This is a genomic window from Pseudomonas sp. B424, assembly GCF_055408345.1.
Map to the genome: position 1 here is coordinate 55,842 of NZ_JBUZTL010000014.1, position 57,671 is coordinate 113,512.

At 59.9% G+C, this 57,671-nt stretch carries 47 protein-coding genes, 1 tRNA gene and 3 pseudogenes (1 of these 51 only partly in view); 22 read left to right on the forward strand and 29 right to left on the reverse strand.

Features of this window, described 5'->3' with window-relative positions; genetic code table 11:
* A protein-coding gene (locus ACZRMS_RS16685; protein ID WP_463996152.1) for an FAD/FMN-containing dehydrogenase crosses the window boundary here: on the forward strand, positions 1 to 385 show its 3' portion. Its footprint begins 86 nt before the window's first position; the window shows 385 of its 471 coding nt (coding positions 87-471); its start codon lies off the left edge, out of view; the stop codon is at positions 383 to 385.
* Here ACZRMS_RS16685 and ACZRMS_RS16690 read toward each other — a convergent pair.
* Positions 379 to 2,394, reverse strand: a complete 2,016-nt coding sequence (locus ACZRMS_RS16690) for a sigma-54-dependent Fis family transcriptional regulator (RefSeq protein ID WP_463996153.1) — start codon at positions 2,392 to 2,394, stop codon at positions 379 to 381. The two genes, ACZRMS_RS16685 and ACZRMS_RS16690, sit on opposite strands and share 7 nt — an antisense overlap.
* A gap of 203 nt (positions 2,395 to 2,597) precedes the next feature.
* On the opposite strand from ACZRMS_RS16690, the gene ACZRMS_RS16695 reads away from it, so the two are divergent.
* The 3 genes from ACZRMS_RS16695 (at position 2,598) to ACZRMS_RS16705 (ending at position 5,394) form a co-directional block, all read left to right on the forward strand.
* Positions 2,598 to 3,605 (forward strand): Gfo/Idh/MocA family oxidoreductase, encoded by a 1,008-nt coding sequence (locus ACZRMS_RS16695; protein ID WP_463996154.1) that lies wholly within the window; start codon positions 2,598 to 2,600, stop codon positions 3,603 to 3,605.
* Between the two features lie 11 nt (positions 3,606 to 3,616).
* Positions 3,617 to 4,405 carry a TIM barrel protein gene (locus ACZRMS_RS16700; protein WP_463996155.1) on the forward strand — a complete coding sequence of 263 codons (789 nt, stop codon included), beginning with the start codon at positions 3,617 to 3,619 and terminating at the stop codon, positions 4,403 to 4,405.
* A 62-nt stretch (positions 4,406 to 4,467) separates the two neighbouring features.
* On the forward strand, positions 4,468 to 5,394 hold the full coding sequence (locus tag ACZRMS_RS16705) for a sugar ABC transporter substrate-binding protein (RefSeq protein WP_463996156.1): 927 nt from the start codon (positions 4,468 to 4,470) through the stop codon (positions 5,392 to 5,394).
* Between the two features lie 15 nt (positions 5,395 to 5,409).
* On the opposite strand, the gene ACZRMS_RS16710 is transcribed toward ACZRMS_RS16705, so the two are convergent.
* The gene (locus tag ACZRMS_RS16710) at positions 5,410 to 5,952 is read right to left on the reverse strand and encodes a helix-turn-helix domain-containing protein (protein ID WP_463996157.1); all 543 of its coding nucleotides are present in this window, start codon (positions 5,950 to 5,952) and stop codon (positions 5,410 to 5,412) included.
* Between the two features lie 160 nt (positions 5,953 to 6,112).
* Between ACZRMS_RS16710 and ACZRMS_RS16715 the strand changes: the two genes are divergently transcribed.
* Both ACZRMS_RS16715 and ACZRMS_RS16720 read left to right on the forward strand, forming a co-directional pair.
* Positions 6,113 to 6,895: an aldolase gene (locus ACZRMS_RS16715; RefSeq protein WP_463996158.1), complete on the forward strand. Its 783-nt coding sequence runs from the start codon at positions 6,113 to 6,115 to the stop codon at positions 6,893 to 6,895.
* A 25-nt stretch (positions 6,896 to 6,920) separates the two neighbouring features.
* Positions 6,921 to 7,808 carry a dihydrodipicolinate synthase family protein gene (locus ACZRMS_RS16720; RefSeq protein ID WP_463996159.1) on the forward strand — a complete coding sequence of 296 codons (888 nt, stop codon included), beginning with the start codon at positions 6,921 to 6,923 and terminating at the stop codon, positions 7,806 to 7,808.
* A gap of 860 nt (positions 7,809 to 8,668) precedes the next feature.
* Here ACZRMS_RS16720 and ACZRMS_RS16725 read toward each other — a convergent pair.
* Both ACZRMS_RS16725 and ACZRMS_RS16730 read right to left on the reverse strand, forming a co-directional pair.
* Complete coding sequence (locus ACZRMS_RS16725) at positions 8,669 to 9,358, reverse strand: HAD-IA family hydrolase (protein WP_463996160.1); 690 nt, start codon at positions 9,356 to 9,358, stop codon at positions 8,669 to 8,671.
* A 27-nt stretch (positions 9,359 to 9,385) separates the two neighbouring features.
* Positions 9,386 to 9,598 carry a hypothetical protein gene (locus tag ACZRMS_RS16730; protein ID WP_463996161.1) on the reverse strand — a complete coding sequence of 71 codons (213 nt, stop codon included), beginning with the start codon at positions 9,596 to 9,598 and terminating at the stop codon, positions 9,386 to 9,388.
* Between ACZRMS_RS16730 and aroE the strand changes: the two genes are divergently transcribed.
* Together aroE and ACZRMS_RS16740 are read left to right on the forward strand one after the other, a co-directional pair.
* Entirely contained in the window at positions 9,597 to 10,412 is an 816-nt protein-coding gene (gene aroE / locus ACZRMS_RS16735; RefSeq protein ID WP_463996162.1) for a shikimate dehydrogenase, read from the forward strand. The genes ACZRMS_RS16730 and aroE overlap by 2 nt on opposite strands.
* Before the next feature lie 60 nt (positions 10,413 to 10,472).
* On the forward strand, positions 10,473 to 11,915 hold the full coding sequence (locus ACZRMS_RS16740; RefSeq protein ID WP_463996163.1) for an MFS transporter: 1,443 nt from the start codon (positions 10,473 to 10,475) through the stop codon (positions 11,913 to 11,915).
* A 66-nt stretch (positions 11,916 to 11,981) separates the two neighbouring features.
* Here ACZRMS_RS16740 and ACZRMS_RS16745 read toward each other — a convergent pair whose 3' ends face one another.
* A complete protein-coding gene (locus ACZRMS_RS16745) occupies positions 11,982 to 12,296 on the reverse strand; it encodes a putative quinol monooxygenase (protein ID WP_463996164.1) in 315 nt (104 codons plus the stop codon).
* A gap of 72 nt (positions 12,297 to 12,368) precedes the next feature.
* Positions 12,369 to 13,094, reverse strand: a pseudogene (locus tag ACZRMS_RS16750) (LysR substrate-binding domain-containing protein); the annotation flags it as partial.
* Between ACZRMS_RS16750 and ACZRMS_RS16755 the strand changes: the two are divergent.
* A pseudogene (locus tag ACZRMS_RS16755) lies at positions 13,073 to 13,360 on the forward strand (MFS transporter); the annotation flags it as partial. The pseudogenes ACZRMS_RS16750 and ACZRMS_RS16755 overlap by 22 nt on opposite strands.
* A gap of 19 nt (positions 13,361 to 13,379) precedes the next feature.
* On the opposite strand, the gene ACZRMS_RS16760 reads toward ACZRMS_RS16755, so the two are convergent.
* The 13 genes from ACZRMS_RS16760 to ACZRMS_RS16820 all read right to left on the reverse strand — a co-directional run bounded on the left by ACZRMS_RS16760 (position 13,380) and on the right by ACZRMS_RS16820 (position 30,627).
* Entirely contained in the window at positions 13,380 to 14,426 is a 1,047-nt protein-coding gene (locus tag ACZRMS_RS16760; RefSeq protein WP_463996165.1) for a fimbrial protein, read from the reverse strand.
* Positions 14,427 to 14,455: 29 nt separating this feature from the next.
* Positions 14,456 to 16,960, reverse strand: coding sequence for a fimbria/pilus outer membrane usher protein (locus tag ACZRMS_RS16765; protein ID WP_463996166.1), 2,505 nt, complete (start codon positions 16,958 to 16,960; stop codon positions 14,456 to 14,458).
* 10 nt (positions 16,961 to 16,970) lie between these two features.
* Complete coding sequence (locus tag ACZRMS_RS16770; protein WP_463996167.1) at positions 16,971 to 17,702, reverse strand: fimbrial biogenesis chaperone; 732 nt, start codon at positions 17,700 to 17,702, stop codon at positions 16,971 to 16,973.
* A gap of 56 nt (positions 17,703 to 17,758) precedes the next feature.
* Positions 17,759 to 18,307 (reverse strand): fimbrial protein, encoded by a 549-nt coding sequence (locus tag ACZRMS_RS16775; protein WP_463996168.1) that lies wholly within the window; start codon positions 18,305 to 18,307, stop codon positions 17,759 to 17,761.
* 628 nt (positions 18,308 to 18,935) lie between these two features.
* Positions 18,936 to 20,120, reverse strand: a complete 1,185-nt coding sequence (locus tag ACZRMS_RS16780; RefSeq protein ID WP_463996169.1) for a type III PLP-dependent enzyme — start codon at positions 20,118 to 20,120, stop codon at positions 18,936 to 18,938.
* The gene (locus ACZRMS_RS16785; protein WP_463996170.1) at positions 20,117 to 21,892 is read right to left on the reverse strand and encodes an IucA/IucC family protein; all 1,776 of its coding nucleotides are present in this window, start codon (positions 21,890 to 21,892) and stop codon (positions 20,117 to 20,119) included. The genes ACZRMS_RS16780 and ACZRMS_RS16785 overlap by 4 nt, the downstream gene beginning before the upstream one ends.
* Positions 21,889 to 23,031, reverse strand: coding sequence for an MFS transporter (locus ACZRMS_RS16790; RefSeq protein WP_463996171.1), 1,143 nt, complete (start codon positions 23,029 to 23,031; stop codon positions 21,889 to 21,891). The genes ACZRMS_RS16785 and ACZRMS_RS16790 overlap by 4 nt, the downstream gene beginning before the upstream one ends.
* On the reverse strand, positions 23,016 to 24,797 hold the full coding sequence (locus ACZRMS_RS16795; RefSeq protein WP_463996172.1) for an IucA/IucC family protein: 1,782 nt from the start codon (positions 24,795 to 24,797) through the stop codon (positions 23,016 to 23,018). The genes ACZRMS_RS16790 and ACZRMS_RS16795 overlap by 16 nt, the downstream gene beginning before the upstream one ends.
* A complete protein-coding gene (locus ACZRMS_RS16800) occupies positions 24,794 to 25,993 on the reverse strand; it encodes an ATP-grasp domain-containing protein (RefSeq protein ID WP_463996173.1) in 1,200 nt (399 codons plus the stop codon). The genes ACZRMS_RS16795 and ACZRMS_RS16800 overlap by 4 nt, the downstream gene beginning before the upstream one ends.
* Before the next feature lie 75 nt (positions 25,994 to 26,068).
* A complete protein-coding gene (locus ACZRMS_RS16805) occupies positions 26,069 to 28,165 on the reverse strand; it encodes a TonB-dependent receptor family protein (RefSeq protein ID WP_463996174.1) in 2,097 nt (698 codons plus the stop codon).
* A 20-nt stretch (positions 28,166 to 28,185) separates the two neighbouring features.
* Positions 28,186 to 28,893, reverse strand: a complete 708-nt coding sequence (locus tag ACZRMS_RS16810; RefSeq protein WP_463996175.1) for an HpcH/HpaI aldolase family protein — start codon at positions 28,891 to 28,893, stop codon at positions 28,186 to 28,188.
* 396 nt (positions 28,894 to 29,289) lie between these two features.
* Positions 29,290 to 29,365 (reverse strand) — tRNA-Asn (locus tag ACZRMS_RS16815).
* A 65-nt stretch (positions 29,366 to 29,430) separates the two neighbouring features.
* Positions 29,431 to 30,627, reverse strand: coding sequence for an amino acid aminotransferase (locus ACZRMS_RS16820; RefSeq protein ID WP_463996176.1), 1,197 nt, complete (start codon positions 30,625 to 30,627; stop codon positions 29,431 to 29,433).
* A gap of 324 nt (positions 30,628 to 30,951) precedes the next feature.
* On the opposite strand from ACZRMS_RS16820, the gene uvrB reads away from it, so the two are divergent.
* On the forward strand, positions 30,952 to 32,967 hold the full coding sequence (gene uvrB, locus ACZRMS_RS16825) for an excinuclease ABC subunit UvrB (protein WP_463996177.1): 2,016 nt from the start codon (positions 30,952 to 30,954) through the stop codon (positions 32,965 to 32,967).
* 92 nt (positions 32,968 to 33,059) lie between these two features.
* Here uvrB and ACZRMS_RS16830 read toward each other — a convergent pair whose 3' ends face one another.
* On the reverse strand, positions 33,060 to 33,482 hold the full coding sequence (locus ACZRMS_RS16830; protein WP_463996178.1) for a RidA family protein: 423 nt from the start codon (positions 33,480 to 33,482) through the stop codon (positions 33,060 to 33,062).
* A gap of 147 nt (positions 33,483 to 33,629) precedes the next feature.
* Here ACZRMS_RS16830 and ACZRMS_RS16835 point away from each other — a divergent pair, with 147 nt between their 5' ends.
* Entirely contained in the window at positions 33,630 to 34,781 is a 1,152-nt protein-coding gene (locus ACZRMS_RS16835) for an MFS transporter (RefSeq protein WP_463996179.1), read from the forward strand.
* Positions 34,782 to 34,838: 57 nt separating this feature from the next.
* Here ACZRMS_RS16835 and ACZRMS_RS16840 read toward each other — a convergent pair whose 3' ends face one another.
* The 8 genes from ACZRMS_RS16840 to ACZRMS_RS16875 all read right to left on the reverse strand — a co-directional run bounded on the left by ACZRMS_RS16840 (position 34,839) and on the right by ACZRMS_RS16875 (position 45,629).
* Positions 34,839 to 37,253 (reverse strand): TonB-dependent siderophore receptor, encoded by a 2,415-nt coding sequence (locus tag ACZRMS_RS16840; protein ID WP_463996180.1) that lies wholly within the window; start codon positions 37,251 to 37,253, stop codon positions 34,839 to 34,841.
* A gap of 156 nt (positions 37,254 to 37,409) precedes the next feature.
* The gene (locus ACZRMS_RS16845) at positions 37,410 to 38,387 is read right to left on the reverse strand and encodes a FecR family protein (RefSeq protein WP_463996181.1); all 978 of its coding nucleotides are present in this window, start codon (positions 38,385 to 38,387) and stop codon (positions 37,410 to 37,412) included.
* 23 nt (positions 38,388 to 38,410) lie between these two features.
* A complete protein-coding gene (locus ACZRMS_RS16850) occupies positions 38,411 to 38,905 on the reverse strand; it encodes a sigma-70 family RNA polymerase sigma factor (RefSeq protein ID WP_463996182.1) in 495 nt (164 codons plus the stop codon).
* A gap of 85 nt (positions 38,906 to 38,990) precedes the next feature.
* Complete coding sequence (locus ACZRMS_RS16855; protein WP_463996183.1) at positions 38,991 to 40,310, reverse strand: MFS transporter; 1,320 nt, start codon at positions 40,308 to 40,310, stop codon at positions 38,991 to 38,993.
* 137 nt (positions 40,311 to 40,447) lie between these two features.
* Positions 40,448 to 41,878, reverse strand: coding sequence for an efflux transporter outer membrane subunit (locus ACZRMS_RS16860; RefSeq protein WP_463996184.1), 1,431 nt, complete (start codon positions 41,876 to 41,878; stop codon positions 40,448 to 40,450).
* The gene (locus ACZRMS_RS16865) at positions 41,875 to 42,936 is read right to left on the reverse strand and encodes an HlyD family secretion protein (RefSeq protein WP_463996185.1); all 1,062 of its coding nucleotides are present in this window, start codon (positions 42,934 to 42,936) and stop codon (positions 41,875 to 41,877) included. Before ACZRMS_RS16865 ends, ACZRMS_RS16860 begins: the two co-directional genes overlap by 4 nt.
* Positions 42,933 to 44,453, reverse strand: coding sequence for an MFS transporter (locus ACZRMS_RS16870; RefSeq protein WP_463996186.1), 1,521 nt, complete (start codon positions 44,451 to 44,453; stop codon positions 42,933 to 42,935). The genes ACZRMS_RS16865 and ACZRMS_RS16870 overlap by 4 nt, the downstream gene beginning before the upstream one ends.
* 267 nt (positions 44,454 to 44,720) lie before the next feature.
* Positions 44,721 to 45,629, reverse strand: coding sequence for a LysR family transcriptional regulator (locus tag ACZRMS_RS16875; protein ID WP_463996187.1), 909 nt, complete (start codon positions 45,627 to 45,629; stop codon positions 44,721 to 44,723).
* A gap of 314 nt (positions 45,630 to 45,943) precedes the next feature.
* Here ACZRMS_RS16875 and ACZRMS_RS16880 point away from each other — a divergent pair, with 314 nt between their 5' ends.
* The 11 genes and pseudogenes from ACZRMS_RS16880 (at position 45,944) to kch (ending at position 56,856) form a co-directional block, all read left to right on the forward strand.
* The gene (locus tag ACZRMS_RS16880) at positions 45,944 to 47,047 is read left to right on the forward strand and encodes an FUSC family protein (RefSeq protein WP_463996188.1); all 1,104 of its coding nucleotides are present in this window, start codon (positions 45,944 to 45,946) and stop codon (positions 47,045 to 47,047) included.
* A gap of 503 nt (positions 47,048 to 47,550) precedes the next feature.
* Positions 47,551 to 47,853, forward strand: coding sequence for an urease subunit gamma (locus tag ACZRMS_RS16885; RefSeq protein WP_463996189.1), 303 nt, complete (start codon positions 47,551 to 47,553; stop codon positions 47,851 to 47,853).
* 53 nt (positions 47,854 to 47,906) lie between these two features.
* Positions 47,907 to 48,308: pseudogene (locus ACZRMS_RS16890) on the forward strand (urease subunit beta); the annotation flags it as partial.
* A gap of 194 nt (positions 48,309 to 48,502) precedes the next feature.
* Positions 48,503 to 50,221, forward strand: a complete 1,719-nt coding sequence (locus ACZRMS_RS16895; RefSeq protein ID WP_463996190.1) for an urease subunit alpha — start codon at positions 48,503 to 48,505, stop codon at positions 50,219 to 50,221.
* 82 nt (positions 50,222 to 50,303) lie between these two features.
* Positions 50,304 to 50,969: an urease accessory protein UreE gene (locus ACZRMS_RS16900; protein WP_463996191.1), complete on the forward strand. Its 666-nt coding sequence runs from the start codon at positions 50,304 to 50,306 to the stop codon at positions 50,967 to 50,969.
* Positions 50,970 to 50,990: 21 nt separating this feature from the next.
* The gene (locus ACZRMS_RS16905; RefSeq protein ID WP_048360972.1) at positions 50,991 to 51,677 is read left to right on the forward strand and encodes an urease accessory protein UreF; all 687 of its coding nucleotides are present in this window, start codon (positions 50,991 to 50,993) and stop codon (positions 51,675 to 51,677) included.
* Positions 51,678 to 51,747: 70 nt separating this feature from the next.
* Entirely contained in the window at positions 51,748 to 52,404 is a 657-nt protein-coding gene (gene ureG / locus ACZRMS_RS16910) for an urease accessory protein UreG (RefSeq protein WP_463996192.1), read from the forward strand.
* The gene (locus ACZRMS_RS16915) at positions 52,401 to 53,366 is read left to right on the forward strand and encodes an urease accessory protein UreD (protein ID WP_463996193.1); all 966 of its coding nucleotides are present in this window, start codon (positions 52,401 to 52,403) and stop codon (positions 53,364 to 53,366) included. Before ureG ends, ACZRMS_RS16915 begins: the two co-directional genes overlap by 4 nt.
* Before the next feature lie 156 nt (positions 53,367 to 53,522).
* Positions 53,523 to 54,503 carry an urea transporter gene (yut, locus tag ACZRMS_RS16920; protein WP_463996194.1) on the forward strand — a complete coding sequence of 327 codons (981 nt, stop codon included), beginning with the start codon at positions 53,523 to 53,525 and terminating at the stop codon, positions 54,501 to 54,503.
* Between the two features lie 27 nt (positions 54,504 to 54,530).
* Positions 54,531 to 55,589, forward strand: coding sequence for a HoxN/HupN/NixA family nickel/cobalt transporter (locus ACZRMS_RS16925; protein WP_463996195.1), 1,059 nt, complete (start codon positions 54,531 to 54,533; stop codon positions 55,587 to 55,589).
* Positions 55,590 to 55,680: 91 nt separating this feature from the next.
* Positions 55,681 to 56,856, forward strand: a complete 1,176-nt coding sequence (kch, locus tag ACZRMS_RS16930; protein WP_463996196.1) for a voltage-gated potassium channel protein — start codon at positions 55,681 to 55,683, stop codon at positions 56,854 to 56,856.
* Positions 56,857 to 56,911: 55 nt separating this feature from the next.
* Here the strand turns inward: kch and ACZRMS_RS16935 are convergent, their stop codons facing one another.
* Complete coding sequence (locus ACZRMS_RS16935; RefSeq protein WP_463996197.1) at positions 56,912 to 57,670, reverse strand: HMG-box domain-containing protein; 759 nt, start codon at positions 57,668 to 57,670, stop codon at positions 56,912 to 56,914.
* Position 57,671 lies beyond the last annotated feature (1 nt).

The window sequence follows — 57,671 nt, forward strand, 5'->3', positions numbered from 1 at the left end:
CCTGATGGACCAGCACGACCAGCCCTACACCCTGGACACCAAAACCCGGGTATTGCTGGTGGCTCGCAACATGGACGGCTCCAAACTGGTCAAGGCCGCACTGGAAGACCAGCCAAAGGGTTATCTGGAAGCGCGCAATGTCGCCTTCCTCGCCGATGTGCAGCGCATGCCTTCGCTGATCGGCAAATTCATCGCGATCCCGGCCATGCGTGATTACAGCTACCGCGTCGTGCTCGACCGCGACGGCAGCATTGCCGCCCAATACCCGGGTGCTGAAGAGAAGGTACTGTGGTTGCAACTGGACGACGGCACCCTGGTTGCCCAACAGGAATTTGCCAATGCCGATGAGTTGCGTGCGGCGCTGGAAAAACTGCCGGCTCAATGACCGGGTTGATCCGTACCAGGGCGGTAAGTATCAACACTGAGGCCAAAGCGCTTCATCTTGTTGTACAAGCCCCCGCGAGAGACCTGTAACTGCTGCGCGGCCAATCGAATATTGCCTTTTGTATCCCGCAGGGCCGCGCTGATTGCATTCGCTTCATGGGTTCCCAAATCCAGGGCCACAGTGCCTGCCCGCAAATGTTCCGGTACCGGCTGTTGTTGCCCCTGGGCGATTTCAAGTGGCAAATCCCGGGGCTCAAGCAACGCGCCTGTCGCCAGATTGGTGGCACGCTCTATCACGTTCTCCAGTTCTCGAACGTTTCCGGGCCAGGCATGGGCTGACAGCATGCCCAGTGCCTGCGGGGAAATGCCCTGCACCGACTTGCGCAGTGAATGGGCGCAACGCACAAGGAAATGCTGCGCCAGCAGCGCAATATCATCGCGGCGCATGCGTAACGGCGGGACCGTGAGGTTCAGCACATTCAGCCGGTAATACAGATCTTCACGAAAAGCACCATCGACCACGGCCTGGCTCAAGTTGCGGTGGGTCGCGGCGATGATTCGCACATCCACCCGCTGCGATTTCTTCGCCCCGACGCGGGTCACTTCGCCCTCCTGCAATACGCGCAACAGGCTGACCTGGGCGTCGAATGACATGTCGCCAATTTCATCCAGAAAGATCGTTCCGCCATCGGCCAGTTCGAACTTGCCGGCAGAGCCGCCCCGCGCCGAACCGGTAAAGGCGCCTTCGACATGCCCGAACAATTCGCTCTGTACCAGTTCGCGCGGGATGGCCCCGCAGTTGACCGCCACAAAAGCACCACTGGCGCGCTCGCTGGCGTTGTGGATGGCCTGGGCGAACAGCTCCTTGCCAGTGCCGCTCTCACCGAGGATCAATGTGGTTGAGTCACTGCGACTGGCAATGCGCCCCAGATGCAACGCGTCCTGAATGGCCCGCGAATGACCCTGGATAGTGTCAAAGGTATAAGTGGCCTGGGTGCCAATGATGCGGCGGGTGATGTCACGAATTCGCCGGTTCTCACGCAACGATACGATCCGCCCCCCCTGCTCCAGAGAGCACACTGATACCAGGCACGCCAACTGGCTACGGTCATGCAGCACAAAGTTGCAGTCCAGATCGCGCAGCCCCTCCCCCGCATGACGCAATATTTCAGCCGTCAGCTCGCTCTGGCCCAAACGCTGAAACGGACACCCAAGCAGCTCCAGCCCCACCCGGAACAGCTGCCGGGCGTACTGGTTCAGTGCCTTGATCCGGCCCTGACCGTCGAGCACCACCAGGCCTTCGTTGAGTACCTCCAGCACGCTTTTTTGCTCTTCGAGCAATGCCTGAAGCGCCAACTGGCGCGAGACAGCTTCGGCCGCGGCCTGAACCGTGCCCAACGTATGAAAGTGAAACCAGCCCGGTTCAGCAGTCAGCGTCAGCATGCCCAGGGTTTTGCCTTCGGCATCGCGGATCGGCGCGGCGGCGCAGTGCATGCGGCGCTGACGCAAGCCAACGGCGAAATTTTCCTCGGCCAGCACGTACATCAAACGGTCTTCAGCCAGCGCCAGCCCCGTGCAGTTGGTGCCCTGGACCGACTCCAGCAAACGGCTGCCGATCGGCGTCAGGTCCAGGCCGCAAAAGTGCAGCGTGACCCCGTCAGCATCGGTGAGGTTGATGTGCCCCCGGGGGTTGTAAGCCAGCAACCCGGTCATGACCTGCGCTGCGGCGCCGATCAGCACGCGGTTGCGGGCCAGCCTGGCCGCCACCTCCTGAGCGGTGACAACACTGTATTCGTAGTCCTGCGGGTCGATGCCGGCAATCACGCTGCGCCGCCACGAATCCCAAATAACCTGCCGGACGCCCACGGGCCGTGAAGCCCCTCCACTGAGGCACGTCAACCACGCAAGCTCCAGCTCGGCGATAGGGCCATCACTCAATGAGGATGGGCCCAGCGCGGTGATGTAATTGAGGTCTTCGCAACTGAACGTCATGGGCTGATCAACCGTCATTGGGCACCGTTTTAATGTTCATATTTTAGACATGTCAGCATAGACATGTCTAAAACATGAACATGATTTTCTTGGGAATATAATTTTTATACTTAAAAATCAATAAGTTATTGATTGGCGCAGCCTTTGCTCCTGTGTTGTTGCGCACAACTCATTCCCCACTGTTCAGTCACGTGCGAACAACAATAAAAAGGAGTCACTGTATGAGCACAGTTAAAACCATCCGCCTGGGTCTTATCGGCGCTGGCCGCATGGGCAGCTTTCACGGCCAGACCGCCGCGTTGAACATCCCCGGCGCCAGCCTGGTCGCCATAGCCGACCCGACGCCGGGCCAGGCCGCACGGCTGGCCGCAACCCTCGGCGTGCAACGGGTGTATACCGACCCGCAGCAACTGCTCGATGACCCTGAAGTGGATGGCATCCTGATCGCCGCCCCGGCCCGCAGCCATGCCGAGCTGGTGATCAGCGCCGCAGAGGCTGGCAAAGGCATATTTTGCGAAAAACCCATGGCCATCACCCTCGACGAGGCTGACCGCGCCATCGCGGCTGCAGCCAAGGCCAACGTGACACTGCAGGTAGGTTTCAACCGCCGTTTTGTCCGGGGTTTTCGCGAGGCTCACCTGGACGTGGTCGCTGGCCGCATCGGCACCCCGCAACTGCTGCGTTCCCTGACCCGCGACCCGGGCCTGAGCAACCCCGCGGGTGTGCCGCAGTGGACGATTTTTCTGGAAACCCTGATTCATGACTTCGACACCCTGCGCTATCTGAACCCGGGCGCAAAAGCGGTCGAGGTCTTTGTCATGGCGGATGCCCTGGTGGCTCCTGCCTACAAGACCAAGGGGCTGCTCGACACGGCAGTGGTGACCATTCGCTTTGATAACGGCGCAATTGCCATCGCCGAAGCCAACTTCCAGGCGGTGTACGGCTACGATGTTCGCGGCGAAGTGTTCGCCAGTGCCGGCATGCTGACCATGGGCAGCATCACCCGGTCGGACAAGGTCAGCTACCTGGCCGAAGGCATCCAGGCAAACACCCAGCGCATGGACACTGACCTGCTGCGCGACGCCTACATCGCCGAACTCACGCACTTTGTCGACTGCCTGCGCACCGGCAACCAGCCGCTGGCCAGCGGTGAAGATGCCCGCGCCGCCCTGGCAATTGCCCGGGCCTGTATCGAGTCCGTCCAGTCGGGCCAACCTGTGCGTCTTTGAGGAGTAACCCCATGAGTTTTATCCCGTTCAAACTGGCGATCAGCGCAGAGATGGTGTTCCTCGACCTGCCGTTCAGCGAGCGCGTCAAACGTATTCATGCGCTGGGTTTCAGCGCTGAAATCTGGGACTGGACCAACAAGGACATCGACGCCCTGGTGGCCACGGGCGCGGACTTCACCTCCATGACCGGCTATATCTCGGGCAACCTGACCGACCCCGACGGCATAGCGCAGTTGCTCGATAGCGCCCGGGAATCACTGGGCGTCGCCGCCCGGCTCAAGTGCCCCAGCCTCAACCTGCACGGCACGGGACTGGGCGACAGGGGGTTGCCGGTCAAACCGGTGACCCATACCACCCCGCGCATGTGGCTGAGCGCCTGCAAGACCCTGGAACAGATCGCCCGATTGGGCGAAGACGCCGGCAAAGTATTTTTGCTGGAAAACCTCAACACCCGGGTGGACCACCCCGGCACCCCTTTCGCCCGGGCCAAAGACACCCTGACCCTGATCGAGGCCGTAGACAGCCCGCATCTGAAAATGAACCTGGACCTTTATCACGCCCAGATTGGCGAGGGAAACCTGATCGAGCTGATCCAGCGCGCAGGCCCGGCCATCGGTGAAATCCAGGTAGCCGATGTGCCCGGACGTATGGAACCCGGCACCGGTGAGATACATTACCCCGCCATTGCCAGGGCCCTGCACGGCATTGGCTACAGCGGTGTCGTCGGCCTTGAAGGCTGGGCTTCGGGTGACAGCCAGGCCGCCCTTGAGCGCTTTCGCCAGGCTTTCACTCTGGAGTAACCGCCCGCCAACGCCTGCGGGTAGTTCGCCAGTACCTGATAACAATAAAAAGGAAAACCATCATGCGCTGCCACACTCTTGTTTTGGCCCCCCTGTTATTGCTCGCCAGTACCTGGGCCTGTGCTGACTACCGCATCGGCGTCAGCATTGCCAAAGTCGACGATAACTTCATGACCTACATACGCAGCGGGCTGCAAGACGCCGCCAAAAGCGAAAACATCCAGATCCAGTTCGTCGACGCTCAAGGCGATGTGGTTCGTCAGCTCAATCAGGTTCAGGACTTCCTCAGCCAGAAAGTCGATGCGGTGATCGTGTTGCCCGCCGACACCGGTGGCACAGCGCGCATGACCCAGGCCGCTGTCGAGGCAAAAATTCCGCTGGTGTACGTCAATCGTCACCCGGACACCAAGGTGCTGCCCAAAGGCGTAGCCACTGTCGCCTCAAATGACATTGAGGCAGGCGAACTGCAAATGCGTTTTCTGGCCGAAAAAATGGGGGGTAAAGGTACCGTGGCGATCATCAAGGGCGACCTGGCCCAGAACGCCACCCACGACCGTACCGAAGGTGTCAAACAGGTGCTCAAGGGCTACCCCGACATCAAGATAGTCGAAGAACAAAGCGCCGAATGGCAGCGTAACAAAGGCATGGACCTGACCAGCAACTGGCTGTTGGCCGGGACTGATTTTGATGCCGTGATCGCCAACAACGACGAAATGGCGATTGGTGCCGCCATGGCCTTGCAACAGGCCGGAAAGGGCAAGGGCGAGATCCCGGTTGTGGGTATCGACGGCCTGCCTGATGGCCTGGCAGCCATCAAGCGCGGGCTGCTCGCCGCGTCTGTGTTTCAAGACCCCAAAGCCCAGTCGACCCAGGCCATCGTTGTCGCGCTGAAGATGATCAAGGGCGAGCCGGTCGAGGCCGAAACATGGGTGCCGTTCAAGCTGATCACACCCGATCAGGTGGCCGTGTACGAGCAGCGTTTCAAATAGGCGCGAGCCTGCAATTCAAGCCTGCTCGCTGTGAACCACCACCAGCAACTGCGCTTGCTGCTCACCCACCGAACGGATTCGGTGGGGTTTCTGCGCGTTGAAATGCAGCGCATCCCCCCGGTTTAGCAGCACACGCTCGGTCATGAAATCCACCTCTACCTGCCCCTCGTGAACGAATAAAAACTCTTCACCCGTGTGCTCCTTGAAGGCCTTGTCGATGAAATCGGCGGGCGGGTAAATCATGAAAGGCAGCATGCTGCGCTCCCCCACCTGACGGGCCAGCACCGCGTAGCCCAGGCTCTGGTCATTGGCGGCCAGCGACTGACGCTCATCGCTGCGCACCAGGCTGTAGCTGTCGAGCCTGGTGCTTTCTTCGCTGAACAATTCTTCGACTTTCACATTCAGCGCTTTGGCCAGTTTCAGGGCCGCCGCAATCGACGGCGTGTTCAGCCCGCGCTCGATTTTCGACAGATAACTCTTGGTCATGCCGGATTTTTCGGCCAGGACCTCAAGGCTTATCCCGAGTTTTTTTCTTAGTAATTTCAATCGGATAGACATAAAAAACAGTTAACTCAAGAAAAAGGAAACGACCCACGCTTGCTAATGACACATTGTGTCATATAGGATCTTTCGTGTCATTTGCAGTCACCCATGCCCTCCCCCGCAGATGAGTGAATGGCGCACTCGACGCTTAATGAACGCATCAGAGGACACCTTTATGCCCAAGACACTCGCACTCCCCAAAGACCAGCTGGTCCAGCAAGCCCTGAGTCAAATGCAACAAACCCTGGCGGATAATACGTGGACTGACCGGCAAAAGCTGGCACTCACCTGCCGTATTTTGTTCGAAAACGGCCACGACTCCGGCCTGGCCGGGCAAATAACTGCCCGTGGCCCGCAGCCCGGCACCTACTACACCCAGCAATTGGGCCTGGGTTTCGATGAAATCAGTGCGGGCAATCTGCTGCTGGTCAACGAGGATCTGCAAGTCCTCGAAGGTCACGGCATGCCAAACCCGGCCAACCGCTTCCACAGCTGGGTGTACCGCGCCCGACCGGACGTGAACTGCATCATTCATACCCACCCGACCCACGTCAGCGCGTTGTCGATGCTGGAAGTTCCCCTACAGATTTCGCACATGGACCTGTGCCCGCTGTATGACGACTGTGCATTCCTCGAAGGCTGGCCGGGTGTACCGGTGGGCAACGAAGAAGGCGAGCTGATTGCCGGTGCACTGGGCAACAAACGGGCGGTGCTGCTTTCCCATCACGGTCAATTGTCGACCGGGGCCAGCATTGAAGAAGCCTGCGTGATTGCGCAACTGATCGAACGGGCCGCCAGGCTGCAATTGCTGGCCATGGCTGCCGGCGAAATCAAGCCGATCAAGCCGGAACTGGGCCGCGAAGCCCATGACTGGATTGCCCGGCCAAAACGCCACACCGCGGCATTCAACTACTACGTCCGGCAAAACCTGCGTCGGCATGCCGACTGCCTGAACTGACTCCCACTTCCCCAAGGACTTCGACATGTCGACCCCTGATATCCACGGCATCATCGGCTACACCATCACCCCGTTTTCCGCTGACGGCGAACAGCTGGACCTTGAAGCGCTCGGGCACTCCATCGACCGCCTGATCGACAGCGGCGTCCATGCCATTGCCCCACTGGGCAGCACGGGCGAAGGCGCCTACCTGAGTGACAGCGAATGGGACCGGGTATGCGAATTCAGCATCCAGCATGTGGCCAAACGCGTGCCAACTATCGTCAGCGTCTCTGACTTGACCACGGCCAAAGCGGTTCGCCGCGCGCGTTACGCCCAGGCCCGGGGCGCCGATGTGGTCATGGTGCTGCCGGCGTCCTACTGGAAGCTCAGCGAAAGTGAAATCCTCGCCCACTACCAGGCTATCGGCAGCAGCATCGACCTGCCGATCATGCTTTATAACAACCCGGCCACCAGCGGCACGGACATGTCGCCAGAGCTGATCCTGCGGATTTTCAATGCCGTGGCAAACGTCACCATGGTCAAGGAGAGCACGGGGGATATCCAGCGCATGCACCGCCTGCATCTGTTGGGCGAGGGGCAAGTGCCGTTTTACAACGGCTGCAATCCACTGGCACTGGAAGCCTTTGCCGCAGGCGCAAAAGGCTGGTGCACCGCAGCCCCCAACCTGATTGCGGAGCTTAATCTGGCGCTGTACGCAGCGGTTCAGGCCAATGATCTGCAACAGGCCCGGGCACTGTTCTACCGTCAGCTGCCGTTACTGGATTTCATCCTCAAGGGCGGTCTGCCGGCAACCATCAAGGCCGGGGTGCGCAGCACCGGGCTGGAGGTCGGCAACCCGCGCCTGCCTGTATCGGCACTGAACCCGGGCGCCAGCCTCCAGTTGCAAAACCTGATCGGCAACCTGCGCTGAGCGGGTTTCTGGACAAACCGATGCTGTAGCTCCATTTACACCCTGAACTCGATGCAACGCCTGTAGATACTCTGTTCCCGGTCAAGCACTGGCGAAGTGTTGCTCGCTAAACGGCTTGGCCGGATCAAAGGCGTCCGAGGCGGCAGGCCGGTCTGTTTGGTGTCGGGGTCTGCGAGACTCGCACATCTCCTCTGTGGGAGCGGGCTTGCTCGCGATGCAAGCGGCGCGGTATTTGAGTTGAATCGCGCCGATGCCATCGCGAGCAAGCCCGCTCCCACATGGGGTTGTGCAGTTTCAAGCCTTTGCCTTTGCCTTTGCTGTAGCCAGGGGAATGTACGAACAACGCGAATGCCCCTATTCCAGTTGGGCGTGTGTGGCGGATATGTACTTGGTGGTTCTGTTGTTTTTGCAGCTATTGAACAGCTGAACAGCGTACATATCCGTTCGATGCGCCACGGCGTTCTACGGGTTCCGCCCTTACGGCGGCTCACTTTTGTCAAACAGCCGAGTGTCGGACCACCACAAAAATAAGCAAAAAGGCCTTGCCCCGGCGTACGGCCCTCGCTGCGCTCAGGTGTCCCTCGCGCAGGTACGCTCCGTGGGCACGCCGTGACGGGCCATCCTTGGCCCAACACGGCTCTCCCGGCATCCATGCCGGGAGACCCACTGCGCAGAACCTCCACTCGGCCTCCCGAAGGGGCAGGTAGATCAAGAGCAGATCAAAAACCAAAGCAAAGCAAAGCAAAGCAAAGCAAAGCAAAGCAAAGCAAAGCAAAGCAATAGATTGCGCGATACACAAACCCTTTAGCCGCTGAGGAGCTACAGGGACTGAACGCGAGAGTTCAAGGTTTCCCCCCGGCTCAACCCATCGAGGGCAAGCCGTAAGCCGCCAGATCAAAGTCAGCCAGCTGACGGATGATCTGGTCGGCGTGCGGGTATTTGCTGTCGGCCATGGCTTCGTCAGGCACGGCAATGACGGTCATGTTGGCGGCTTTGGCAGCGGTGACGCCAAAGGGCGAGTCCTCGAAGACCAGGCACTCTTGAGGGGCAACACCCAGGCGCCGCGCCGCAGTCAGGAAGATATCGGGCGCAGGTTTGGCGGCCCCGACTTCAGGGTCGTCAGCGGTGACGATGGTGTCAAACAGGTCAAACCACTCACCGTGCAAGGTGACTTTATGGTCGAAGGAGTGCTGCGACGAACTGGTGCCCACGGCAATCGGAATGTTGTGGGCCTTCAAATGCCGCACCAGAGCCTCGGCACCCGGCATGCCGGCGGCTTTGGGGAATCGCTCCTTGAGCAACGGCTCGCGAATGACCAGAAACTCTTGCGCCGTGATCGGCAGGTCCAGGGCCTTGACCAGAAAACCGGCCAGGTCCAGGGCGCCACGACCAATGATGTGCTGCTTGATGCTCCAGTCATATTCACGACCGTAGCGTTGGGCGATGATCTGTGTGACTTCGGTGTAGATACCCTCTGTATCCAGCAACAATCCGTCCATATCAAAAATCACGGCCTTGATCGGGCCGACAGCAGTACGCGGAGCATTCATCACAACAAATCCGTGGGCAGGAAGGATTCAGCACAATAACGGCCCGGCCACCAGGAATGCCAGCCGGATCAGAAATTCATTCGCCCCTGCATGGATTTTTCGCGGTGCGCGCCCACGGCGCCGCTGGTGATCACGGTTCATGATCACGGCATCACCATAAACGATTGGCACACAAGGACCGCCGCGGTTGAAAGTGACGGCATTGCCCCACTCATAAATCCAAGACAAGGAGGCACCCATGCCACAATCCCTGCCAACCCTGTGCGGTTCGATCATGGGCACGCCGTTTTCGCTCTCGGCCAAAATCCACAACGCAGCCTACGCCGCCCTCGGTCTGGACTACACCTTCGTCTGTTTTGGCGTCGAAGACCCGGGGGCCGCAGTCGCGGCCATCCGGGCGCTGGGCGTGCGCGGCATGAACGTGTCCATGCCCTACAAAACGGCAGTGATGGAGCATCTGGACGCCATCGACGAATCCGCCCGCGTGATTGGCGCGGTCAACACCATCAATAACATCGACGGGGTACTGACCGGCTACAACACCGACTACCTGGGGGCTGTACGCGCCCTACAGGAAGTCTGCGAACTGGGCAACAAACGTGTCGCCGTGATCGGTGCCGGCGGCGCAGCGCGCGCCGTGGTTTACGGCTGCCTGCACGCGGCGGCCCGGGTCACGGTGTTCAACCGCAACGCCGAGCGCGGAACGGCCCTGACCCGGGACCTGGGTGCGCAATGGGGCGGCAGCCTCGACGCATTCGACGCCCAGGCCTTCGATATCGTCATCAACGCGACATCCGCGGGTTTCAAGCAACCGGACAGCAACCCGCTGGACGGCCGCCTGGCCAGCCATCTGATTGTGATGGATGTGGCGTTCATGCCCGTGCACACCGCCCTGCTGTTGCAAGCCGCCGCACTGGGCTGCCGCACGGTGCCCGGCACACGCATGCTGGTGCTCCAGGCGTGTCGGCAAATCGAGTTGTACACCGGCCAGGCTGCCCCCATCGACATCATGGAGCAGGCCATGCTTGAGGAAATACAGAGGCTGAAGTTGTAAGTAACCCTGCTGCCTATCAATAACAAGATGCCGTAAAGGCACCTGCCAGAAGGTACCGCCATGACTCACGATCACGCCCCATCTGATATTTCCCTGCCCGTCGACGAGCCCGAGCGCAAGAAGGATTTGCACCGTGCCGCCTGGGCCTGCTCCCTGGGCAGCGCCCTGGAGTACTACGACTTTGCCCTGTATACCCTGGCCGCTGCACTGATCTTCGGCCCGCTGTTCTTTCCTGAGCAGACACGCACCATGAGCCTGATCGCCAGCTTCGGCACCTATTTCCTGGGCTTCGCGATACGGCCCCTGGGCGGCGTACTGTTCGGCATGATCGGCGACCGTGTGGGGCGCAAGTTCGTACTGACATCGACGGTACTGCTGATGGGTGTTTCCAGCACCCTGATCGGCGCCCTGCCCACTTTCAGCCAGGTCGGCTACCTGGCCCCGGTACTGCTGGTGGTCCTGCGCCTGCTTCAGGGGCTGGGCGCCGGTGCCGAACAGGCCGGCGCGGCAGTCATGATGACCGAGTACGCTCCCGAAGGCCGCCGCGGTTTCTACGCCGCCCTGCCATTCCTGGGCATTCAACTGGGCACCATCCTCGCGGCGGTGGTGTATTTCACGGTAGTCAGCAGCAGTGATAACGTCCTGGAAAGCGGGCTATGGCGCATACCGTTTTTCAGCAGCGTAGTGATCGTTGCCCTGGGCCTGTACATGCGGTTGTCGCTCAAGGAGTCGCCGACTTTTATCCGCCTCAAGGCGCTCAAACGCGTCTGCGAAAACCCGCTCAAAAGCGCAATGAAACACTCCAGACCAACGCTGTTGATCGGCATTGGCCTGCGCCTGGGTGAAAACGGCGGTTCCTCGATTTATCAGGCCCTGGCCGTGAGCTACATCGTTGGCGTAGTCGGCCTGCAAGGGCCGGTGGGCGTACTGACCCTGATCTGCGCTGCCAGCCTCGGCGCGCTGACCGTGCCGATTGCCGGCAAGCTCAGCGACCGTTTCGGCCGGGTGGTGGTCTATCGGGCCTTTGCGCTGCTGCAACTGGTACTGGCCTTCCCGGTATGGTGGGTACTGAGCCAGGGCAACGTGGTGGCGAGCATTATCGCCATCTCCATCGCACTGGGTATCGGTACCTGGGGCATGTTCGGCACTCAGGCGGCGCTGATGCCTGAACTGTTCGGTTCCCGTCATCGCTACATGGGTGTCTCCATCGCCCGGGAAGCCTCGGCCGTAATCGCCGGCGGCATTGCCCCGCTGATCGGAGCCGGGCTGATCGCCCTGGTCGTGGCCAGCAACGACGGCGACCCTAACGCCGGCATCGGCGCATGGGTACCCATTGCCTGCTACCTGTCGCTGCTGACGCTGATCACCCTGTACACCACGTTCAAGACGCCAGAAACCCTCAACCGCGACCTGGATGAACCCCGTGATGCCTGGGAAATGATGCCCGCCCACATGACCAACAGCGTGACGCCACAACCGGTGGTGCAACCCGTGCCAAGGTGATGTTCGGAGCAGGTAACTGACACACATAAAAAAGCCTGCAGCGATGCAGGCTTTTCACTAACTGGCTCAACCCTGAGCCGAAACCTGCTCAAGGAATATCAACTGCAAAGGCTCGGCGAGCAGTTCATCCGCCGTTTCGGCAAAGCGCTGGAAGTAAGGCGTGGCAAAGTGAAGGTCCAGCGCCGCCTGGTCCTTGAAGGCTTCACGCATGTAGAACGTTCCGCGCTCGTCACGCAGCTCGAACAACACGTAGTCCAGATTTCCAGGTTCTGCCCGGGTCGGTTCTACCAGTGCCAACAACGCTTCTTTCAATACCTGCTGCTGACCTGCCCTGGCCTTGAGCACGGCAATCGATACCAATACCTTACTGGACGCATTCATCATCTTCTCTCCAACGTTCGAATGGCGCCCAGCTTCCACTTCCCGGACACAAAGAAAAACCTTCGAAACGCGCTAACACTTTCGCGATAAAAATGAAGATGAACCGTTGCTGTTGGTCACACACTGGGGCAGGACGACATCAAAGAACGAGCTGATCAGGCGGCTGAAACGGCGCTCGGCCAGGCAATAGAGATAGGTTTCGGTGTACAGCGGATCGCCTTCGATGCGGATCGTGCAGATACGGGGATCAGCGATAAATTCAGCCTCGGACACAACCCCCAGCCCCATGCCACGCAGCACTGCTTCACGCAGCGCCTCGCGACTGCCCACTTCCATGGCGATTCGCGGGGTCACCTCGGCCTCCAACAAGGCCTGCTCCAGCACTAGACGCGTGGTTGACCCGGGCTCCCGTTGCAGCAGCCGCTGCCCTTCCAGCTCTTGCAGCCGCACTGAACCACGCCCGGCGAAAGGGTGTTCATGGTGAGCAAACAGAATGATGGGGTGACGCGCGTAATGCACGGTACAGAGCCCGGGATGCTCATGCCGCCCCGCCAGCACCGCGATGTCCGTCACGTAACTTTCGAGGTCGGCCAGCACCTGCGCCGAGTTGCCCACCCGGATCGAAACGTCGATGCGCGGGTGGCACTTGAGGTAGTTGTCCACCATCTCGATCACATGAAACGGGCCTACAGCCCCCAGTTTCAGCTGGCCACTGTCCAGCTGGCCGGAGTCGCGCAGCAGGTTGTGTGCGTCCAGATCCAGTGCCGCCATCGCCTGAGCAATCGGCCGTAATCGCCGGCGGCATTGCCCCGCTGATCGGAGCCGGGCTGATCGCCCTGGTCGTGGCCGGCAACGACGGCGACCCTAACGCCGGCATCGGCGCATGGGTACCCATTGCCTGCTACCTGTCGCTGCTGACGCTGATCACCCTGTACACCACGTTCAAGACGCCAGAAACCCTCAACCGCGACCTGGATGAACCCCGTGATGCCTGGGAAATGATGCCCGCCCATAGCGTGGAGGGCGTGACGTCACAGCCTGTGGTGCAACCCGTGCCAAGGTAAAGGCGCAACATGCACGGCACTACTTGTAGGTAATCGTAAAATTGGCGGTGGCATTGGCGACACCAGGCTGCGGGCCGATGCTACTGCCCGCAGTCTGGATGTAGCGGGCGCCTAACTGCAGCGAAGTTACCCCATCCTGCACAAGCATCAATGGGGTATCCACTCCCAGGGGCAACGGGGAGCCATCCATTTTGAGCACCTGCACGGCAACGCCTGCGGCATCCGAGTCTTCATTGAGACTCAAAATCCCTTTAGAGGCATCGATTATGGTGGAACCCCGAACACCCTCTAGCCGAATATTCGCGTAATTGCTAGCGAAGAAGTTCCAGGCCTGCCCCGTAGGGTAGGTGCCCGCCACACAATTGCTCAAGGTGATGACAAAGTTCTGGGTCGCGGTAAAGGTGCCCGGGCCGTCAAATGTGCGGCGCTCCCAGGTGCCCATCGGCACATCGATATTGTTGCCGACTTCCTGGGGCAGACTGCAACCTGCAACGGTGACGGAGCCGTTCAATACACCCGTCACCCAGCGCTCAGGACCACTGCCAAAGTCAAACTCAATGCCGTAAATCTGCAGGCCATTAAAATCATGGGTACCTGCTGGAATGACGCCAGTTTTAATCAGGTAGAGGGTTACAGCTACTTCAGCGAGAGTGGCGCCGGAACCACAGCTCTCGAATGTTACGGGGAAAACGGCCCCTGTGCCGGTATTACAGAAATAGCTGGGACCGCTTGAGTAGTCGACAACAACACTGACTCCCGGAATGCTGGTCGCGTAAAGGTTATCGACGGTTCCGGCTCCCACTGCCGTAGGCGTTGATGGGACCTTTGCCCCGTAGATATGACCTGCAAAGGTAAAGGGTACCAAGACCGAGCAGTTTATCCACCTGGACCTTGTGTACTTCCTGATGCCAATCGTCGATCCGACGCGCGCATCCTGAGGCATGTACAAATTTCCCACTTCGTAGGTCAAGTCGGCTTCAACAAAGTCTAAGCAATTTGCCTTGACGGACTGGCCCACACACAGCAGTAAAACCCCAAGCATCACAAGCACAACAGACTTTTTCATAACAACCTCGTCAGTACGGCAAAACCCACTCAGGGTTTCACCTGGCACAACACATCCATCACTCGATAACCGTCAACAACCGGTGCCTTACTGATATCTAATTGCAGCTCACAGCGCTGCGAGGCTTTCTCACCCCATTTCATCCTGAATGTGTTGCTGTCACTCACAGAGACCAGGGCTTGTCCGCCCTGCCCGACCACACCCACGTTGTTGCCCTGACCGTCATAAACGGTGGTGCCGAAGGGCAATGGCGAACCATCTTGCAGGCGCACGTTCAGCAGTATTTTTTCCGAGCGAGTCGCGGTGAATTTGGCTTTCACCACTGCGCCGCGACGAGGCACCACATGGGTTACGCCCTGCGCAATATCCACGTTGGCATCCAGCCCGCCAGTGTCCAGCGTCACACGGTTTCTGCGGTACGGCGTGACATACGGCACCACCGCGTAGCCACTTTTGTTGGTGACTGTCCCGGGAGCACTTTGCACACCGACATTGGCCGTGTCCTTGACCTCCACCAGCGCCACGGTTTCCCCCAATGACTGACCGAATACCACCCCGTCACCATGAACCAACACCGAGCCTGCGGCACTGACCGAGGCCTGCCGGTACCCCTTACCGACACTCAACCCAGCCCCCAATTGAGCAAAGGGAGCGCGATAGCCGATCAAGCCCGAGCCGTTGGTACCGGTTTTTTCAATACGGTTAGCGTTGAGGTTGTATGTCATGTCGTTAGTGCGACCGCTGATGCCAGTGCGCTGATCGAGGCTGCCGTCTTCGTTGCGGCTGACGCTGAAGGTGCCACTGCTGCGGCTCTTACCCAAGGGCATCGATACGGTAAACATCACCCGGCTACCCCCACTCAGGTCGTCATTCAGGCTCTTGCTCGCGTAAGCACCGAATGACACACCTTTGAACTGGGTACTGAAACCCAGTTGTGCTTGCTTGTCTTCCCGGCTGCTGCCCCAGTAATTCTGTTTGCTCACGCTCAGGTAAAGCGATCCGTAGCTGTCTAGCGCTTGGCTAATGCTGGCTTCGAGCTTGCTGCGTTTGGAGACCTGTACATCATTGACTGGCTGCTGCAAACCCACTGCTTCGGAGAAATCGCGATAACCCTCGGTGGAATAACGGTAACCGGCAAAACGGAACGAGGTGCCGCTATCGAAAGCCTTGGCGTAGCGCACGCTGAAACTCTGACCCTGTACTTGGGCATCCGAAACGGCACTCGCGCCGGGCACATCGGTCTGGGAATGGGTAGCATCTAGCGACACGGCGCCAAGACTGCCCAGGTTTTTACCGGCGCCTGCAACGCCAGCCCGGTAGAAACTCGCCCCCAGCACGCCGCCATACAGCGTCAAGCCGAATGGCAAGCCGTAGGCCAGGGAGGCCTGGGCAAATACCGGCTGGTCATCACCATCGGCAGCGTTATATTTGCCAGCGCTGAGGCTATAGCGCCAGGCCTTTTCCCGCAGCATATTGGGCAGGCTCGCGTAAGGCTGGGTAAAGCGACGCTCGCGGCCATCGGCTTCGGTGATGATCACTTCCAGGTCACCGTTACCGGCGGCCGAGGTCAAGTCATCAATCTCAAACGCACCCGGCGCCACGTAGGTGGTGTACAGCGAGTAGTTGTTCTGCCGGACTTCAACCTTGGCCTGGGTTTCGGCGATGCCGCGAATGATTGGTGCGTAACCCTGCATGGAGTTCGGCAACATGCCCACATCCGTAGCCACTTTAACCCCGAGAAAAGGCACGCCTTCGAACACGTCGCCGGAAGTGAAGGTTTCACCCAGAACCATGGTGCTCTTGAGTGCGGTCAGGTCACGCTCGGCGTAGGTGCTGCTGCGTTGCCACTGGCTCTCTGACTGATCGCTGTGGCGAAATGAAGAGCTGGTGCGAAAGCGCCAGTCACCAAAATTGAAACCGCCATTGGTGTAAAGGCTGTATTGATAGCCGCTGCCCCGGGCATCGCTCTGGGTTTGTGCCCCGGTAAACTGATAATTGAGTGTTGCTGCATTAATCCCGCGGTCCCAATCTTCAGGGGCCACGTAGCCAGCGGCATCCCGACTCAGCGCAATTTGCGGCACGCTGATGTCAAGGACCAGGCGGTTGCCGTCAAAACTGACAAAAGCGTCTTCAATCAGAGCCTCCAGATCAACGCAGGCAGGCAGGGCTTGGCCCGTTGGGACGAAGCTTTGCAGTTTGACTCCCAGCGCCTGGAGGAAGTCCTCGGACAAACAGGCCTTCAGCTCTCCTGTATTGGAAGCCTTCTCAAAGGTCACATCGCGATGGCCAAAAAAACTCTGGTTCAGGCGCACCACCACCAAGTAGGTACCAGGCACGACGTTGCCGCTGTTGGCAATGGCGTCCAGATCCAGATCGGGGCTGGAGTCTGTGCCGCCAAACGCCTGCAAGAAACTTGAGTCGAACTGTGCAGGCTCACCTGCTTGCAACCGGCCAGCAGCGAGTGCGGCCAGAGCAGCAACGCACAGAACCAGACGTGTAAAGGCCACGGTTGATTTGATAATGCCAGGAATCATGTATTGCATATCAGCGGGTAAGGCTCAACGAGACTTTCTGTGGTTTGCTGTATCCCCCGTAATCGTTGATTGCAGAAAACTCGACCTCACCACTGGAGCCAGTGAACCCAGGCAACGCATAACGCTGGCTGCTCATGGGCGAAACCATCATCGGGTCGTTGACCTCAACCGAACGTGCGCCGGCGCTAACCCTCACCCCAAGAAACGATATGTGGAACGCTGACGGGTTGTTGACCACCAGTACTGCCTTGCCCTGTTCTTGCGCCAGGCTCCATTGCAACTTCGCCAAAGCATCAAGGGAACTGCCTTTGAGAGTGGCCGGACGGTAGAACAGCTTGATCCGAGTGCGCATGGCGATTTTCAGGTTGCTCTCATCGCCAGGGCTGGCCAACGGAATTTCCTGGGCATTTAAATAGAATACCGACTCACGATCCGCCGGCAGGCTGCCCGGCACCTTCTGGATCCGTACCAGTTGCTCCTTGCGCGGGTCCAGGCGAAACAAGGGTGGCGTCGCTACAAACGGGGTTGGCGTGGTGTTGTCGTTGGCTTGGGTATTAACCCAGATCTGAACGGCATAGGACTTGCCCGTGGTGTTGCTAATGGTAATGCTTGCATCACGCTTGCCCTCGTCATACACCACTCGCGTGCCACCCAACATGATGCCGCCCTGGCTGACACTGGAGAGGAACATCAATGCAATCATTGCTGGCATCTTGAAGGGGAAGGCTTTCATCTTGATCATTCTCTTGCTACCAGGATGGCAGCTGGCGCACGGGCGCCAGCTGTGCACTTAGGGGCTTACCTGAAGTCGACGTTGAACGCGACCTTGGCGTTAGCCGGCCCGGCCGTGGGAACACCGGTAGCGATGTAGTTAGCGGTGAAGCGCATCGGCTGGGTAGGATCGGCGTAAGGCGCGGAGTTCTCGCCCAGTTTCACAACGTTGCCTTGCGCGTCCTTGATCTGGACTGCGACGTTCTCGGCTTTACCAGCCTCGTTAGTGATACCAATCCACTCGCCGCTGGGACCGGCAGTGCCGCTAAGGGAGATGAGCGTAAGCACTGCAGCCTTGCCATCGACGCTGCAACCTGCGTCCAGAGTGTCAATGGTCAGGCTGAAAGCACCAGAGCCGCCGACGTCGCCCGCTTGTGTCAAACCACCGGTAGAGGCGTTACCCAGGCCAATAGCGCCTGAAGTGTCAGAGGTGTTCAGGTCAGTCACCTGGATCGGGCAGGTGTTGGCGGTAATAGTGCCTACAAAATCGATTTCGCCATCGGCGGCCATTACGGTTTGTGCGGCGCCAGAGAGGGCCATTACAGCAGCAAGTTTTTTCAGTACTAACTTGTTCATTGCAGTTTCCAGAGAGTGAAGAAAAGGCATTAGCCTGCAGAGGGCTAACCCCATCGTTTTTCGCGCCACCTGCTGCATGTTGTGGCGCTTTAACGGGGGCAATTATGTGAGTGGATGTTTCGTCGCACCCATAGGCATCCACCGCCCGGCCTGTAGGAAAAAACCCAACATTCTGCGTAGTTGATTAGTTCACTGACTGTCAGCGAAGGTCTTTCCATGCTTGGCATGGCGGATTTACAGGCAAACGATGTCGCTGCCCCCTATTGCACTGGAGGGCCATACGCTCAACGACGCATATTTTCGCGGGTGATCCTCTGCGGCTCCCATGACGCCAGCATCCTCGCCAACGCCGTGGCCAGAGGTCTGGTGAAGCCAGATGACTTACAGGGTGCAAGAGGCAAAAACTTTATTGACTCACAAGTGCTATGTGCATAGCCGGGGGGGATTGCCCGGCGGTTATCCAAGCCCGCCCGGCACTTTGCGCATAAAAACCCGGGCAAAGCCGTTTTCGGCGGCTCTGTGGGTTTGCTGATAACCGAATTTTTTCTGAAGTGCGGGAACGCCGGTCGACGCTCCACAAAAACAGAAATTGCTTAAGGGAGCAGCATTGCCCCACAGGCCCGGGGTGTCAGCCCTCGATAAACACCTTCAATGGCGGTTCGTGCATCAGGAAGTTCTGGTGCGAGATATTCCAGGCATAGGCCCCCGCCAGGGTGAACACCAGCAGGTCACCAATGGCCAGTTGCGCCACCGGTTGCTGCCTGGCCAGGACGTCCTTGGGCGTACACAACTGCCCCACCAGCGTAACGGCCTGATCGCGGATCTGTGCCGGCTGGTCGCCCCGCAGTACCGTGAACGGATGATCATGGCCCTGAGCCGCAGGCGTGCGGAAGTGATGGGTACCGCCGCGGCCGATGGCGAAAAACTCGCCGTGACTGCTTTTTATGTCCAGCACCTGCATCACGTAGTAGCCACAGGCAGCACTGATAAAGCGGCCGATCTCAAACCGTATGCGGGTCGCTCCCATGTCGTGCTCAGCGATCAACCCCTTCAGCCCCGCGCAAAACCTTGGCCAGTCGAATGACTGCGCCGCGTCCTGATAGTTGATGCCCATCCCTCCTCCGACATTGAGCAGCGCCAGCTGCAGGTCGTGGTCGGCGCACAGCTGGCGGAAGGTCAGGAAGTAGCTGCGAATCAACTCAAGGTGCGCATCGACATCCAGCTGGTGCGACAGCATATGAAAGTGCAACCCCTTGAGCTCCAGCGACGGCTCTTCGCGCAGCAGTTGCAGGGCGCTTGCCAGCCCCTCTTCATCCAGGCCGAACGGCGTGGGTTTGCCCCCCATCACCAGGCGGCTCTGCGGTGCCTGGGCCAACTTGAGATTGAGCCGCAGCATGACCGGGGCCCGCACACCGCGTTCGCGGGCGATGCGCGCCAGGCTGCGCAGTTCGGTCACGCTTTCCACATGAAATGCCGATATCCGGTACTGCAGGGCGATGTCCAGTTCGCGATCCAGTTTGCCGGGCCCACCAAAAATCAATGGCTGATCGGGACACTGCTCATGCAGCCAGCTCAGCTCACCGCCCGAGGCTGCCTCGAAACCATCCACCCACGGCGCCAGGGTTTTCAGTACCGGGGCTTCCGGGTTGGCCTTGGCGGCGTAGAACAATTCGCAGTTCTCGGGCAGTACCTGACGCATGGCCTTTACATGCTGTTCCAGGGCGGGCAAGTCGTAGACGTAGGCACACAGTGGCGCGTCGTGCTCAGCCTTGAGCTGCTCGATGCGGCGGGTGACACCAGCCGGAAGAGTCATGCCTGTTTCCTCTGTTCAATGATCGCAAGCGGGCTCGGCAGCAAGGTGTAACCGGCCTCCCGGTCGGCGCGCATCATCAGCCGCGTCATAAAGTTTTCCTTGCTGGGGAAAGCACCGCCGGCGCACAACTCGCGCAATTGCTCCGGATGCCCAAGGCGCGTGGACTGCACGTGCAGCAGCTCGCCCACCCGTCCCCACAGCTGCTGTTCAAGCACGCCGCTGCCATTGGCAAGATGGAAAATCGCTTCGCCCAGATTGTTCACCAGCGCGCAGTAGCCCACCCGCTGCCAGGCTTTTTGCGCGCTGTAATAGACCGAGCTGCGGGTGCGTTCATCCAGTTCGCTCAGGCGCTCGGCGGGCCAGACTTCAGGCACCAGCTTGGTGCCTTCCAGATCGCGGATCCAGACCTGGTTGGGTAGCCCGTCTTCAGCAAAGCCGATAACCGTGTTCTGCAAATGCGGCTCCAGCGCTACACCCTGGCGGAACAGGCAATACAGCACGCCGCCAAGCATCCGGGCAGCATAGGCATCCAGCCATTGCAGCGTGGCCTGCTCAACGGGCAAACCGGTGTTGTCGGCGTAACGTTGTACCTGCTGGCGGCAAACGCTGCGGCCTTGTTGATCCCAGGTGAACAGCGCCATGGCCACTTGCGGCCGATACCGCTCGCGGTCGGCGACGGGCAGGTTTTCCCGGTAAACGATACCGAAGCACTCGGTGACTTCGCGGGCCTCCTCCAGCGTCCCGAGGGCGCTGAGGTCCAGGCTGGTGGCGCTGGGTTCGGGCATCAGCCTGAACCCGGGTTGCTGCACCGCCAGCTCGCTCATGACAGGCCGCAGCAGACGAGTCAGGGCAACGGCGCTATCCAGTTCATACCAGGCGTTCTTGCGCACGCAGTTGGTGAGACGCACATGCATCGAGAACTTCATGAAATAGGGCATCTGCGGGTGGTAGAGGGTGCGCACCGACGATGTGGGGTACATGCCCTGCCCCAGAGGCCCGAGGTACTCGATCAACCCCTGCTGTTGCGCGCGCTGCACCAACGGGTCGGCAAGCACCCGGGCAACTTCCCAGGGGTGGCACGGGTAGGCATCGTCGCGCCCTGACAATTGGCGCAGGGTGCTGCGCGGGTCCTCGCCCTGATGGCGAATCAGCGTCGGCTCGACCTTGAACCAGTGCAATTGAAAGTGCGCACCGACTTCCGGCGAACAGGCCAGCAAATCGTCATGGGAGATGCCCTCGCGGCTTTTCGGCGTCGGATGCAGGGCGTGACCCCACAACTGATTTTGCTCAGACGCCAGCAGGCTGTCGACCGCGTCGTTGGCCGGGCGTGAATGACGCAGGAAAGTGCGGGTGATTTGCAGGCTGTTGGCGACCTGTTGCAGCATCTCGCCAACGCGCTCGGCGCCACTCAGCGGGGTACAAAGCAGCCGCGCCAGTTCCTGGGCGTCCAGAGGGCGCCAGCTGTGGTTGCTGCCTTTGAAATAGGGAGCGCCTATGTAGTGGCAGCGACCCAGCAAGCTGCTGCGGTCGATGCGGACGACCAGGCGGCCACCGGGCAGGCAAATGCCGACGCAACGGCCGTTGGCCTGGCGCAGGCTCATCGGCAGGTCCTGCGCCCGATAGTTCAGGTCCGCTTCGTTGCGCGGCAAAGCGTACTCACGCAGGTAGCAATTGAGCAGGCACTCGATGGCATGCCGCTGGGCTTCACCATCAAGGGCGTGATCATGCAGGGAGGCGGTGTTGAGCGATGCGGTATTCAGAGCAGGCGTCATGCTGGAATCTCCCGGGAAGTTATCAATAGAGGGCGCGCGAGCACCATGGCTGCGATGGCCGCCAGGCACGCGACGAGAAAGGGCGACGCGATACCGCAGGCCTGGGTGACCACCGCAGCAGTGACACCGGCCGCAGTGCCGGCCCACTTGCCACTGGAGTCGAACCAGCCGAACAGGCGACCGGCGCTGCCTTTTTGGCTACGCTGGCTCAGGCATCGGTGCAGCCCGACAAAACTGAGCAGCATGCCGGCACCACTGAGCAGTCGCAGGGCGAACAGCGGCTCGGCCTGCACACTCCAGAATTGCAGCGCGTTACTGATGGCCAGCAGCGCCAGCCCGGGCAGCAGCAGGTTGCCCTGATGTTTCTGCACCCAGGGCAACGCCAGCAGGTAAACCAGGTTGGGCAAGCTGTAGAGCAGACCGATCAAGGCATCGTTGCCAATGTTCAGTTGCTCGCCGAAGAGGACAAAGTAGGGAAAGGTCACAACCATCGCGAAGCTGAACAGGAACTGCACCGCCAGCAGCCGTGGCATGTCATCCGGCAACGTACCTGCCGCCCCGGCTTTCTTGCTGTCCAGGGCATGCTTGGGGGCGTCCTTGGGCAGTGGCAGGACAAGTACGAAAGCCAGCAGCGGCAACCAGGCCAGGTAGAGATACAGGCTTGCCCCCAAACCTCGTGAGATCAGCAACCCCAACAGAATCGGACCCGTGATCAGTGCCAGCCGTGCCGAATACTGGGTCCAGTTGAGCGCGCGGGACAGGTCGCCCTCCTTGAACTGGGTCGAGAGGTAGGCGTTGGACGCCGCCATCGCACCGCCGAAGGTGCCCTGAATGATCAATGCCACGACGAAAACCGTCAGGTTGGGGCTCAGGCCTGCCAGCAAAAAGCCTGCGAACAACCCCCCATGGGCGCGCAGCAAGGACAGGCGACAACCGTTTCGGTCGGCCCAGCGCCCCCAGACCGGCGCCGCCAGGGCGGTGCACAGCGTCGGCAGTACAAACAGCACACCGATGGCCCAACCCGGTGTACCGGGCGCCAGATCGGCAAGGATGCGCGGCAGGTACAAGGGAATACCCAACGCCGTGAAGGCCGACAGGTAATGCCCCAGCAAGACGCTGCTGATCAGACGGCGCTGCATGGACCATCCTCCAGCAGGAAATTTGCCGCGCTGTAGCCATAGAACTTGTTGATGTCGCTCGCACCGGAATGCGCCTTGCTGAACAGGCTCCCGGCGCTAAGCAGGTACTTGACCGGCAGTTTCGGGCTGTCGAGCAGCCAGCAGCGGGCGTCGTGGCAGTCGATGCCTTGCGCGTCCAGTTGCTCCAGGCAGGTCATCAGACGCTGACGCAGCCTTCCGTACAAACTGGCTCGAGTGGCCAGGCCTGCGCCGGCAATCGCTTCCAGGATCGCCACGATATTCAGTTGCAAGGTGATGGTGCAGAACATCTCCGCCAACGGCTGGCTGCTATCGACGAGAATCCGCTCATCCTGCAGGGTGGCAGGCAGATCGGCGAGGTCCGGACAACTCGCGGCAAAGCGACGGGGCCACAGGCGCGCAGCGTCGTTGTCCTTCATCAGCAGGCGCAAAGGCTGCCCTGCTTCGAACATCAACACCGCGTTCTGCTGGTTAGCCTCCAGTGCGATGCCGTAACGCAGCCACAGCCGCAGATGAACCTGCAGCAGCAGGTCAAGGTAGTCGTCCAGCCAGTGCTGCAACGACCCGGCATAGAAGCGCCCTACCAGTTGTTCGAGGAACAGGCGCCCATCGGCAAGCGGGCTGGCCAGCGCAGCGACCGGCACCAGAGTGGTGTTCTCCAGCCCCGTCGGGTAACGGCGCACGATATAGGCCAGGTGACGGCTTTCGGCGGCATGCCCCCCGTGCTTTTCATCGACGTGCACATAACGCGACGCCAAGGCCGGATCCCGCTCGGCCAGGGCCAGCAGCGTGGTCTGGAACCAGTGACCGTCATACAGGGTACTCGGCTTGATCAGGCGCAAATTGCGCGCCCCCAAGGTAGTGACCAGCAACGGCAATTTGATATGCCACTGCGGTTGATCGACGCACACCACGGTGCGCACGGACAGCGTGGGCTCGACCTGCATGGCACTGCGCGGAGCCTTGAGCGTGCCTTCAGGCAGGCCGTATTGCTCCAGCTGGTCCCAGGTCAACGGGTGTACGGGCAGTAATGCGTGGCTGTTTTGCAGGGTCGGTGACAGGCCGACTTCCTCGAAGTCCGGCCAGTGCGGTGGCTGCGGGCTGGTCAGGGTCAGGGCGTGACGGGGGATCGCCAGCCACTTGAGTTCAAAGCGCGGTGCAAACTCCGGTGCATAGGCTTTGAGTGCAGCGGCATCGAAGCCGCTTTTGGCCCGCGCCGTCGGGTAGAACGGGTGGTCCAGGTAACTCGCCAGCTGATCGATTTTCAGCAGCCTCTGCGCCCAGTCCCTGAGCCCGGTCACGTCCCCCAGAGCGGGAGCGTGCTGGTGATAGGCCTGATTGCACAGGGTCCGGTGTTCGGTCGCACAATCCGCCTCTTTCAGATACGCCGCAAACAACGTGAGGCTTTCGTCATCCAGACCGTGGCTCAGGCAGCTCAGCCACAGCGGGTAGCCGCGTTGAACTTCAATCTGATTGTGCTCCGACACCTTGATCCAGGCGTCGCCCGTACCGATCCACTCCTGCAGCGGATATGCCTTGACCACTGGCAGCCAGAGTTCATCGTTGCCCAGATGAGCGATTCGCAACCAGCGTGCATCGGGCTGATGCAGCGCGTGCTGGCTCAGGTCATCCGGCAGCGGACAAATATGCCCCTGGCTCACCACCCCGCGGATGTCTTCACGCAGGCAACAATCGATGATGCGCCGGGTAATAAACGCCTGATCGGCCCCCTGCAAAGGCAGGCTCATGCCACCACCCATTTCAGATCGTCCAGGGTCGAGCTCAGTTGCGTTTCAAGGCTCACGTCATCCGGTGCAATCAGTCGCAGAACGCCGACGTAATCCTTGTTGGAATGGCTGATGGTCACTGTGTCGCCAGCAAGGTGCAGTGCCCGGTAATCGCACCAATGCCCTTCCCGCTCGACGTTGAAGCTGGCACTGGCCTTGTCCAGGCGGCCCGGGCGGTCGGCGACAAGGTAATGCACGGTGGCCGAGGATTGCGCCGGTTGTGCGTCGACCAGGCTGCCACCCAGATGCAGCGCGACGATACGGTCGAACCAGCCCTGAGGCAGCAGCCGGTCGAGCAGGAATTCGCGACCGTCGCCAATGCTGCGGTAGTTGATTTCAACCAGTACCGGGCCTTGAGCGGTCAATATGAATTCGCTGTGGCAGACCCCGAAATTGACGCCGAACGCAGCCACCTGGGCCAGCGCGCCAGCACGCTGGGAACAACTGAGTTGGCCGTTCCAGCGCGCGGCGAGCTCTACAAAATGTGGCGGTGGCGAAAGGGTCACATCGAAGCCACCGATGACCTGCAGGTTGCGGCCGTCACCCAGGGTTTCGAGGGTGAACAGCGGACCCTCCATATACGCCTCCAGCAACAGCGCCCGATCCGGTTGCTGCTGCCAGAACTGCTCGCAGTAGATGCTCAACTCGGCGGCGTTGTGGCACAACCTGACGTCAAGGCTGGCAACGCCTTCACGGGGCTTGGCAACCACCGGCCATGGCGCCTCGTTCGGCAATTGCGCATTCGATGTGAGCACCTGAAACCATGGCCCGGGCAACCCCAGACGCTGCATGCGCTCACGCATGGCCGCCTTGTTCTTCGCCGCATAACACAGCCGCCAGTCCTTGCCCGGGCATTCAAACGCCTCGGCCACCATCGCTGTCGCAGTCTGCAGGTGGTCGCTGTTGGAGAACACGGCCACAGGACGCAAGCCCTGACCGTTGAGGGTCTCGATAACTGCCAGCGGATTGAACACATCGCATTCGATGATCTGCAGCCGGTCCGGCGAAATAGGCGAGCTGGCGAGCAGACGCCGGTGTTCCTGGGCGTGGTCCGTGATGACCACAATCGGCAGCCCGCGTTTGTGCGCGGCAGGCAAAAAGCCCTCGATAATAGCTGGGTGTGCGACGTGTGCAAGAATGACAAATGGACGTTGCATGGCTGTTTCCTGGGGGCAACAGTTGCCCGTCCCGGGGGATCGGGCAACTGGTTTTCAGAGGCGCGGCTGCGCGGTTTAGAAGCGGTAATTGACGCCTAAGGTGAGCGAGCGCTCCGGCGCGGGTTGACGACCCCAAGGGCTGGTGTCGATACCGCGGAAATAATATTCGCGGTTAAACAGGTTGCTGATGCCGGCAGACGCGGTCAGAACGCTCTTGTCTGCCAGCGGGAACTCACGTTCGATGGCCGTATTCCAGACCCAGTAAGCAGGCAGTTCACCCACGCTGGCAGAGGCATTTTCTTCGCGGGTATTGGCGGCATCGGTATAGGCCTTGCTGATGTACAGGCCATCGAGGTTGTAGGTCCAGTGCTCGGCAAAGCGGTAACGGGCATCCACCATGAACTGGTTGCGCGAGGAGTACGGCACCTCGTTGTCCTTGAAGGTGCCGTTGCGTTGCTTGGCGTCGAGGTAGGCATAACCGGCATGCAAGTCCAGATCACGCATGGCTTGCGGCGTCCAGAAGATATCGGTCTCGAAGCCCTGGTGACGGGTGCTGCCAAGGTTGTCGAAGCGGTCGGTGGTGGCGTTGTAGACGATCTGATCGTCGAAATCGATGCGGTACAGGTTGAAGTCGACGCGCATGCCGTCCCACGGGGTATAGCGCACGCCGGTCTCGTAGTTCCACGCCAGCTCGGCCCCCACAGCGCCTTCCTTGACGATCTGCGTGACCTGCGGTGGCCGCAGGGACTTCTGGGCGTTGGCATAGACATACCAGGCGTCGTTCGCCTGATAACCCACAGTCAGGCCCGGCAGCCATTCCTCGGATTTGTTCTCGCGCTCGAACCCGGTGATGCCGTCACTGTAATTCATGCGCGCGTTTTCGTAGCGCACGCCGGGGGTGATGGTCAGGCGGCGGTCGAACAGGCTGATGGCGTTGCTGATGTAGAACGCGCGGGCGTCGTCATCGAACTTCCAGTCGCGGAACGCCGTCGTTACGCCGCTGGCGACGCTCTCGCGGTTGACCTTGTAGTCGATGTCTTCACTCACATAGCGGGCTCCGAGCAGCCAGGTCTGGCCAACGTTGTCGCCATCGATCGTGGCACTGAGGCGCGGCTCCGTGCCCCAGACCTTGAAATCACGAGGGCCGTCCTGCTTGGTCACTGCCGTACCGTCCGGAGTGAATGGCAGACCGACCACGAAGTTGCGGTAGCTGTTGTGGGCGAAGTTGGTCCAGCTGAACTCTACCGAGTCAAATGGGCCCATGGCGCCCAGGCGCTGGGTGTAGGTGCCCCAGACGCGATTGGTGTCGCCCTCGAAACGGTCCAGGGGACGTGTCGACTGGCGCGGATCATCCTTGTAGTCCTTGACGCTGAGCGCTCCGGCCAGGTCCATGTCGGCCTTGTAGTGCTGAATGCCGAAGCTCAGGTCACGATCATCGTCGATGTTCCACTGGCCGCGCAGACGGTAGTTCTGCACATCGGTGTCGGAGTGCTCACGACCGTATTCACCGCTCAGGGTGTTGATGTCCAGTTGCAGGCCGAAGTTGTCGGTCAGGTAGCCGCCGGTGCCCAGGTAGGTGTCCCACAACTGGCGCCCGCCAGCGTTGAAGGTGGTCTTCTCCTGCAGCGTGGTTTCCCACTCGCGGGGAATCGGCTTGCTGATAAAGTTGATCACCCCGCCCACGTTGTTCGGACCGTATTGCACCGCTGCGCCCCCACGCACGATGTCAATCCGGTCAACAGTGGCCATGGTCATCGGGAACAACGACAGACCGGTCTGGCCGTACGGCGCGAGCGCCAGGGGAATGCCATCCGACAAGGCCTGAATCCGGCCGCTGCGACTCTCATAGAGCCCGCGCACCGAAATCTGCGGCAAGGCGCCGGTGCCGGTTTCGTCAAAAATCTTGATCCCGGGTACCCGTTGCAGCGCGTCATCCAGACCGCGGACGCTGGCTTTTTTCAGATCGCTTGCGTCGACGACGCTACGGCTGCCGGCATAGGTACGAACCTCCTGATCGCTGGCTGCGCCCAGTACGTCCCCCTGAATCGTCATGGGTGCCAGCTCTACGCTACTGGCAGGGGCTGCGGGTTTGTCGGCGGCCATAGCGCTGTGGCAGATACCCAGCGTGATTAAACTGAGTGAAAAATGCAGGGCAGTTGTTGTTGTTTTCATTTGGGCTTCGTTAGCTCTTTTTACTGTTGGAGAGAATGCAGGCGGGCTTTCAACGCGTTATGCATCAAGCCTCGGTCTTCACCGGCCAGAAAGCTTCGGATCCCGCGGGCGCGCCATAGCGCGTTCTGTTCAGCTGTGCGGGGGTTGGCGCAGAAAGGTATTCCCGCGCCGAGGCAGGCATCGGCCATATGTTGCAGCGTTTGCCAGACTTGAGAATCAAGGGGGTCAGGCCCCAGACCGAGGTCAAGAGACAGGTCCAGGGCGCCTTCCATGATCATGCCGACCCCTGGCAACCGCAGGATTTCGTCGAGGGCTTCGACCCCGGCGCGGCTTTCGATCATGGGAACAATGGGGGTTTGACGATTGGCCAGCTCAATGTATTCGGGCAATGGCAGGCGGCCAAATCCGGTAATGCGCCCGCCGGTGATGCCGCGCTTGCCCCGGGGCGCAAACCAGGCGGCTTCAATGGCGCGCTGAACTTGCGCTGCACTTTCGGTGCGTGACAGGACAATGCCTTCGATGCCGGCATCCAGTGCCCTGCCGATCAGTTTTTCGTCCACTTGCGGTATGCGCAGCCAGGGCGAAATGCCTGCGGCCTCGCAAGCCCGGACGCAATGCATGATGTCTTCTTCGGAGCGCAGCAAGTGCTCAAGGTCAAGAATCACGAAGTCGTAGCCTGCGAAGGCGAGCATTTCGCAGAGCATGGGTGACGGAAGGGAGTTGAGCATGCCGTAAACGTGTTTCCCTTCTTGCAGTCGGGAAAATACCGGAGAGGTTCTTATCACTGACACAGGTCCTTTGAGCGAGGCAACACTGAAGCCAATAGTAATCATTCTCAGATGCGCGTGAACGATTTTTATTATCGAATAGCGATATTCGTGATGGACATCATAAAAACCCGCTTCCAACCGTAGTTAACTGGCAAAGAGCCAGTATTTTCTTGGTGTTCAAGCGCTTGTGATGGGTAGTGCAGAGCTCGTTTGAAGCCTGTGACGAGGCCGGTTTTCACTCCCGCCCGATACTTTAAAACCCTCAGTGCCCCCACAATTTTCAGCGGCGCCTGGCAGCTCTCACCAAATTTCAGGCAAAAAAAAGCCTGCATCGCTGCAGGCTTTTTTACTATCTGGCTCCACGACCTGGACTCGAACCAGGGACCCAATGATTAACAGTCATTTGCTCTACCAACTGAGCTATCGCGGAATGGCGTCTATCTTACTGATATAAAAAGAGAAGTCAACACTTCCGATGACTTCTCTTTGCATTATTCAGATGACCTGAACAATGGCGTCGGTAACCACTTCAATGTTGCGCTGATTCAAAGAAGCGACGCAGATTCGACCGGTATCGAGGGCATAAATACCGAACTCGGTGCGCAAGCGAGTTACTTGCTCAACGGTCAGGCCGGAGTACGAGAACATGCCGCGCTGACGCGCCACAAAGCTGAAATCATGCCCCGGAGCCTTTTTCGACAGCAGCTCGACCATTTGCAGACGCATACCGCGAATGCGCAGGCGCATTTCTGCCAGTTCTTCTTCCCACATTGCACGCAGCTCAGGGCTGTTGAGCACTGCAGCGGCGATGGTTGCACCGTGGGTCGGCGGGTTGGAGTAGTTGGTGCGGATCACGCGCTTGACCTGGGACAGAACGCGGGCGCTCTCATCCGCAGACTCGGTGATGATCGACAGTGCGCCAACACGCTCGCCGTACAGCGAGAACGACTTGGAGAACGAGCTGGAAACGAAGAAGCTCAGGCCCGACTCGGCGAACAGACGAACTGCCGCAGCATCTTCGTCGATGCCGTCGCCAAAGCCCTGGTAGGCCATGTCCAGGAACGGGATCAGACCTTTGGCCCTGACCACGTCCAGCACGTTCTGCCAGTCGGCAGGCGTCAGGTCGACACCGGTCGGGTTGTGGCAGCACGCATGCAGCACAACGATGGAGCCGGCTGGCAAGGCGTTGAGGTCTTCGAGCATGCCGGCACGGTTTACGTCATGGCTGGCAGCGTCGTAGTAGCGGTAGTTCTGCACCGGGAAACCCGCGGTTTCGAACAGTGCGCGGTGGTTTTCCCAGCTCGGGTCGCTGATGGCTACCACAGCGCCCGGCTGCAGTTGCTTGAGGAAGTCAGCACCGATTTTCAGCGCACCCGTGCCGCCAACGGCCTGGGTTGTAATGACACGGCCTGCGGCCAGCAGCGGCGACTCGGCACCGAACAGCAGCTTTTGCACAGCTTGGTCGTAAGCAGCAATGCCGTCGATCGGCAAGTAGCCGCGCGACGCGTGCTGAGCAACCCGAATAGTTTCGGCTTCGACAACGGCACGCAAGAGCGGAATTCGTCCCTCCTCGTTGCAATAAACACCGACCCCCAGATTCACTTTGCTGGTACGAGTATCGGCATTGAATGCTTCGTTGAGGCCCAGGATAGGATCGCGTGGTGCCATTTCGACAGCGGAGAACAGGCTCATTATTACGGCGGCTCTGAATGGAGTATGGAGGGGGTGACAACGCTCCAGCCGATTGCACTAGAGCGGTGCACAAACGGGGAGCAAGTATAAAGGTGATCAGGATTCGGGCAACAGGCGATTCCCGGTTTTTGGCAAGTATTTCAGTTTATTTTCAGGCCACTGGTCTAATTGCAATCTTTGTGCGGATGGCCGTATCAGAGCAGTGCCTTGAAACAGTCAGACATGATCTCCATAACTAGCGGTATCCTGTTTTTTTCCTGCGGCCTGAGTCGCATGCACTTATAAAGGCCACTGCCTTTATAGAAGCAAACCCAGAGGTCCGTTATGCCCGATTTTCAGCTTGTTACCCGCTTCAAGCCCGCGGGCGATCAACCCGAAGCCATTCGCCAGTTGATCGAAGGCATTGAGGCCGGTCTGTCACACCAGACCCTGCTCGGGGTAACGGGCTCAGGCAAGACCTTCAGCATCGCCAACGTGATCGCCCACGTGAACCGCCCCACTTTGGTGCTGGCCCCCAACAAAACCCTGGCGGCGCAGCTGTACGGCGAGTTCAAGTCGTTCTTCCCGAACAACGCGGTGGAGTACTTCGTCTCGTACTACGACTACTACCAGCCCGAAGCCTATGTGCCCTCCTCCGATACCTTTATCGAGAAAGATGCCTCGATCAACGACCATATCGAGCAGATGCGCCTGTCAGCCACCAAGGCGCTGCTGGAGCGCAAGGATGCAATTATCGTCACTACGGTGTCGTGCATTTACGGCCTGGGCAGCCCTGAAACCTATTTGAAGATGGTGTTGCACGTCGATCGCGGGGACAAACTCGACCAGCGCGAGCTGCTGCGCCGCCTGGCCGACCTGCAATACACCCGCAATGACATGGACTTTGCCCGCTCGACCTTCCGCGTGCGCGGCGACGTGATCGACATCTACCCGGCCGAATCTGACCTGGAAGCGGTGCGTATCGAGCTGTTCGATGACGAAGTCGAAAGCATCAGCGCCTTTGACCCGCTGACCGGCGAAGTCATCCGCAAGATGCCGCGCTTTACCTTCTACCCGAAGAGCCACTACGTAACCCCGCGTGAAACCCTGCTCGACGCCGTTGAGGGCATCAAGGTGGAACTCAAGGAGCGCCTTGAATACCTGCGCGCCAACAACAAACTGGTGGAGGCCCAGCGCCTGGAGCAACGCACCCGTTTTGATCTGGAAATGATCATGGAGCTGGGCTACTGCAACGGCATCGAAAACTACTCGCGCTACCTGTCGGGCCGCGAGTCCGGTGCGCCGCCGCCGACCCTGTTCGACTACCTGCCGGCCGATGCCTTGCTGGTGATCGATGAGTCCCACGTCAGCGTGCCGCAGGTGGGCGCCATGTACAAAGGCGACCGCTCGCGCAAAGAGACCCTGGTGGAATACGGCTTCCGCCTGCCTTCGGCACTGGATAACCGGCCGATGCGCTTTGATGAATGGGAGCGCATCAGCCCGCAAACGATTTTCGTCTCGGCCACCCCCGGCAATTACGAGGCCGAGCACGCGGGCCGCGTGGTCGAGCAAGTGGTGCGCCCGACAGGCCTGGTCGATCCGCAAATCGAAGTGCGCCCGGCGCTGACCCAGGTCGATGACTTGCTCTCCGAAATTGCCAAGCGCGTCGCCCTGGAAGAGCGCGTACTGGTCACCACGCTGACCAAGCGCATGTCCGAAGACCTCACCGACTACCTCGCCGATCACGGCGTGCGCGTGCGTTACCTGCACTCGGACATCGACACCGTGGAGCGCGTCGAGATCATTCGCGACCTGCGCCTTGGGGTGTTTGACGTGCTGGTGGGCATCAACCTGCTGCGCGAAGGCCTGGACATGCCCGAAGTGTCGCTGGTGGCGATTCTCGATGCCGACAAGGAAGGTTTCCTGCGTTCCGAGCGCTCGCTGATCCAGACCATTGGCCGGGCGGCCCGTAACCTCAATGGCCGGGCGATTCTCTACGCCGACCGGATCACCGGGTCGATGGAACGGGCCATGGGCGAAACCGAACGCCGCCGGGAAAAACAGATCGCCTTCAACCTCGCCAACGGCATCACCCCCAAAGGCGTGTTCAAGGACGTGGCCGACATCATGGAAGGTGCGGTGGTGCCAGGCTCGCGCAGCAAGAAGCGCAAGGGCATGGCCAAAGCCGCCGAAGAAAACGCCAAGTACGAAAACGAACTGCGTTCACCGAGCGAAATCAGCAAGCGCATTCGTCAGCTGGAAGAGAAAATGTACGCCCTGGCCCGCGACCTGGAATTCGAGGCCGCCGCACAGATGCGTGACGAAATCGGCAAGCTCAGGGAGCGCTTGTTGCAGGTTTGACCCCCTGTGAGAGCGGGCTTGGTGCGGCTCGGTGTATCTGAATCACCGAGGTGCTGCTGTCGCGAGCAAGCCCGCTCCCACAGAGGACCAACTCACACAGCCACAGCCGCCACCGCCTCAACCTCAAACAGCATTTCATCCAGCGCCAGGCGCGGTACCGGGATCAAGGTACAGGCCGGCGCCGGCAGCGAACCCCAGACCCGCGCCACTTCAGCGCCCAGAATCTGCAAACGCTCCATGCTGTGATCAACAATCAGCACGGTGATCTTGGCCACGTCCTTGAGCTGCGCATCCGCTGCAGCCAGGGCGATCTGCAGGTTGGCAAATGCCTGGCGCACCTGTTCGGCGAAATCGGGTGACAGCTCGCTGTTGGCGTTTTCACCGCCCTGGCCCGCGGTATACACCAGACGCACATTGGGTGCCAGGCGTGCGACATGGGAATAGCCGTTGGGCGCAGGGTCATACAGCCCGGCCGGGTTGAGCAGTTGCACAGCAGGGTGAAGGTTCTTATCCATAAAATTCGCACCTTGGGGCAGTAGAGTTGGCAGCGCGCTATTCAACCACTGTCGCCAATCCCCATGCCAGTGCCCTCGCGGCACATGCCGCAAATATGCAAGGATGTTACGCCGCACCGCACCAAAGCCCGATCCCCAAGGATGACCATGACCGCCATCAACACCCAAATGCCCCTTGTGCCGGGGCGACTCGAACAAATGTCGACCCGTATTGCCTTTTTCATTGCCGGTTTTGGCCTCGCGGCCTGGGCCCCGCTGGTGCCTTATGCCAAGGCGCGGGCCGGGCTCGATGAAGCCACCCTCGGCCTGTTGCTGCTGTGCCTGGGCGCAGGCTCGATCCTGGCGATGCCCATCGCCGGTGTTCTGGCCACGCGCTTTGGCTGTCGCCGGGTATTGATCGGCGGCACGCTGTTGATCTGCCTCGCACTGCCGCTGCTGGCGACGGCCAGTTCCATGCCGTTGCTGGTCGCGACGCTCTTTGTGTTCGGTGCAGGGCTGGGCGCCGTCGACTCCACCGTCAACCTGCAAGCCGTGATCGTCGAGCGCGCCAGCGGGCGCAATATGATGTCGGGCTTCCATGGGCTGTTCAGTGTCGGCGGGATTGCCGGCGCGGCCGGTGTCAGCGCGCTGCTGGCGCTGGGCCTGTCACCCCTGTGGGCGATTGTGGTGGTGATTGTGCTGATCCTCGCCGCCCTGCTCAAAGCCGCCCCGCACCTGCTGCCTTATGGCAGTGAAAGCAGCGGGCCGGCATTTGCCGTGCCCCACGGCGTGGTGCTGTTTATCGGTTTGCTGTGCTTTACCGTGTTCCTGGCCGAAGGCGCGATGCTGGACTGGAGCGCCGTGTTTTTGACCACCGAGAAAAGTATCGGCGAAGCCTACGCCGGGCTTGGCTATGCCGCGTTCGCCCTGACCATGACCGCAGGCCGATTGATGGGTGACACCATCGTCAGGCACCTGGGCGCCCGGCGGGTGATTGTATTGGGAGGCGTGTTTGCTGCCACGGGCATGGCCCTGGCGACGCTGGCACCGAACTGGGAAGTTGCACTGCTCGGTTACGCACTGGTAGGCGTGGGCTGCTCCAACATTGTGCCGGTGCTTTACACCGCCGTCGGCAAACAGACCGTGATGCCGGAAAACATCGCCGTGCCGGCCATTACTACCCTGGGGTATGCGGGGATTCTGGCAGGGCCTGCGGCCATCGGTTTTATCGCCCATGCCAGCAGCCTGAGCAGTGCCTTTTTGCTGATCACCGCCATGCTGGTAGCCGTAGCCATCAGCGGGCGGATATTGCGGGTTTAGACGCCATGCCCTCGCTCTGACCCTCTCTCGCAGGGAGAGGGTCAGAGCGCTTTTGGCTCAGAACCCTACGCTGGCCTGCACAAAGAACGTGCGCGGCTCGCCCAGGTAAATCCCGGAGTTGTTGTCGCTGGAGCGGGTGTAGTACTCCTGGTTGAACAGGTTCTTGATCCCCGCGCCCACCTTGAGGTTCGACGCTTGCGGCCCGAAGTCGTAACCCACGCGCGTGCTCCAGGTTGCATAGCCCGGGATATCACCGTACTGCCCGTCCGGGGTCGGATCGGTGATGTAGACCCCGCCGGTGCCCGGCGCATGCTGCTGGGACTGGGCGAACATATCGACGTTGTACGTCCAGCGATTGACCACATAACGCGCGCCAAGGTTGACCACTTGCCGTGAGTACAGCGGCAGGTCGCGGCCCTTGAAGTTCATGATGTCCCCTTCAGCCGTCGCCTTGGTGTAGGTAAAGCCCGCATTCAGCGACAACCCGTCAAGGCGCGCGTCCAGTGCCGACATGTCGTAGTGGACCGACGTTTCCAGGCCCTGGTGCTTGGTCGCCCCCAGGTTGGTCCAGCCCACATCGTTGCTGACGTATTGCAACTCGTCGGCAAAGTCGATGTAGAACAGCGTCACTTCACCGCCCCACACGCCATTGTCGTAGCGCGTCCCCAGTTCGTAGGTCTTGGCTTTTTCAGGGCGCAGGCCTGCCGCCGTCGCATCGCCGACACCGCCCTGCCCCAGCTGGAAGTATTGCAGGCTGCCGAACGAGGTTTCGTAGTTGGCAAACAGCTTCCACGCGTCCGAGAGGTGATACATCACGCTCAGCGCCGGCAGGGCTTCGCTGCTGTCGATGCTGCGCTTTTTCTCAAGCACCGGCACACCGTTGTTGCCCAGTACCGGACGGTCGTGCCAGTTGGTGCTGATGCGCTCGAAGCGAATGCCCGGGGTTACCGTCCAGTTGCCCACGTCGATCTTGTCGTCGATATAGAACGAGTTGGCTTCAGTACCGCCGGTGCGATCCTGGTACGCATGGCCGTCGGCACCAGGTCCCGGCACTGGCACGTTATTGACCAGGTAAACCTGGCTGGCCTCTTCATGCATCGCCTCTTTGAGGTAGCGATAACCCAGGCCGACTTCCTGGGTGACCGGCCCCAGCGTGAACACATGGGACACCCGCGGCTCGATGCCGAAAGTGTGGTAGCTGCGCGGGTACGCCGCCAGGGTTTGCAAGTTGCGCGCAGCAATATTGCTGCCACGGAAGCTGTCGGTGTAATAGGTCAGGACTTCAAACTGGGTCTGGTCGTCAATCTGGCGCAAGTACTTGAAGGACACATCCTTGCGGCGCCCGGTGAAGCTGTCATAGTCGCGCACCGACTGGTACGGGTCTGCATCGAACTGCTTCTGGGTCAGACCGCCGGGCATGTCCGCCGTGGCATCGTAGTAGTGGAAATTGAGCGTGAAGTCATCCTGATCGGTGGGCGCCCAGTGGGTTTTGAGCATCACGTCATCGATATCGTTGTCATTGTTGCGGGCCCGGTAGCCGTCGCCCTTGACCCCGGAATACAGCAGCGCAGCCCCCATGCCGTTGTCAGCCGTGCCGCCCACAAATGCCGACTCAATGTGCTTCCAGCCACCGCGCCCGGAGGTCTCCAGCGTGGTGCCGACTTCGCCCTGGAAGGTTTCAGGAATGGCCCGGGTTACAAAGTTGATCACCCCGCCCACGTTTTGCGGTCCGTAACGCACCGAGCCCGCACCGCGAACCACATCGATACTGTCCAGGTTGCCCGAGGAAATCGGGGCCATCGACAACTGCGGCTGGCCATAAGGTGCGAACGCCGCGGGAATACCGTCGATCAACACGGTGGAGCGCGGCGACAGGCGCGAGGTCAGGCCGCGTACGCCGACGTTCAGCGAGATATCACTGCCGCCGGTGCCGTTGGACGCTTGCACCTGCACCCCGGGGATGCGCTTGAGCACATCGCTGACGTTCATCGCCCCCTGCTCGATCATCGCCTCGCGGCGCACCACTGTCCGGGCACCAGGGTGGTTCTGCACCACCGCGTCATTGGCATCGCTCAACCAGTTGCCGACCACCTTTACATCTACCGGGCCCAGTTCCAGCGGGCCGGAAGCAGCGGCACTGACCGTTGGCGCAGCACGCAGGGTCACGGCATCGCCATTCAATTCGTAGCTCAGGCCACTGCCTTGCAGCAGCAGGGCCAGGGCCTGCTCGGGCGAGAGGTTGCCATCGACCGCCGGGGCCTGCTTGCCAGCCACCAGTTGCGGGCTGAAAAACACCTGCAGCGACGTCTGCTGGGCCAACTGGCTCAGCGCAGAGCCCAAGGGCTGGGACTGGATATGGATAGCACTCGACGGGGATTCGCCGGCAAACGCACAGGGCATCGCAGCACTGACCGCCAGGGCCAGGGCCAGCGGCAACCAGCGGGCCCGGGCAACGGATGATGGAGTGCTCAAAGGTGTTTCAAGCGAGGAAAGTCGCCCACGAGGATTGTTATTTTTCACGTCGAGTCTTGCCCTGTAGATCGCACCTGGGTGCGACTGTTAATGCAAACCAGTTGCAGTTGATCTAGAAGACGAAGAACTCGAAAAAAACCTGAACCTGTTCTGGCGTTATTTTCTGGAGACTATTTCCTGGCTGCCGTCTGCACGGGTTCTGATGGCCACTGGCAGGATCTGCGGCAAGGCCTTGAGCAGTGCATCGGTGTCATCGGTTTTAAACACGCTGGTCAGGCGCAACCGGGCCAGCGCAGGCGTGCTCACGTGCAGCGGCTTGTCGCGATAGCGCGAGGCCTGGGCGGCCACCTCGCCAAGGCTGGCGTCATTGAACACCAGTTGCCCCTTGCGCCAGGCCGTCAGCGCCTGGGTATTGACCGGCTGCGCGGCGGCCACCTGGCCCTGGGCATCGACCACAGTGCCCAGCCCCGCCGTCAGATTGACCACGGCATGTGAATCATCGCCCTGCACCCGGACATGCCCCGACTCCACCGCAACCCGGGCCTGGTCGCCCTCGCGCAACACATCGAAGCGGGTGCCGGTTACCGTCACCTGACCGGCGCCGGCCTGTACCACGAAGGGCCGGTCCGGGTCATGGGCCACGCTGAACATGCCCTCGCCCTGCTCCAGTTCGACACTGCGCTGCTGACGTTCGAAGTGGACGCGTATTCGGCTGCGGCCATTGAGTTCGATGGATGAACCATCGGGCAAGGTGACGGTGCTGCGCTCGCCCAGCGCCGTGGCAAACTCTGCGTGATAGCCCGTAAACGATTGCAGTTGCATCCATACACCCGCACCGGCTGCCACTGCGATGACACTCGCAGCCAGCCCGTAGGCCAAAAACGGTCGACGCTTGATTGTCGGGGAAGGAGCATCGCACAGAGCCTGCAGCCGGGCCTGGGGCAACAGGTCTGCGGCGGACCACAAACTGGCCAGCCACTGATACTCCACCTCATGGCAGGGGTGTTGCGCACGCCAGGCGTCCAGTTCGGCCTGCTCGGCCACGCCCAGGGTTTGCGCTTGCGCCCGCGCAAACCAGGTCGCGGCGGCGTCGCGCACGCAGTCGCTGCCACAGGTACAGTCACGCGTATCCATCATGCAGTCCTTTACCGATGTCATCACGGAGCCTCCACCCGTTCACGCAGGTGGCGCAGGGTGCGGATCATATACTTTTCCACCATGTTCTTGGACAGCCCCAGGCGTTCGGCAATCTCGGCCTGGGTCAGGCCTTCGATCTTCTGCCAGACAAAAACCTTGCGGCAATTAAGCGGGAGCTCCTGCAATGCCCTTTCGACCGACTCAGCCAACTGGATAGCGCGCATGTACTGCTCCGGGTCGCCGGTTTCGGACGAACTTGGGGGAACGGCTGCCTGCTCCTTGGCGTCGCGTAACTCTGCACGGCGAAAACCGTCCACCGCGATATTGCGTGCAGTCTGATGCAAATACGCCCGCGGCAACTGCACCGCATCCGGGTTGGATTCGAGCACGCGGACAAAGGTGTCATGGGCAAGGTCTTGCGCCTGCTGACGATTGCGCAGGCGCCGGGTCCAGGTTCCGATCAACTCTTCGTAATGTTCAAAGAAGCCCGTTCGACGGGGCACTTTCTGAGTCATCGCACGGGACTACAAAGGTGGGGCGCGAATAGTAATGCTTCCTATTAAAGGCAGCAATCATTGCGACGCCCCCGGGTTACCCCCCTTACATCCCAGCCTTGGCCAACAAGCGTTTTTCCACCTGACTGGCGCCGCCAAATCCGTAGCGCCGGGCAGTCAGTACACCCACCAGACCCATCAGCGCGCAAAACACCACGCACACCCACGGGCTCCATGGCATCAGCGCGATCAGCAACAACGGCGTGGTGCTGGCCCACAGTGCGTAGGCGATGTTGTAGGTGAAGGAGATCCCCGACACCCGGATCGGCGCCGGGAACAAACCGACCATCACCGACGGCACTACTCCGACAATCCCGCAAGTCAAGCCGGCGAATGCGTAGGCCAGGCCCGGCAACGCCCACTGGCCCACCAGGCTGGCGTAGAGCAAGCCGATCCCCAACGGCAGCAACAGGCTGTACAGCACGATGCTGCGCCATACGCCAATACGGTCCACGATCAACCCGGCCAGCACGCAGCCAATATTCAAAAACACGATGCCCAGACTGCTCAGGGCAAAGGTATGGCTGGCGGTCATGCCAAAGCGCTGCTGCATCACGGTTGGCGTGATGACCACAAACACCACCACGGCACTGGTCAGTACACAGGTCAGCAGGGCTGCCGGCAGCAATGAGGCACGGTGATCGCGCAGCACGGTGCGCAACGGGAACTCGGCCCGGCCCTCACGCTGGTCACGCAAGGCCAGGAACACCGGGGTTTCGCTGAGCCAGCGGCGCAACCACACGCCAATCACGCCAAACACCCCCCCTAGCAGGAACGGAAAGCGCCAGGCGTAATCAAGGATTTCAGCCGGGGTAAACAGTTGCGCCAGCAATGTGGCCGTCAGTGCGCCCAGCAAATAGCCGAACGTGAGCCCGGCCTGCAAAAAGCCCAACGCATAACCACGGCGACCGGCCGGGGCATGCTCGGCGACAAATGCCCAGGCGCTCGGCACTTCCCCGCCCACTGCCGCACCTTGCAGAATCCGCAGTGCCAACAGGATCAACGGGGCGAAATAACCGATGTCGGCGTAAGTGGGCATGATCCCGATCAGCAGACAAGGCAGCGCCATCATCAGGATGCTCAGGCTGAACACCCGCTTGCGCCCCAGATGGTCGGCAAAATGCGCCATCAGGATCCCGCCCAGCGGCCGCGCCAGATAGCCGGTCACGAAAATCCCGAAGCTTTGCAGCAGACGCAACCATTCGGGCATATCCGGCGGGAAAAACAGCTGGCTGAGGATCAGGGCAAAGAACACAAAAATAATGAAATCGTAGATTTCCAGCGCCCCGCCCAAGGCTGCAAGGCCCAGGGTTCTGTAGTCGGAGCGGGAAAAGCGCACTGTTGTGGCTTGAGTATCAGCAGACATAAATAGGCTCAATGTGAACTGGACACGCCTATGCTGGCGCTTGCGGTCGAGGGCGCGAGCATAGCAAATCCTGTGGAAACGACTGGCAAAACCTGTGGGAGCAAGCCTGCTCGCGCCCACAAAGCCCCAACAGGCAACTATCCCGGCCACCCCCCTCCCAATGCCCCAAACACATCCACCAGCGACAACGATACCTGCGCGGTGCTGTCCACCAGCGCCGCTTCATTGGCCAGCAGCGCGTTTTGCACGGTCAATACGTTCAGAAAGTCCACCGTTCCCTGGACGTACTGTTGATGAACGCTGTCCAGAGCCCGCTGGCTATGCACCACAGCCTGCTGCAGGCTGTCACGCCGGCGCTGGCCGGCCTGATACGCCACCAGCGCATCGTCCACCTCGTGCCAGGCACTCAATACGGTTTTTTGATACGCAATACCCGCCTCCTGCTGACGCCCCTCCTGCAATTGCAGGGCCCCCTGCAAGCGCCCGCCTTCAAACACCGGCACGCTCAACCCCGGCCCGAACGCAAAACTGCGCGAGCCCCAACTGCCCAGATCCGAGAGTTGCATGGCCTGCAACCCCAGGCTGCCAGACAAGGTAATTCGCGGATAAAAATCAGCCTCGGCCATGCCGATTGCAGCCGTCGCTGCATGCAGTTGTGCCTCGGCACGGCGGATATCGGGACGTCGTTGCGCCAACTCGCTCGGCAAACCGATCGGCACGTCCGCACCATAGGCCGGCACTGGCGCCACTGCGCTCAATTGCTGCTGCAAGGCCCGTGGTTCTCGGGCCAGCAGCATGCTCAGGGCATTGATCAATTGCGCACTTCGCTGCTGCAACGGTGCCATGCGCGCTTCTATTTCGGCCACTTGGGCGGCGGCTTCCGACACCTGCAAATCGGTGGCCACGCCCTCTTTGAGCTGCAATCGGGTCAACTCCAGGCTACGCCGGGCGATCTGCAGGTTTTGCTCCACCACCGCCAGTGCCTGTTGCGTGCCGCGCAGTTGAATATAGTGTTGTGCGGTCTGCACGATCACCAGTAACTGCACACCGTGACGGTCCTCTGCCGCCACCCGCACCGATGCATCGGCCGCTTCGACCGAACGCTTGACCCTGCCCCACAGGTCAGCCTCCCAGCTGAAACCCAGACCGCCATTCCACAGGTTGAACGCCTGCTTGCCGCTATGACCCGAAGGATCATTCAAGCCCTGCTGGCTGTTGCGGCCGCGACTGTAAGCCGCCGTAGCGCCAACCTCGGGCAAGGTGTCGGCATTTATCTGACGGCGTATCGCCAGGCTCTTCTCCAGGCGGCTGGCAGCCAGTTGCACATCAAAATTGCTCTGTTGCGCCTCGCGCACCAGGGCCGACAATTGCACATCACCAAAACCGTCCCACCAACGCGGGTCTACAGCCGACTCAACGGTCCGGCCATGCCCCGCTTCAGCGGCCACAGGCGCCCAATGGGCTGCCAGCCCGGGCACGGGGGGCTGAAAGTCCGGGCCCACCACGCAACCACTCAGGTTCAGCACGCTGTAACAGGCCACAGCCCAAACCAATGCATTGTTTTTCATCGTGCGCTGACCTGCTGATCGTGAGCCGCCGTGTCGATGGACGCGTCCACCGACATGCCGAGGCGCAATTGGCTGGCCAGCAACTGCCCTTGATCCAGAGTGACTTTCACTGCAATGCGCTGCGCCACCTTGGTGAAGTTCCCCGTCGCGTTATCCGGAGCAATCGCCGAGAACGTCACACCGGTAGCCGGCGCAATGCTGTCGACGGTGCCGTGCAGGGTCTGGCCGGGGAAGCTGTCGACCTTGATCGTCACACGCTGCCCGGCCTGCATATTTGTCAGCTGGTGCTCGAGAAAATTGGCCATCACATAGGCGTCGGCCAGCGGCACAACCGCCAGCACCGTATCGCCGGGTTTGACGTAAGCGCCCAGACGCACGCTGCGCCGACCCACCACACCGTCAAAAGGCGCCATCAGTTGAGTGTGGGACAAGTCCAGTTCGGCCCTTGCCTGCAAGGCCTCGGCATACTGCACCGACGCTTGCGCGGCAGTGGCCTGGGCGGCCAGCACCCGGGTTTGCTGGCGGGCGGCTTCCAGCGCGGCCTTGTGTTGAGCCAGCTCGGCCCGGGCGATCAGCGAGCGGTTTTTCGCCTGCTGGGAATTTTGCAGCGTGCCTGCGCCCTGACCCGCCAGATGTTGATAGCGCTGCAACTCGTGCTCGGCAAACTCGACCTGCGCCAGATCCGCATCGACCGTAGCCTTGGCCTGTTCGATCAGTGAACGCTGTCGTTCCAGCATCGCCAGCGCATTGGCCTGTTGTGCCTGCGCGGTAGCCACGCTGGCTTGCGCGGCTTGCACGCCAGCCTGATAGTCCTGCGGATCAATGCGCGCCAACAACTGCCCGGCCTTGACCGGCTGGTTGTCCTGCACCAGCACTTCGTCGATAAAACCGGCGACTTTGGGCGCGATCAAGGTGTAATCGGCGCTGACAAACGCATCATTGGTGCTCTGCACGGTTCCCGTCGCGAACACCAGCCTCCACAGCCCGTACAGCACGATAACTGCCAGCACACCCGCACCGACCATGACCCAGGGTTTGCGCCCGTTTGTTGTACTCATTTCACAGCTCCAGCAGGTGTGCCCGGCGCGTAGATCCGCGTGGGGCCAAAAGGGATTAACACAATCAATAAAAGCGCCAGGGCGGCCATGTACAGATAGAGATCGGCAGACGTCAGCACCACCGCCTGCTGATGAACCCGGCGCGCCAGATCGGTCCCGGTACTGACCAGCGGCGAGCTGCCCAGGCGATCGAGCAACATCGTTGAATGGAAGTGCTCGCGGTTGAGCGTCAACACGCCCAGCACACTGCCCGCCGCCACCGCCGAAAAGCCTTTGACGGTATTGAACCAGGCCGAGGCAAAGGGGCCATCAGCCGGGTTCAGGCCGCCCGTGGCCAGCATCAACAGCGGGATCACCGCCATTGGCTGGGCGATGATTTGAATCGCCTGCAACCCGTAGAAGTTCTCGCGACTCCACAGCGAAGTCACCTGCGAGCCGATGCCGCACGCCAGCGCCAACAGCGCCAGGCCAATAGCCAGCACCCAGCGGCAATCGACCCAGCGCAGGTTGCACAGCGCGACCACCAGCGGCAGCGCAATCAATTGCGGCACCGCCACCAGCAACATGACCGGCGCGGTTTCGAGGGGACGATAACCCTGCACCTGGGCCAGATAACTGGACGGAATTTTAATCACCGCCAGCAACACAAACAGCACCCCGCCCAAAGTCAGCAATGCGTGGGCCAGGTTGCGGATTTTCAGCAGTTGCAACTTGAAAAATGGCAGCGGGTGCGACCACTCATTGATAAAAAACAACACCATCAAGGCCGTGCCGCCGACAATAAAAAACCGGATCATCGGCGACTCGAACCAGTTCATCCGCTGGCCCAGTTCCAGCCCCAGCACCAGCATGATCAGGCCCGGCAAGCCGAGCAGCAGGCCGCGCCAGTCAAACTGTTTGAAGCGTTCCAGACGCAATGGATCCTGGGGCAACCCCCATGCCACGCAGGCCATCGCCAGCAGGCCCAGCGGGATGATCTGCCAGAACGCCCATTGCCACCCGGCGTACTCCACCCACCAGGCGGACAGCGGCGTACCAAAACTGGGGCCGAACGTGGCGGTCAGCGCGTAACTGCCCAACCCGTACAGACGAATGCCCGGCGGCAAGAAACGCAGCGCCACCGACATCAGCATCGGCGGCAATGCACCCCCGGCAAACCCCTGCAAGGTGCGCAGCAGCATCAGCACATCGACATTGGGGGCGAACGGGCAGAGGATGCCCAACAGCAAAAAAGCGCCGATGGCCCACAGGGTGAAGCGGCGCAAAGAGAAGGTGGCTGCACACCAGGGCGCGAAGGCCATGGCGCTGATGGATGTGGCCGAATACACCGCCAGCAGCCAGGTACTTTCGTCATAGCCGATGCCCATTGCCCCACGAATATCGGGCATGGCCACCTTGGTTACATTCTCGTTGAAACCCGAGACCAGCACCGCCAGCAGTACCCCCAGCAGGCCGGTGAAAATACGCAGGCCAAATGCCGTGCTGATGACAGGTGCAGGTGCGACCAGCGCCGTCACACCCGGGCTCCTGACGTCAAATCACGTCCATGTTCAAACCGCCAATGCATGGCTGACTCCGTCGTCTAAGTAGTTGACGGAAAGTTTAATCAGCTCCCATTGCTATAAAAATTGATAAATAGCTAACTGTGGAGTGCGCCGGACGCAACAATCATCAAAGCCAGCGTTTATGGGGCATTGTGGGAGCGGGTTTGCTCGCGATGCAGGCAACGCGGTCTGGCAGGCAAGCCAGCTCCCGCAGGTTTGGCGCCGCCCACAAAATTCGCATCAAACCACCGCGTTATCGCAGAAAGTCTTGAGGGTACGGCGCAGCCAGCGGTGGGCATGGTCGTTGTCCAGGCGCGGGTGCCAGGCCTGAACGATTTCTACCGGTTGCAACTGGATCGGCAGCTCGAATGGACGCAGCTTGAGGCCTAGTGGCTCAAGGGTCTTGAGCAACACCTGAGGCATCAACGGCAAGATCAGATCAGCGCCAGCCAGGGCAAAAATCGCCGAGTAGAAGGTCGGCGTAGTGAACGACACACGTCGCTCCAGCCCCTGCTCGGCCAGCAGCGTGTCAATCGGCCCGCGGGCATGGCCCCGGCGGGACACACTGATATGGTCAAACCCGGCAAACCGTCGGGTCGTAATGGGCTGGTCGAATATGGGGTGCCCCTCGCGCGCCAGCCCCACAAAGGGGCACGTGAACAGCCGTTGTACCTTGATATCCGAACTGAAGCGGTTAGTGGCGCAGATGGTCAGGTCAATGCGCCCTTCGTTCAGCGCTTCATCATCGGTAAAACCTTCGGGCACTACCCGCAAGGTGGCCTTGGGCATTTCCAGGGCTATTTGCTGGCGTAAAGCAGCACCATAAACGCCAAAAAACACGTCATTGGCGCGAATGCTGAACGTACGCTCCAGCTCCCGTAAATCACTGTCCTGGCTTTGGGTGAATATCCCGTGCGCCAACTCAACCACGCCACGCACCTGCTCACGCAACTCCAGTGCCCTGGGTGTGGGGACAAGCCCACGGCCCGAACGCACCAGAATAGGGTCATTCAAGACTTCACGGATTCGGGTCAAGGTGCGGCTCATGGCCGGAGCGCTCAGGTTCATGCGCCGGGCAGCGCCCACCACCGAGCCTTCTTCGAGCAAGACATTCAAAGCAACCAGCAGATTCAAGTCAGGTATTTGCATGGGCCAAAGGGTATCGGGTAACGCATGGCGTGCCTAGCCGGCTTGCCATGCACCATTGTTGCGCATCAGGTAAAACAGTTTCGCGCACACTTAGCTAGCTAACTAAGTTAGCCATTGATACATTGCCGCCCGTCAGGTTGATGCCTGACGCTCTCTTTGGTTGAGATTTTTGGCCATTACCCGATCCCCATGACGGTAGTGGCCTTTTTTACGTCTGCCCCCTCCTCGCCCCCTCCTGGAGCCATCCCAAGTGGTGGACCCGCCTAACCTGAACTACGCTGGCAGCCCAAACCATCACAACGGTTGGGGACTTTATGCAGTTGGGTAAAAAGATCTCTAAGCTGGAACAACTGAGCTGCAAATATAGTCGCTGGATTCATGCCACCCGAATCAGCCTGGCGTTTCTGATTACCTTTGTCGTCATCCGTTATTTCAAACTCGACGGCGCCTCCTATGCCCTGATCACCATGCTGATCGTGATGGGCCCACAACCTTATTGGGGCAATGTCTCGTCACGGGCCGTGCAACGTACCGGCGGCACCATCATCGGGGCGCTGTCGGGCCTGATCGGGCTGTACCTGGAAATCTATTCGTTCCCCCTCATGCTGCTGTGGTCCGCAGTCATGATGTTTATCGCCGGTTACCTGACCCTCGGCAAACGCCCTTATATGGCCCTGCTGATCGGCGCAACACTGGCGGTGGTCAGCTGCGCGCCACCCAATGACATGGAATCGGCCATAACCCGCAGTATTTACGTGCTGGCCGGCTCCTTGCTGGCGATGGTCTACACCAGCATCTATCCGCAACGGGCCTACACCGACCTGCGGATCAAACTCAGCGCAAGCCTGGGCCAGATCAACAACCTGTATGCGGCGTACTTCTCCCCAAGGGTGCCCGAGCGACCGAACCTGGATGATCAGCTAAAGGACGAGCTGGATGCGATCATCAAGTTGCGCAACTACATAGCCCCCGCCAGCAACGAGACCAACCTCAAGAAAGAAGTGTTCGAGTCCCTGCAAACCCTGCACCGCAACATGCTGGCGACCATGAGCCTGATGATTGATGCGTACTGGTCTTCGCGGGAAAGCCACTTGCTGATCGAGAGCGAACCGGCATTGAACGGTTTGCACAAATTGATCCCCCAGGCACTGGAGTCGTTGCAGAACAAGCTGTGCATGGAGATTTCAAACAACCAGATCAGTGGTGAACTGCGCCAGAAAACCCATGATTTGAATGAGGTTGTCCTCAAGAGCCTTGAAGGCAAGATCACCGAAACGCCGTTTTATGCCTATGTCTGGCTGAGCCTGCAGATGCTCAAGCAGTTGACTGACTTCAATGACCAGCTGCATGCCGCGCTCTATCACAACGGCCACAGACACTTGTTTAAAGACGGCAAGCTGCCGGGTGAACAAAAGTAGTCATTTGCCGCTGGCCTGAACGGCACTTTCGGGGGCGGCTGCGCGCCCTCTAAATCAGCGGTTCAGGCACTGATTGACGCTACTTTTTGGGAGTTTTAAGACTCATTTAGATGACTTATCGCACTAAAGATGAAGAATTAACTTACAAAAACTACATTACAACAATCAAAAACGTCGTTCAAAACCCTTCAAAAAAAAACAGTAAACATCTGTTTTATAACGATTTATACGCACAAACCCATCTCCTGAATTGTGTCAACCGCCTCTTTATTTCCCTTCCTGCCCGGCTGGCCGGCTGGAAATTATGGTCTAGGCTCTGGTCGCGCCCGTCTTAATGGATTTGAACGGTTGACCCCTATGAAACGACAACCCGCTCCAAACACTACTCCCCAACGCCAACCCGCCTTCGCACCCAAGCAGCGTGCGAAGTGGTTTTGCATGCGTGCGCGCCTGACCGACACTCCTGAATTTTAATTTTTACCGCACTGTTGATAGGAGGGCTTATGCAGCTCACCCCCAGAGAAGTCGAAAAGCTGATGATTTACACCTTGTCGGACGTGGCATTCCGACGTAAGGATCGCGGCTTGAAATTGAACTATCCAGAGGCTGTTTCAATTATCACCGTGACTGCACTGGAAGGCGCACGGGACGGCAAGTCGGTAGAGGATGTGATGCAGTTAGCCGCAAAAGTACTGACCAAAGACGACGTAATGGAAGGCGTCAGCGACTTGATTCCAAACGTTCAGGTAGAAGCGATTTTCACCGACGGCAGCCGCCTGGTCACAGTCCACGACCCGATCAAGTAACCGTCTGCTTTCATCCGGTATACGCAAAACTTTCACGTTTTGAGGAATCAGTCATGAGCACTAAAGAAACATCAGGTCCGCATCAGGATACTCACCCGAAACACAGCATCCCCCACGCCAAAAACCCCGGCGGCGTGCACAAGGGCAACGAAGCCGATGTCCCCCTGGGCGGCACCATCTACGCCAGCACGCCCATCTCGTTCAACGAAGACCGCCCTGTAACCAAGGTCAAAGTGCGCAACACCGGTGACCGCCCGATCCAGATCGGTTCGCACTTTCACTTCTTCGAAGTCAACCGTGCCCTTGAGTTCGACCGTGCTGCTGCCTTTGGCAAGCGCCTGAACATCTCGTCCACCACGGCTATCCGCTTCGAGCCGGGCGATGAAATTGAAGTGCCGCTGGTTCCCTTCGGTGGCAAGCAAACCCTTTACGGCTTCAACAACCTGGTCGATGGCTGGGCACCGGACAAGCTCACCAGCAACCATGAGCGCCCGGAAAAACTGCAAGCCATCCAGCGCGCGCGCGATCACGGCTTCAAGTTCTCCGCCCCGTCCAAGCCCGTCAACGACAAGTAACCGCCGCATTCTCATTTTTTGCATACGCGCCGTCGAGCCATTGACGCATGCGCGGCATTAGAAAGGAGCCACCGATGCCAACCATTTCACGCAAAGAATACGCAGGCCTGTTCGGCCCAACTACGGGCGATAAAATCCGCCTGGGTGACACCAACCTGTTTGTCGAGATTGAGAAGGACCTCCGCGGTTACGGCGACGAGTCTGTATACGGCGGCGGCAAGTCACTGCGCGACGGCATGGGGGCCGACAATACCCTGACCCGCGACAACGGCGTACTGGACCTGGTGATCACCAACGTCACCATCATCGATCCGATCCAGGGCGTGATCAAAGCCGACGTCGGCATCCGTGACGGCAAAATTGCCGGTATCGGCAAAAGCGGCAACCCCGGCACCATGAACGGTGTGACCCCGGGCCTGGTGGTGGGTGTGAGCACCGACGCCATCTCCGGTGAGCACCTGATCCTGACCGCTGCCGGGATCGACACCCACGTTCACCTGATCTCTCCGCAACAGGCGTATCACGCGCTGTCCAACGGCGTGACCACCTTCTTCGGCGGCGGCATTGGCCCAACCGACGGCACCAACGGCACCACCGTGACCCCTGGCCCGTGGAACATCCGCCAGATGCTGCGCTCGCTGGAAGGGCTGCCGATCAACGTCGGCATGCTCGGCAAGGGCAACTCCTTTGGCCGCGACCCGCTGGTCGAACAGGTCATTGCCGGTGTTGCCGGTTTCAAGGTTCACGAGGACTGGGGCGCAACCTCCAACGCACTGCGCCATGCGCTGCGTACGGCCGATGAGTTCGACGTCCAGGTCTCGGTGCACACCGACAGCCTGAACGAATGCGGTTATGTCGAAGACACCATTGATGCCTTCGAAGGTCGCACCATTCATACCTTCCACACTGAAGGCGCCGGTGGCGGTCACGCCCCCGACATCATCAAGGTGGCAAGCCAGAACAACGTGCTGCCCAGCTCGACCAACCCGACCCTGCCCTACGGCATCAACAGCCAGGCCGAGTTGTTCGACATGATCATGGTCTGTCACAACCTCAACCCCAACGTGCCGGCCGACGTATCGTTTGCCGAAAGCCGGGTTCGTCCGGAAACCATCGCCGCCGAAAACGTGCTGCAGGACATGGGTGTGATTTCCATGTTCTCCAGTGACTCCCAGGCCATGGGCCGGGTCGGTGAAAACTGGCTGCGGGTGATGCAAACCGCCCACGCGATGAAAGCCTCTCGCGGCAAACTGCCGGAAGACAGTGCCGACAACGACAACTTCCGCGTGCTGCGCTACGTGGCCAAGATCACCATCAACCCGGCTCTGGCCCAGGGTATCAGCCATGTGCTGGGCTCGGTCGAAGTCGGCAAGATGGCCGACCTGGTGCTCTGGGACCCGCGTTTCTTCGGTGCCAAGCCGAAGATGGTGATCAAGGGCGGCATGATCAACTGGGCCGCCATGGGTGATCCGAACGCCTCCCTGCCTACCCCGCAGCCGGTGTTCTACCGTCCGATGTTTGGCGCCTTGGGCAAAACCTTGCAAGACACCTGCGTGACCTTCGTGTCCCAGGCGGCATTTGATGACGGCGTGAAAGAAAAGGCCGGGCTGGAGCGTCAGGTGGTAGCGGTTCGCGGTTGTCGTACCGTCTCCAAAAAGGACCTGGTACGCAACGACCAGACCCCGCATATCGACGTCGACCCTGAAACCTTTGCCGTAAAAGTCGACGGTGTGCACGCCACGTGCAAACCGATCGATGTTGCCAGCATGAACCAGCGTTATTTCTTTGGCTAACGCCTGAACGGGCAGCCACCGGGGCTCCATTAATCCCCGGTGGCAAACGCCCGGCAAATGATTCAGGGAAGGAGTTTGCGACGTGATTTTGATTGAACACATTCTGGGCAACGCCAAGAAAGATCCGAGCTGGAAGCAAAAACTCGAAGGCGCCAACGTCGACCTTCTGGTGCTGGACCAACGTGAAGCGCAAAAAAGCCGCTGCCGGCGCACCAGCCTTGGCGGGCGAGACCTGGGCATTTCGCTGGAGCGCAATGTGGTGCTCGGCGACGGCGATATCCTGCTGTGGGACGAACCCGCCAACACCGCCGTCGTGGTGCAGCTCAACCTGCGCGACGTGATGGTGATTGACCTCAAGGAGCTGAAACAACAACCCCTGGACGTACTGATCAAGACCAGCTTCGAGCTGGGCCACGCCCTGGGCAACCAGCACTGGAAAGCCGTGACCAAACACAACGAGGTGTATATCCCCCTCACGGTCGAAACCAAAATGATGGACTCGGTGATGCGCACCCACGGCTTTGAGCACCTGCCGTACGCTTTTGTCGCCGGCGCTGAAATCCTGCCCCTGCTCACCACCTCCGAGGCGCGCCTGCTGTTTGGCGGAGCCGAAGAAACCGACACCCACGTACACGTCGCCAGCCCGCAAGACAAGCTGGAGGCTGCCGCCCTGAAGATCCAGGGCGTGCACAGCCACGATACCCACAGTCACGACAACGGCCATACGTTTCACAGCCATAAGCACTGAACCCGGCAAGAAGGCGCTTTGATGAACGCATCCGATCTAATTCGCATCATGCAGTTTGGCGACTCCGTATTGCCAGTCGGTGCCTTTTCGTTCTCGAACGGCGTGGAATCCGCCATTCAGAAAGGCATCGTTCACGATGTCGCGACCCTCAAGGGCTTTGTACTCACCGCGCTCAAACAGGCGGCCAGCTGTGACGGCATGGGCGTCGTCGCCGCTCACCGGGCATGCGTGGCCGATGATCGCGACGGGATTTTGCGCGCGGACTGGGCGGTCAATAACCGCAAGCTCAACGAAGAAAGCCGGTTGATGGCCACGCGCATGGGCAAAAAACTGGCCGAGATGTCGATCCATGTCGTCGAAAAACCCCTGGTGCGCTGGTGGCTGGAACAGATCAAGGCCGGCAACGCGGCGGGCACTTATCCGGTCACCCAGGCCGTGGTGATGTCGACCCAGGGCATCGGCGCCCGGGAGGTCGTGGTGATGCACCAGTATGGTGTCGCCATGACCATTCTCAGCGCTGCCATGCGCCTGATGCGGGTCACGCACCTGGACACCCAGCACATCCTGTTCGAGCTCAACCACGACATTGAAGCCTTCTGCGATATCGCCGAAATCGGTGATATCGATCAGATGTCTTCCTATGTGCCGATCGTCGACGTGCTTGCCGCCGTCCACGTGAAGGCCCACGTGCGGCTGTTTATGAACTGATCCATCTGAATCAACGGCGCCGGCCTGTGTCGGCGCTCAATCAGCTTCCATTTTTGTTAAGGAACGTATCGTGAAAAAGATTACTCGCATTGGTATTGGCGGCCCGGTCGGTTCAGGTAAAACCGCGATCATCGAAGTGATCACTCCGATCCTGATCAACCGTGGCTACAAACCGTTGATCATCACCAACGACATCGTGACCACCGAAGACGCCAAGCAGGTCAAGCAGGTCAAGCGCACCCTCAAGGGCATCCTGGACGAAGACAAGATCCTGGGCGTGGAGACCGGTGCCTGTCCGCACACGGCGGTGCGTGAAGACCCGAGCATGAATATTGCGGCGGTCGAGGAAATGGAAGAGAAATTCCCCGACAGCGACCTGATCATGATTGAAAGCGGCGGCGACAACCTGACCCTGACCTTCAGCCCGGCACTGGCCGATTTCTACATCTACGTGATCGACGTGGCCGAAGGCGAAAAAATCCCGCGTAAAAACGGCCCGGGCCTGGTGCAGGCTGACATCCTGATCATCAACAAGATCGACCTCGCCCCCTATGTGGGCGCCAGCCTGGATGTGATGGAGAGCGACACTAAAGTGGTGCGCGGCAACCGCCCGTATATCCTCACCAACTGCAAGACCGGCCAGGGCATTGAAGAACTGGTGGACATGATCGAACACATGTTCCTGTTCGCACAGAAACCGGCGGTCAAAAGCGAGGTCACTGCATGACATCGCAGAGCCTGAACATCGTGAACACCCCGTCACGGCTTCGCGCTCACTCATTAGGCACCGATGCGCCGGAGCTGTCGCAGTACCAGGACGAACCACCGCAAATGCAAAGCGGTTCCGAAGGCAAAAGCGGCTACCTGCGACTGGGCTTTGAAAAGCGCGGCAATCGCAGCGTACTGGCAGATATGGAGCGACGTGTACCGTCGCTGGTGCAGCGGGCATTGTACTGGGACGAGGAAATGCCCGAGCTGCCCTGCGTCACCATGATTTCGACCTCGGGCTGCGTGCTGCAGGGCGACCGTCTGGCCACTGACGTCAATGTCGGGGTGGGTGCCTGCGGGCACGTCACCACCCAGTCAGCGACCAAAGTGCATTCGATGAATGCCAACTATGCCTCGCAAATCCAGTGTTTGCGGATCGAGGAGAACGGCTATCTGGAGTTCATGCCCGACCCGCTGATCCCCCATCGCAATGCGCGCTTTATCACCGACACCCAGATCAAGATCCATCCCACGGCGACGGCGATCTACTGCGAAATTCTAATGTCGGGGCGCAAGTACCACCATGTCGATGAGCGATTCGGCTTTGACGTGTACTCCTCGCGGGTGTCGGCCGAAAACCTTGAAGGCCGCGAGCTGTTTGTCGAGAAGTACATCCTGGAGCCGAAAAAGGAGAGCCTGGACGCCATTGGCGTGATGCAGACCTTCGACGTGTTCGGCAACGTGGTTCTGCTTACGCCCAAGGAGCATCACGACCGGATCGTGGCGCGCATCCCGGCGCTGTTCGACATGCCTGCGGGCCTGGCCAGCGGCGTCACCCGCCTGCCGAACGACTGCGGCCTGATCTTCAAAGTGCTGGGCAACGACAGCGGCGAGGTCAAGGCGCAAATCCGCGAGTTCTGGAAAGTCGCCCGGGAAGAAATTCTGGGCCTGACACTGCAGCCGCAGTTTCTTTGGCGATAGCTATGTAGCCTCGAGTTGTTCGTCAGCAGCTACAGAAAAATCAACCGTGGGAGCGAGCCTGCTCGCGAAGGTTGTTCGCGAGCAGGCTCGCTCCCACTGGGGGACATTGCATTATCAGGGCGGGTCTAGGCCAAGTGCACAATCGGGAGAGTCAATATGGAAGCTGCATCCAAGTGGTCAAAAGTGGCGAGCGGCAACGTCGTCCTTGAATTCATTGACGTCACGCTGCGCGGTTGTGCCCAGGTGATGTTCCAGAACAACCCCCTGACCGGACTGCTGTTTTTTGCCGCAATCTTTGTCGGCGCCTATGGCGAAGGCAACCCGGCGGTGGCCTTTGGCAGCGTACTGGGAACCGCCGTGGCGACCTTTACCGGCCGAAAACTCAAAGACCAGAAGTCATGGAAGGCCGGCCTGCATGGCTATAACGGCTGCCTGGTCGGCGCCGCCTTGCCGACTTTCCTCGACGTCACGCCAATCCTGTGGTTATGCATCATCCTGGGCAGCGTCGTCTCGGTGATCGTCACCATCTGCATCGCCGACATTCTGAAAACCTGGAAAGTCGCCGCCCTGACCGCCCCTTTCGTTCTGGTGACCTGGACCATGCTGCTGGCCAGCTATGCCTTTGGCGGTCTCAACACCAGCGCCTTGCCGGTGCCCAACCTGCCCCATGACCTGGTCGCGCTCAACAGCGACCTGTTCGACGGCATCCATTTGTTCAATGGCACGTTTTTCGGCATCTCCGAAGTCTTCCTGTTCAGCAGCGTGATTGGCAGCCTGCTGCTGCTGGCCGGGCTGGCGGTGTCATCGTTGTGGGCAGCCGTGTTTGCCCTGGGCGGCTCGGTACTGGCGATCGTGACCGCCACGGTTCTGCAAGCGGAACACGCCAGCGTCAACAACGGCCTTTATGCATTCAGCGCCGTACTGACCGCCATCGCCCTGGGGTCGACATTCAACAAGCCCAGCTGGCGCGTGCTGATCTACACCCTTATCGGCGTGATCTTCACTGTATTTGTGCAGGGTGCCTTGAATACAGTATTGGCCCCGGTGGGCATCCCGACCCTGACCATGCCGTTTGTGCTGGCCTCCTGGTTGTTCCTGGTGCCCAACAAAGACGTGATGCCGGCCCACCGCCAATAACTTTCGATCCTGTGCCGGAGCCTGTCCATGACCGCGATTGCCCACCCCCTGGCCAACGCCGCACCGTCGAACACCACGCGGCGTGCCATTTACCTGCTGACCGGACTGATCCTGGCCAACCTTCTGGCCTGGGCCTGGGCTTTCATGGAGTTTGGCAACAACCCGGTATTGATGGGCACCGCATTGCTGGCGTACGGCTTCGGCCTGCGCCACGCCGTGGACGCCGACCATATCGCCGCCATCGACAACGTCACCCGCAAACTGATGCAACAGGGGCAGCGCCCGATTGCCGTAGGCACCTGGTTCTCCCTGGGGCACTCCACCATTGTGGTACTGGCCTCGCTTGCGATTGCCGCCACGGCCATGGCGTTCAAGGACGACATGCAGTGGTTCCATGAAACGGGCGGCCTGATCGGCACCCTGGTGTCCTCGGTGTTTCTGTTGCTGTTCGGCCTGCTCAACCTGGTGATCCTGATCTCGGTGTACAAGAAGTTCAAACAGGTCAAGGCCGGCCACACCCTGCCCCCCGAAGAGCTGGACCTGCTGGCCACCAACAAGGGCGGCCTGATGGCGCGGATCTTTGGCCGGGTGTTCAACCTGGTCAATAAAAGCTGGCACATGTACCCGGTAGGGTTCCTGTTCGGCCTGGGCTTCGACACCGCCACCGAGATCGGCCTGCTGGGCATCAGCGCCACCAGCGCCTCCCACGGCATCAGCCTGTGGTCGATCATGGTGTTCCCGGTTCTGTTCGCCGTGGGCATGGCCCTGATCGACTCACTGGACAACTTCGTGATGATCGGCGCCTACGGCTGGGCGTTCTCCAAACCGGTGCGCAAGCTCTACTACAACATCACCATCACCGCCGCCTCGGTGGTCGTCGCGCTATTTATCGGTGGCGTCGAAGCGTTGGGGCTGATTGCCGAAAAGCTCGAGCTAACGGGCGGTATATGGACGCCGATCAATGCCATCAGTGAAAACTTCGGCGAAATTGGTTACTGGATCATTGGCATGTTTGTGCTGTGCTGGCTGATTTCGGCCCTCAACTACTACATCCGCGGTTATGACCAACTGGCTGCCAATGGCTGATGCGAGGCTCAAGCACACGGATCGTATGTGGCAGCCCGGAAAACCTGACCTACACTCCCCCTCACCCCTTAACAGACGCGTCGTAGGTGCCATGACTTTATTACAGGACGTAAAAAATCGAATCACCTTTGCCTACGGGGTCGCCTTGCTGGTGGCCATCAATGGCTTCCTCTTGTTCTTGCCGGTGTTGCAACGCGGGGTTGCTCACGCCAATAGCACCTCAGGCTCATTCGATACCTGGAAGGAGGCATTGAGCTTTTTGGCCTTGCTGGAAATCCCGGGGTTCGTGGTGGGCTTTGTGTTGGTGCTGATGTCGCTGGGGCTGTTGATCAAGTCCAGAATCAGCTGGTTTTTCGCGCTATTGCTGTTGATAGCCACCGTCTGCGTTGACTTTTTCATCATTAAAAAAACCAATGGTGTGACCGTCCTGTCCCTGGTCTCTATTGCAGTACTGGCCTTCTATTGGCGCCGGTTTGACCACTACAGCCTGGCCACGGGCAGCTTCTTTGCGGTGGTCAGCATTGCCTCGCTGATTGTCTACAGCACCCTTGGCACGCTCTATATCGGCGACGGGTTTGCACCGGCGGTGACCGACCTGCCCTCGGCGTTCTACTTCGCCATCGTGGTCATGTCGACCGTGGGCTTTGGCGACATCGTCCCCCACACCACCGATGCCCGGTTCTTTACCCTGACCGTTATCGTGCTGGGCATCACCATCTTCGCGATCTCGGTGGCGTCCATTGCCGGCCCGCTGATCAGCAACAACATCCAACGAATCGTTAAAGGCAGGATTACCCACATGTCCCGTAAAAATCACTACATCCTCGTCGGCGTTGGCTCTCTGGCACAGAACGTCTACAAAGGCCTGACCGATCGCGGCGAACACGTCACCGTCGTGTGCGCCACCGGCAGCCAGCACGATCTGCCCGAAAAGGCAGACCTCATTGAGGGTGATCCGTCGGCCGCCTCGACCCTCAAAATGGCCGGCGCGGCAGACGCCAAGTACATCGTCACCCTGTGCGACAGCGACGCCGAGAACGTGTTCACCATTCTGGCGGCCAAGGAAGTGGCCGGGGACGAAACCCAGATCATCGCGCTGGTCAACGAAACCCGGAACATGCCCAAGGTCAAGCGCGTCAACCCGACCATGGTGCTGTCGTTGCCGCTGCTGGGCAGCGAATTGCTGGTGCGCACCCTGCAGGGCGATGAGATCAACAACGACCTGATCACCGAGATGTTCTTCGGCAAGCGTACGTCGCTGGCCTGAAGGCAGTACGGCCTCAAACGCCAAGCGGCGGGCTCTCCCACCGCTTGGCTGTTGTTTAACGGGCCAGCTTGTACGCGGGGTAATCCTGCAAGCGAAGCAACCGCACACCGCGCTCTTTCATCGACGCCGGCATCGCCTGACCGTAGTCCGCTTGCGCCGTCACGTTATGAATACCGAAGTACGCCATGTCTGCGGGTAACAGCGTCCACTCCTCAGCCGCTTTGAGTTGCTGCCCCATTACAGTGACGCGTGCATCGATACCCAAGCGTTTGTACAGCTCTGCCTGCCGTTTTTTTATGTCCGCAATATACTGAGCGTTATCCTTGAGGGCCTCATCCAGCAGTTTTTGTTTTTCAGCCACCGATAGTTCCGCGCCCTTTGACAGCCGGATATCATCGATGCCCGGTCCTTTTTCGAGCCCTTCCTGGATCGCGGAGCCATGCCATACCACCACTGCATCCTGTTTTATGCGCTTGGTCTTGCCGGCCGGGAAGACATAGTTGGCGCATGACGAAGCGCAGAGCCTTTCAACGACGACATCCAGGTTGTTTTCCAGCACCAGACCCGCCAGGTCCATCCCAAGATTGACATCGCCTCCGCCCGAATCGATCACCAGACGCTTGATTTTTTCTGGTGCATTCTTGAGCAGGTTTTCAACCTGGACAATCGCGGACGTGTCCATTTCCCCGCGATAGAACACGGCCTCTCCTCCTTCAATCAACGAGACCTGCGCAGCCTCCATATCGGCATGCGCGATAGGTTGGCACAGCATTGCAAAACCACCCAGCAACCCCAAAAAAACTGCTTTCATCATT

Bases quoted from the DNA above. Each gene is read 5' to 3' on its own strand.
- ACZRMS_RS16690 (WP_463996153.1), bottom strand. From the start codon at position 2,394: ATGACGGTTGATCAGCCCATGACGTTCAGTTGCGAAGACCTCAATTAC.
- ACZRMS_RS16695 (WP_463996154.1), top strand. From the start codon at position 2,598: ATGAGCACAGTTAAAACCATCCGCCTGGGTCTTATCGGCGCTGGCCGC.
- ACZRMS_RS16700 (WP_463996155.1), top strand. From the start codon at position 3,617: ATGAGTTTTATCCCGTTCAAACTGGCGATCAGCGCAGAGATGGTGTTC.
- ACZRMS_RS16705 (WP_463996156.1), top strand. From the start codon at position 4,468: ATGCGCTGCCACACTCTTGTTTTGGCCCCCCTGTTATTGCTCGCCAGT.
- ACZRMS_RS16710 (WP_463996157.1), bottom strand. From the start codon at position 5,952: ATGTCTATCCGATTGAAATTACTAAGAAAAAAACTCGGGATAAGCCTT.
- ACZRMS_RS16715 (WP_463996158.1), top strand. From the start codon at position 6,113: ATGCCCAAGACACTCGCACTCCCCAAAGACCAGCTGGTCCAGCAAGCC.
- ACZRMS_RS16720 (WP_463996159.1), top strand. From the start codon at position 6,921: ATGTCGACCCCTGATATCCACGGCATCATCGGCTACACCATCACCCCG.
- ACZRMS_RS16725 (WP_463996160.1), bottom strand. From the start codon at position 9,358: ATGAATGCTCCGCGTACTGCTGTCGGCCCGATCAAGGCCGTGATTTTT.
- aroE (WP_463996162.1), top strand. From the start codon at position 9,597: ATGCCACAATCCCTGCCAACCCTGTGCGGTTCGATCATGGGCACGCCG.
- ACZRMS_RS16730 (WP_463996161.1), bottom strand. From the start codon at position 9,598: ATGGGTGCCTCCTTGTCTTGGATTTATGAGTGGGGCAATGCCGTCACT.
- ACZRMS_RS16740 (WP_463996163.1), top strand. From the start codon at position 10,473: ATGACTCACGATCACGCCCCATCTGATATTTCCCTGCCCGTCGACGAG.
- ACZRMS_RS16745 (WP_463996164.1), bottom strand. From the start codon at position 12,296: ATGAATGCGTCCAGTAAGGTATTGGTATCGATTGCCGTGCTCAAGGCC.
- ACZRMS_RS16760 (WP_463996165.1), bottom strand. From the start codon at position 14,426: ATGAAAAAGTCTGTTGTGCTTGTGATGCTTGGGGTTTTACTGCTGTGT.
- ACZRMS_RS16765 (WP_463996166.1), bottom strand. From the start codon at position 16,960: ATGATTCCTGGCATTATCAAATCAACCGTGGCCTTTACACGTCTGGTT.
- ACZRMS_RS16770 (WP_463996167.1), bottom strand. From the start codon at position 17,702: ATGATCAAGATGAAAGCCTTCCCCTTCAAGATGCCAGCAATGATTGCA.
- ACZRMS_RS16775 (WP_463996168.1), bottom strand. From the start codon at position 18,307: ATGAACAAGTTAGTACTGAAAAAACTTGCTGCTGTAATGGCCCTCTCT.
- ACZRMS_RS16780 (WP_463996169.1), bottom strand. From the start codon at position 20,120: ATGACTCTTCCGGCTGGTGTCACCCGCCGCATCGAGCAGCTCAAGGCT.
- ACZRMS_RS16785 (WP_463996170.1), bottom strand. From the start codon at position 21,892: ATGACGCCTGCTCTGAATACCGCATCGCTCAACACCGCCTCCCTGCAT.
- ACZRMS_RS16790 (WP_463996171.1), bottom strand. From the start codon at position 23,031: ATGCAGCGCCGTCTGATCAGCAGCGTCTTGCTGGGGCATTACCTGTCG.
- ACZRMS_RS16795 (WP_463996172.1), bottom strand. From the start codon at position 24,797: ATGAGCCTGCCTTTGCAGGGGGCCGATCAGGCGTTTATTACCCGGCGC.
- ACZRMS_RS16800 (WP_463996173.1), bottom strand. From the start codon at position 25,993: ATGCAACGTCCATTTGTCATTCTTGCACACGTCGCACACCCAGCTATT.
- ACZRMS_RS16805 (WP_463996174.1), bottom strand. From the start codon at position 28,165: ATGAAAACAACAACAACTGCCCTGCATTTTTCACTCAGTTTAATCACG.
- ACZRMS_RS16810 (WP_463996175.1), bottom strand. From the start codon at position 28,893: ATGCTCAACTCCCTTCCGTCACCCATGCTCTGCGAAATGCTCGCCTTC.
- ACZRMS_RS16820 (WP_463996176.1), bottom strand. From the start codon at position 30,627: ATGAGCCTGTTCTCCGCTGTCGAAATGGCACCACGCGATCCTATCCTG.
- uvrB (WP_463996177.1), top strand. From the start codon at position 30,952: ATGCCCGATTTTCAGCTTGTTACCCGCTTCAAGCCCGCGGGCGATCAA.
- ACZRMS_RS16830 (WP_463996178.1), bottom strand. From the start codon at position 33,482: ATGGATAAGAACCTTCACCCTGCTGTGCAACTGCTCAACCCGGCCGGG.
- ACZRMS_RS16835 (WP_463996179.1), top strand. From the start codon at position 33,630: ATGACCGCCATCAACACCCAAATGCCCCTTGTGCCGGGGCGACTCGAA.
- ACZRMS_RS16845 (WP_463996181.1), bottom strand. From the start codon at position 38,387: ATGGATACGCGTGACTGTACCTGTGGCAGCGACTGCGTGCGCGACGCC.
- ACZRMS_RS16850 (WP_463996182.1), bottom strand. From the start codon at position 38,905: ATGACTCAGAAAGTGCCCCGTCGAACGGGCTTCTTTGAACATTACGAA.
- ACZRMS_RS16855 (WP_463996183.1), bottom strand. From the start codon at position 40,310: ATGTCTGCTGATACTCAAGCCACAACAGTGCGCTTTTCCCGCTCCGAC.
- ACZRMS_RS16860 (WP_463996184.1), bottom strand. From the start codon at position 41,878: ATGAAAAACAATGCATTGGTTTGGGCTGTGGCCTGTTACAGCGTGCTG.
- ACZRMS_RS16865 (WP_463996185.1), bottom strand. From the start codon at position 42,936: ATGAGTACAACAAACGGGCGCAAACCCTGGGTCATGGTCGGTGCGGGT.
- ACZRMS_RS16875 (WP_463996187.1), bottom strand. From the start codon at position 45,629: ATGCAAATACCTGACTTGAATCTGCTGGTTGCTTTGAATGTCTTGCTC.
- ACZRMS_RS16880 (WP_463996188.1), top strand. From the start codon at position 45,944: ATGCAGTTGGGTAAAAAGATCTCTAAGCTGGAACAACTGAGCTGCAAA.
- ACZRMS_RS16885 (WP_463996189.1), top strand. From the start codon at position 47,551: ATGCAGCTCACCCCCAGAGAAGTCGAAAAGCTGATGATTTACACCTTG.
- ACZRMS_RS16895 (WP_463996190.1), top strand. From the start codon at position 48,503: ATGCCAACCATTTCACGCAAAGAATACGCAGGCCTGTTCGGCCCAACT.
- ACZRMS_RS16905 (WP_048360972.1), top strand. From the start codon at position 50,991: ATGAACGCATCCGATCTAATTCGCATCATGCAGTTTGGCGACTCCGTA.
- ACZRMS_RS16915 (WP_463996193.1), top strand. From the start codon at position 52,401: ATGACATCGCAGAGCCTGAACATCGTGAACACCCCGTCACGGCTTCGC.
- yut (WP_463996194.1), top strand. From the start codon at position 53,523: ATGGAAGCTGCATCCAAGTGGTCAAAAGTGGCGAGCGGCAACGTCGTC.
- ACZRMS_RS16925 (WP_463996195.1), top strand. From the start codon at position 54,531: ATGACCGCGATTGCCCACCCCCTGGCCAACGCCGCACCGTCGAACACC.
- kch (WP_463996196.1), top strand. From the start codon at position 55,681: ATGACTTTATTACAGGACGTAAAAAATCGAATCACCTTTGCCTACGGG.
- ACZRMS_RS16935 (WP_463996197.1), bottom strand. From the start codon at position 57,670: ATGATGAAAGCAGTTTTTTTGGGGTTGCTGGGTGGTTTTGCAATGCTG.